The organism is Deltaproteobacteria bacterium (assembly GCA_016210005.1).
GTDB lineage: Bacteria > Desulfobacterota > Binatia > HRBIN30 > JACQVA1 > JACQVA1.
In genome coordinates, this window is record JACQVA010000262.1 from 1 (window position 1) to 57370 (window position 57370).

A 57370-nucleotide genomic window follows, 5' to 3' on the forward strand; every position below is an offset into this window, starting at 1 on the left:
CCCCAAGGTACAGCGTGCCGTTCCGTTTGCTGGCTAGGATGTAAACGCAGAACTGCTTGTCCACAGCGCCAAACGCCAAACTGGATTCCCGCTTTCGCGGGAATGACGGCCATAACACCGAACCACGTTACCCACAAATTTGTCGCGCACCCGTGTCTTCCCTTTCTGCCGGAGCGACTCAAAGTGCGGACAGCGCCGGCGCCGGCAATAGCTCTGGCGCACTTGCCGGCAGAGGTTATCGTTTCTGACTCAGGTGGCCGGCCGCCAGCGCCGCAGCAGCCACAGACTCCCGGCCACCCCGCCGAGCGTAAGCGCGGCGATGGCGAAGGTGAGCGCGTAGCTCAGCAGGGCGAGGACTGTCAGCACCACCGCGACCAAGGTAAAGGGCTCGCGCCCGCACACCAGCGCCAAGGTGATCACCGGCAGCAGGTGCCAAGGCCACAGTTGCGTCACCATCAGTGAGCAGAAGACCAAGCCGATCAGACAGCAGCTTTCCGCCAGCGCCGCCAGCGACGGCGCGGCCCGCCACTGGCGGGCGCCGATGGCTAGCAGTAGCGCCGCGCTGAGCCCGAAGCGGCCGACATCGAACAGGCGAAACCCCCAATCGCTGTCGAAGCCGCCGGCCGCACGCATCGCCCAGAACAGCAACGCTAGCGGTGGTGACAGCTCGGCCGGGAAGATGCCGCTGAGCTTTTCCGGATGGAGTAGTTGGCGGGCGATCATTGGCAACGCGCCCGCCAGCGGCTTGAGCAGTAGCCATCCGAGGGCGGCCGTCACCAGCGCGCCAAACGCCGCCTGGCGCGCCGCCGCGCGCACCCCCGCTGCCCTAGTAGTTGCGAGCAAGAACGCCGGAACGAAGAGCACGCTGTACCACTTGTACCAGAACGACAGCGCCAAACAGGCCAGCGCCGCAGAGCCACGCTCGCGCTGCCAACACCACAGGGCGGCAAGCAACAGCAACACCATGCCGATGTCGTTGTGCGCCGCGCCGGCCGCCTCGAACAGCAGCGCGGGGTTCCAGGCCAGCAACAGCCACGCGCCGCCGGCAGGCGCGGCGGGCTGACTCCGCCGCAGCAACGCCGCGGCAATGCCGAGGCTGCCAAGCAGCGCTAGGCCGGCCCAGGCCTTATGTAGCCACACTGCAACCCACAGCCGCTCGCCGGCGATGATCCCCACCGGCCAGCTCTGCCACATGAACAACGGCCCGTAAGCCGCCACCGGCCGCGCTAGGGCTCGCCCCAGGTAGGGCTGCCACGAGTCGGCCGGGAACTGCGTGCCCGCCACAATGAACGGGTTGGCGTGATAGTAGGCCCAGATTTTCGAGAAGAACGCGTACGCGAAGACGTCGCGCGAACCGACCGGAAAGCTGGCGAACAGCATGCCCGCGCCCAGCAGCACGACCGTGAAGGCGCAGCCGCGCGACAGCGCCACCGGGCCGATGTAGAGCGCCAAGTGCGCGGCACTCAATCCCAGGAACAGAACCAGGAACAGAACCGTTAGCCTGAGATCATCGAAGCGCTCGAAATCGTTGCTCGTCCAATCGGCGTGCAGATATGAGGCGATCAGCACGGCACCGAACAGGGCCACATGAAGAACGGGCAACACTCGCTGCCGCTGCCACCATGTGCCCGCTTGACCCGCACCGCCGCTCATAGTGGCAGCGAAGTGTAGCCGATCTATAACCGGTCTGGAACCGTTACCCGCCGGCAACGGGATGATGGTCGGGATCCGGGCATGAAACCGCGGCCCCCGAACCGTCGCGAATATACTCGTACGGCTTCCCGGATAGCGGATCTACCGGCGGTACTGCCAGATAGCCTGGGCGCATCTGCCACAGCGATAGCGGTGCCTCGCCGGTCTTCTCAATGTACGCAGCCAGCGCCGCCGTGACCAGCGCCATCCGCTGCGCACACGGGTCGGCATCGTAAACCGCCTTCACCGCGGCGCTGGGTTCCGCCGCAACTGTATCCTCACCTAGGTAATAGATGATGCCGACCTCCAGACCCGCGACGACCAGCGCCACCAGGCCGGCCAGCGCCCAATGCAAGCCGCGGTGACTGCCCGTAGCCGCAACGACATCGACGGGAACGCCCGGATCTTCCTTAATCGCCCCGGCGAACTCGAGGGCCATGCGCTGCAACTCTTGGCGTGAAGGAGTGGAGGCCACGAGTACATCCTTCGATTTCAGAGTTTGCCCTTGCTCGCGGTCAGTGCGCCATTCTGGAAGTAGTACGTGATGGTGCCTTTGCCGTGCTTACCGCGCACGTACCAATTGTACTTAGCCCCAACCTTGGTGCGCTGGACCAGCAGCGTGGCGCCTTTGGACACTCGTGGCCCCGGCAGGTTTGGAATTGCCGCCGGGCCGACCACGGTGCGGGAAAACGTCAACGTGCCGTCCACCGCTTCGAGAGCTTTGCCGGCATTGACCACGTCACTGAGGGCCGCGCGGTCAAACCCGCGTTGGCGAATCAACGTCCAGACTGGTACCGCCAAGCGCGCCAAGATCATCACGATGGCGGTGGCAACCAATAACTCGATCAGCGAGTAGCCGCGCGCGGACCCACGAAGCTGCGCCCGCAGCCGGATCGGGAAGACAGAGGCAATTCGCCGCATATAGTTGCTCATGCGACCTCCCAGCCGGAGCACGCGCAATGCCACGATCGGCGCGGGCCGGCGGCTGCAACCACCGCTAAGCGCATTATCACCGGTAGGATTCGTCGCCGGCTAGCCAGTGACGCTCTCTGCGAAAACGCCAACGCGGTGACGCCGGTGAGCTGGCCGAACGGCTTCGGGCTGCACTCTCTTGGTGCTGGCTCGGCAGCCGGGTGTACGGGATCGGGCTTGGGAACGCGGCTGGACCAAGTCGCAGGCGATCCGGGCGGCGATCCGCGCCCTAACGCGTGCACCGAAGGAAGCCGACCCGGTGCTTGAGTTGAGCGGCATAGTGCACGACGACCTACCGCCGGATTGAAGCGAACAATTCGACCGCTATCTGCAGGAGACGTTCGTTGCCGAGCCGATTGCTCACTACGGACGGCGGGGACGCCCCCGTTCGGGCGCTCGTCGATAGCGGGGCCTGGATTGCCCTGGTGCGAGCCAAGGACCAGCACCACGAGGCAGCCGATCGGCTGTTTCGGCTGGCGATCCGGCAGCACACGCGCCTATTCACCACCAACCTGATAGTGGCCGAGGTGCACCGCTTCATCCTTTTTCACATGGGCAGCCAGCCCGCGTCCCTGGTACTCGATCGCATCAACGCCAGCCCCCTGCTGTCGGTCGAATTCACCACGGCTGCTCACCATCGTAAGGCGCGGCAGTGGCTGGCCAGGTTTCCGGACCAACGCCTGACCTACACCGATGCAATGAGCTTCGCCGTGATGGAGGCCAACCGCTGCACCACCGCCATGGGGTTTGATCACGACTTCGAGGCGGCCGGGTTCTCGCTCTGGCGCCCGTAGGGTCGAGCAGCCGGTTCTTGACTAACGGGCGTTGGTTTCCTAGCTAACACGGCTGTGGCCGCCCACACCGCCAAGGTCCGTCCGAAACGTGCGCGGGCACGTGAGCCGATCTCGCCGACCCGTGAGGTGATCCTAGACACCGCCGAACGGTTGTTTGCCCAGCGTGGCGTCGACGGCGTGGCGTTGCGTGATCTGGCCCGTGAGATGAACCTGACGGCGCCCAGCCTATACAATCATTTCGCCAGCAAGCAGGCGCTCTACGAGGCGGTGATCGAACGCGGCCTGCGGCCGGTCATGGAGGGGGTGGTCGAGGCCTGGCACCCGGGCACGCTGCGAATCGAGCAGATGCGCAGCAACGTCGACCGGCTGGTAACCCATCTGGCCGCGCACCCGCACCTCGCCCGCCTGCTCCAGCGCGCCTTGCTCGAGGAAGCTGGCACCGTCAAGAAGCTCATCCTGCGCTGGATGACGCCGATCTACCGCGAGGGCATGGCGGTGATGCGCGAGACTGCCGGTGCCGCCGGCTGGGAGCCCGAGGAGGTGCCCTATCTCGGCGTCGGCCTATTCGGCATGATCTTCGGGTATTTTACCAACGCCGCCCTGTGGCAGACCGTGGCCGGGCGCTCAGGTGATGTGACCGCACCTCGTGTGATTGCGACGCAGCGCCGCTTTCTCGAAAAAGCCCTCTATCGGCTGATGGGGCCGCAGACCAAGAACGGCAACGACGCGCGTAATCGGCGCGCCGTTAGATCTACCGGCGCGCCGCTCTGAGTCGCAACCGCCCTCAGCAGGGCGCCAGCCCGGGACGCATGAAACCCGGCGGGCAGCAGCGACACGGTGTTTGCTCTGGAATGCAGAACACCATGTTGGTCGACGCCCCCGTAACCTCCGGATTCGCGCAGCCGCGCGACGGTCGCCAGCTCCTGCCCGGCTGTATAGTAGGCGCGCCACGAATACTGCAGTTGCTCGCGAACCGCCGCGGCAACGCTGGCGGCTATTTCAGCAACCCTCTCGGGCTGAGTGCCGTCTTGCACCGACACGATCACTTCGCCGGCGAGGAAACCCTCGGCGCAACACTTGAACTCGACATACGGCCCCGGTCCTTGCAGCACCGCCCCTGCCCGCTCTGGCGGGAATAGTGGACGAGCGCTACAACAGCCCGGTGATCTTGGTAACTGGAGCTACGGGGTTTCTTGGCAGTCACGTAGCGGAGGCTTTGCTCGCCCGTGGCGAGGCGGTGCGCCTGCTGGCGCGACGTCCCGAAGCGGCAGCCTGGCTGGTGGGGCGCGGTGCCCAATGCGTCGCCGGCGATCTCAGCTCGGCAGCGGCGCTGGCGGCGGCGGTGCGCGGCTGCCGCGCCGTGGTCCATTGTGCCGCCTTGGCTGCCGACTGGGGACCCTGGCAGGCCTTTCGTGAGGCCAACGACCACGGCGTGGCGCGACTGCTCGAAGCGTGCCGGGACCAAGCGCTCGCTCGCTTCGTCCACATCAGCACCGCCGACGTCTACGGTTATCCCGATTGCGACGGCCTCGATGAAGCAACGCCGTGGCGCGACCGCGGTTTTCCCTACAACTCGACCAAGATCGCCGGCGAACGGCACGCACAAGCGGCGCAGCGCGCCGGGCTGCCGGTCACCGTCATTCGTCCGGGAAACATTTACGGCCCGCGCTCGATCAGCTTCGGCAGCGAGCTGGTGGCGGCGATCAAGAGTGGCGCGCCGCTGATCCGCGGCGGCCGCGTCAATGCCGGTTTGGTGTACGTCGACAACGTCGTCGCCCTCATTCTGATGGCGCTGGATCAGCCGGCGGCTGTGGGCGCAACGTTTCATAGCGTCGACGATGACGGGCACACTTGGCGTGAGTACTTCACGGCGCTGTGCCGCGGCCTCGACCTGCCGCTTCCGCAGCGCTCGTTGCCGCGCTCGCTGGCGTACGCGCTGGCAACGCTGATGGAATGGGGCGCGCGCGCCCGGCGCCAGCAACGGCGCCCGCTGCTCACGCGCACCGCCGTCGAGTTGCTCGGCACCCGCCAGGGCTTCTCGATGGCGCGTGCCCGCCGGCAGCTCGGTTTTGTTCCCGCCGTCGGCTTCGAGGAGGGTTTGGCCCGCACCGTCGCCTGGCTACGAACACAATCCGCGCCCGGCAGCTCCACCGTAACCCCAGTGCCGCCGACCGCATGAACCCAGCGCTTCCGCTTGCCTGCTCGGCCAGCTGGTATTTGCCGCCGCGGGCCACGTCCGGCTTCGGCACCCATCTGGGGCAGGGATGAACGCCGCGGCCGGCGAGCATTGGCAGGCCGTGCTCAAGCACGCGCTGGCCGGGCATGACGCCCGCATACTCGCCCGGGTGCCGAAAACCGACCTGCACTGTCACGGCCTGCTGTCGGCGCCGCTGTCGGTTTACGAGCGCCTGTTGGGGCATCCGCTACCACCGCCACCGGCTGCGTTCGCTGATTTCAGCGCCTTCATCAGCTACATCACCGCCAATCTCCTACCGGCGCTCACCGGCCGTGGTGCGGTGCAAGCGGTGATGCGTGCCGCCTTCGATCGGCTGGCGGACGAGGGCGTGGTGTACGCCGAGATGAGCTTCGATCTGCTGGTGCCCGACTTGATCGGCGTCGAAGTCGAGGAGTTCGCGGCCGTGCTGGCGGCCGAGATCGAACGCGTAGCCGGCCGCATCACGATTGCCCCGGAAGTGGGGATAAACCGCAAGCTGCCGGCGGACGCCGCCGAGCCGCGCCTGCGGGCGTGGATCGCGACGGGCGTCTGCCGCGGCATCGATCTCTACGACGACGAGTCCTACGGTGAGGTCGAGGACTTCGTTCCGCTCTACCGCCTCGCCGAAGCCCGCGGCCTCAAGCTGAAGGCGCACGCGGGCGAGCTGTGCGGGCCGAAGCGGGTGCGCGAGAGCGTCGAGAAGCTCAATCTGCACGCCGTGCAGCACGGTGTGCGCGCGGCCGAGAGCCCGGAGGTGACGCAGCTGCTCGCCGAGCGCGGCACGCTGCTGCACTTGTGCCCCACCAGCAACGTCGCCCTCGGTGTCTGCGATACGCTGGAGAATCACCCCGCGCGCCAGCTGTTTGCGCAGGGTGTCAAGATCACCGTGAACTCGGACGACTTCACCCTCTTCGGCGTCGGCGTCTGTGACGAGCTGCTCAACCTCAGCCGCATGGGCTTCTCGCCCGACGAGATCGTGCAGATCGTCGAGAACGGCCTGGGCGAGCAGCCGCCCAAAGCGTAATCAGGGACAACCGGACGCCGGCCGCGCCAGCGTTGCGGCTGCTGATCAACCACAACCGTTGAGGGCGTTGTTCACTGCCATCACCAGCTCGTCAACGGTCACCTCGCCGTCCAGGTTGGCGTCGAACACCGGACAAGGCTCATCGCTGAACGTGCCGAGCGCGATGTTGACGCCGGTGACGAGTTCATCGACGGTGACGTTGCCGTCGCCGTCGCAATCGCCGGTGCAACCGGGTCCGATGCTGGCCGCGAGCGGAATCACGACCATGTTCCCGGATACGTCATCGGTGACGGTGATACTGGCGGCGTGGTCGCCGCCAGCGAGGCCGGCGTCGTCGACGATGCCGACGGTAATCTCATTCGGTGTCAGTCCCTCGGCATGGCTCAGTTGCACCCACCGCTCGCTGGCTGAGGCGCGCCAGCGCAGTGGATTGCCGGCGGGGTTATCGACAAACAGCCGCGCGTTGCTGCGGCCCGCGCTGGGTTCAAGGCTGAGCAGCAGGGGCTCGACCTTCAACTCATCGGGCGGCGGCGGCACCTCGGCCGGGTCGGCCACGATCTCAATCTCGATCGCGGCGCTGGCCACGCCGCCTTCGCCGTCGTTGGCTTCTGCTGTGACCGTGTGCACGCCGACGCTGAGCTCGGCCGCACTCAGCGTGCGCCCGTTGCCGAGCACGCCATCGCGATCCGAGCGCCACAACATCCGCGCGCCGCTCAGCGCTCCGACCTCGACGTCGTAACCGTCGGCCTCGAACGCCACGGTCTGCTCTGCACCGAAGACGGCCCCGTTGGCGGGCGCGACGATGGCCACTTGCGGCAGGTGGTTGGGGACGGTGAAAGGCGCATCGGAGACGTCGCTTGCCGTATGAATGCCGTCGCTCGCCCATACTCGGATCAGCGCCTGCGCCCCGCCGGGGATCGTGCTCGCGTCCAGCTCGATGCTGGTTTCAGTCAGGCCGCGAGCGACCGACTGCCAGCTGGTGCCGTTGTCGCGGCTGTACTCGACGTGGAAGACCAGCGGGTCACCGTCTTCATCGCTGGCCGACCAGCTGACCGGAACCGTCGCGCCGGTGAAGACCTCGCCGCCGTTGGGCGATTGCACCGTCACCTGCGGCGCGGCCGCTCCCGCCTGGACAGTGGTCAGCAATGCCCCGCCGGGACCCTCGATATCGACCCGAACCGTGCCCTCGACAAAGGGCACCATTTCGTCGATGAACAGAACCTCAACGTCACGCTCAGTTTCATCCGGTGCCGCACTACCGCGGCCGGCAGCGCCGGTGGACGGCGTGAACGGATACCGCGCCAGGACCGCTCCGTCGGCGTCGCGCAACACGATGGCGTAGTCGCCCGCAATCGGGCCCGGGACCTCGCCGTCGACCGGAATCACAAACAGTGGCTCCAACTCGACCTCGTTCGTGGCCGGATCGATGCTCCCCACCACCAGCAGACGGTCACCGGCGCTGGCTGCCGCCCCGGCTTGCAGCCCGGCCGAGCATGCGGCCTCCCTCATCCAGTCGGGGAACTTGTAGTCGACGAGCATGCACTTCTGCAGGTAGTTCATCAGGCCGTGGTGGGTGAAGTCGCTGATCCACTGGTACGGGCAGTAGGTCATCACGTCGCGCCAGTCGGGCCCATAGACCTGCAGCCGCGCGGCGTTGAAGCCATAGAGCGCGGTCGGGCCCGACAACGTCTTGCTGATGCGGCCTTGCGAATAGGGGTACGACTTGCCGTCCTTGGCGCCGCAGTACTGAGCGTGATAGCGCCCAAAGGCGTGAGCCAGTTCGTGGCCGCCGTACCAGTCCCCGTAGCTGCCATCGAAGTCCCAGCCCCTGCTGTCCGAGCCCGTGGGCCCCGATGCGACGGAGGAAGGCATGGTTCCTGAACAGCCACGCATGAACCCGCCGCCGTCGGGCACCATGCCGTAGTAACGCGCCCAGCCGGGGACGTTATCCTTGCCGTGCGCCAGGTCCCAATTCCTCTCGGCCTTCAGGAAGGCGTTGACCTTCTTGCACGAGGATGGATGCTTGCTGAAACCGTGCTGCCGGATCCAGAACTCGATGTCGTTGACCGGGAACGCCGAGGCGATCCACTTCAGCATCAGCTTCACGTCATTGCCGGGAACCGGATAGATGTAGTCCCCGGATTTGTAGGTGAGGGCGTACATCACCAGGCTGGGCCCCGGCACCGACTCAAACTTCACGGTGGTCGTGATGTCGTTGTTGGCGTAGTTGGTCTCGGGCACCACGAACCCCGGATTCACCCGGGCCGTGATCTTGACGGTCCCCGAGGTGAAGAAGCTCGGCAATTCGAACAGAAAAGCATGATCAAGCACGCTGCGATCGGGGTAGGGCCGAACCTTGATATGGGCCGCCGGAGCGGTCTTGTTGATCGGCAGCACGCCCTTCGAGATGACCCCGTACTCGACCACGATGCGGGCGGCGGCTGTAACCACGTTCTTGGTCGAGCGCACATGCAAGCGTACGAAGGTGCGCTTACCCGCCACCAAGCGCACGGTGTTGTTGAGGTTTTGTACACTCTGAGTGACTTCGAGAGCGCTGGCGACCAGGTCGTCGACCGGCGTGGCGGTGCCGGCGGGCGTGGCGGTGCGCGTGCGCGTGCGGGTGCGCGTTGCCGTCCTGGTCGCGGTCTTGGTGGAAGACGGCGTCGATGTCCGGGTTACCGTGACCGTCAGCGAGGCGGTGGGCGTGGCGGTTGGCTCGTTCGGGCGGGTGACGCTCGGGGTAAAGGTGCGGGTCGAAGTTGGCGGCCGGGTGGGCGCAGGGGTCGTGGGCGTCGAGGTCGGCGTGCTGGTGAGCCGCGGCGGCAGAGTGCTCGTCGGCGTCCATGTCGGCGTGCTAGTGAGCCGCGGGGGCAGAGTGTTCGTCGGCGTCAACGTTGGCGTGCTGGTGAACCGCGGGGGCAGAGTGTTCGTCGGCGTCAACGTTGGCGTGCTGGTGTTTAACCGAGACGACAGAGTGTTCGTGGGGGTGACCAGTGGGGACTCGGAGCCACGAGCCACAGGCTGGAGGCCTGTGGCCGCCTGACTCGCGGTCGCCGCGGTCATAACCGCCAGAACGACCAGAATCGACCGTCGGGGGTTGGTCACGGGTACGCAGGTTAGCACGCTGCGCTCGCACCTGTCGAACCGCGGTGAGTGTCGTGCGAGTTTCTGCTAGGTTGTGCGACGATGGCACGAGTGCAGCAGAGCGAGGGCGAGAAGATCATCGCCGTCAACCGCAAGGCCCGGCACGATTACTTCATCGAGGAGAGCTGCGAAGCCGGCCTCGTACTCACCGGGAGCGAAGTGAAGTCACTGCGAGCTGGCAAAGCCAATTTGAAAGACAGCTACGCCCGCATCGAGCGCGGCGAAGCCTGGCTGGTGAATGCGCACATCAGCGAATACAATCCCTCGGCCCAATTCGGGCATGAGCCGACCCGGCGGCGCAAGCTGCTGTTGCACGCGCGTGAGATCGACCGGCTCACGGGCAAAACCAAGGAGCGGGGGCTGACCTTGGTGCCGTTGCGGCTGTACTTCAAGAACGGCCGCGCCAAAGTGGAGCTGGGGCTCGGCCGCGGCAAGAAGCAGTACGACAAGCGCGAGTCGATCAAAGAACGCGAGACCCGCCGTGAGGTCGACCGGGCGATGAAGCAATGAGGGCTGGCCTCACCAGCCTTCGTCGGGGTCGGGGCCAATAACTCGCACCAGCTCGACGCCGTTCCGCGCCTGAATGACCAACCAACAGCCACGACCACAGCCACCGAGGAAGACGCGGCGCGGGCCGTCGTCAACTGCGATGCGGAAGCGCCCGACCTTGAACCGGAAGAAAGTGGCGGCGCGCAGAATCGAACTGCGGACCTAGGGATTATGAGACCCTCGCTCTAGCCAACTGAGCTACGCCGCCAAACTTGAGATCCTGGCGCTTGCGGCCGTCGCCACCGGCGGGCGCCGAGAACCGCCACCAACTTACCGGGCAAGCCCGCCTCTTGGCAAGCCCGGGCGCGACATTCGGCCGCGGATTGCGTCCCAGTTGAACGTCCCCTCCCCATGATTGTGCCCGTTGCGTGTGGCTCCGCGAACACAGCGCGAGACAGTACTGGTGCAACGCAAATGCTACTCTTGCGTCTCCGCGTGCTGCTGAAAACCCTCCGGACCTGCGCCGAAGCCGCGCCCCGAAATGGCGCTGAGCGCGCCGCGACCTATAGCAAGCTCGCCACCAACGTCGCGCCCTGAGCTCAATCCGTCGAATCCCTTGTGGCGCATCATTCCCGTTCGATTGCGCCGGCTTCGACGTAGGCTTGTATCTCGTCCGGCGTCAGGCCGAGCAACTCGCCGAAGACATAGTCGTTGTCCTGCCCTAGCGCCGCGCCGGTTTGGCCGCTGCGGCCGGGAGTGCCGGTGAGACCGAGCGGAATGCCGTTGGCCACAACCGTCCCCTTCTTCGCGTGGGCGATTTCCTCGAAAAAACCCCGGGCGGCCAGCTGGCGGTCGCGGCGGAACTGATCCTCGATGTTCTGCACCACACCGGCGGCGACGCCGGCAGCCTGCAACCTGCTCATGACATCGTAGGCATCGCGGCCGGCGGTCCACTCCTCGATCAGCCGATCCAGCTCGGCGGCATGTTCGAGTCGAGCGGCGAAGGTGGCGAAGCGCGCGTCCGCCGCCCACGCCGGGTCACCCATAGCGCGAGCGAAGCGCTGCCACTGCGCCTGGCTGGACACGGCGATGGCACACCAGCGGTCATCGCCCCGGCAGCGGTAGCAACCGTGCGGTGCGGCGTGGCGAGAGCGATTGCCCAGCCGCTCCGGCTCGCGGCCATTGGCGAGATACTCCATGAGCACGTGGCCGGCAACGCTTACCGTGGCCTCGAACTGCGAGAGGTTGATGTTCTGGCCTCGAGCGCTACGGCGCCGATACTCAAGTGCACATAGCACCGCAAACAACCCGTGCAGCGCGCTCACCGTATCGGGATAGGCGTACTGCGTGATGGTGCACGGACGCTCGGGCAAGCCCGAGACCAGGCCGAGGCCGGAGACGGCTTCGATGTTCGGCCCCCAGGTGATGTACGAGCGGCAGGGTCCGCTGTCGCCAAAGCCGGACGAGCTGAGCATGATGAGGTCGGGCTTCACTCGTCTGAGTTCTTGGTATCCCAGCCCCAGCTTGTCCATCACGCCGGTGCTGTAGTTCTCCACCACGACGTCGCAGCTTGCCACCAGACGTTTGGCCAGATCGACCGCCTGCGGTTGCGTGAGATCGAGTGTCACAAAGCGCTTGCCGGCGTTCCAGTCGGTGAACCACGGCGAGAGCTGCGTCTGAATACCCATCTCCGGCGCCCACGGCGGTATGTAGGCGCGGGTGACATCCGGCCGCTTCTGCGATTCCACCTTGATGACCTCGGCGCCGCAGTAGGCCAAGTGCCGCCCGATCCACGGGCCGGCCATGCCGGCGGTGAACTCGACGACGCGCAGGCCAGCGAGGGCCGCTACTGCAGAGGCAACAGCTTCCCCCTCCCGAAAAGGGGGATCGCCGGAGATTTCTTCCACCAGCGCAAATCCCCCCTGGCCCCCTTCTTTCGAAGGAAGCGACCTCCGTTGGGTGACAGGGGCGACGCCTTTCGGGACGACGCCGGCGTTCACGAGGGTACGCAGCGTTTCCTCAGACAGCCCCAGCTCGCCGCAGTAGATCTCCTCGTTGTGCTCGCCGAGCCGCGGGGCCGGGCGCGTAATGCGCCATGGCGTTTCGGCGTGGCGATACGGTGCCCCCGGATAGCGCAGCATGCGGCCGCCGCCATGATCGACGCTGACGAAGTACTCGCGGGCGGCGAGCTGAGCATCATGCACCACCGCCGCGGCGCGGTTGACCGGCGTGACCGCGAGGTGCCGGCGCTGCCCCTGGTGGTAGAACTCGGCGACCGTGAAATGAGCGGTCAACTCGGCGATGTAGTGATCCAACAGGTCGCGCGAGTCGTAGCGGTGGAACGCCTGGCCGTCGAAGATCGGGTCGAGCACGGCCCGGTTGCCGGTCACTTCAAAAATCCACTGCGCCAACGCGCGCCAGTGCGCCGGGCGGTTGACGATGAGGTAAACCGCACCGTCGCGGCAGGAATAGGCACCCGACGGCACCGCCGCGAACAACCCCGGCCCCCGACGCCGAGCAATTATCTGGTCGTCAAGCCACTTGCCGGCGCCGCAGACGTGGGTGACCGAGGCGGTGACCTCTTCCGCTGAAATGTCGACGTGCTGCCCGATCCCCGTCCGCGTGCTGTGGTGGAGCGCGATCAGACTGCTCACCGCCGCATAGGTCGAGGCCATCATGTCCGCCTGCGATCCGGCAAGTGTCACCGGTGGGTCGTCAGCTTCGCCGGTGACGTGCAAGGCGCCGCCCAAGGCAGCGGCGACCAGATCGGCGGAGTGAAAGTCCTTGTACGGCCCGGTCTGTCCGAAACCCGTGATCGAGGTGAGCACCAAGCGCGGGTTGAGTACCTTTAACTTCCCGTAGCCCAGGCCCAAGCCGTCCAGATAACCGGGCGGGAACGTTTCAATGACGATATCGCCTGTGCGAGCGAGCTGTTTGAACAGTGCCTGGCCTTCGGGATGATCGAGGTCAAGAGTGATGCTCCGCTTGCTGCTGTTGAGGTACAAGAACGACAGGCCGCGGTTCGGATCGGGCTGGTCGTGCCAGAAGGGCGGGAGGTTGCGGGCAGCATCACCGCCGGGCGGCTCGATCTTGATGACATCCGCGCCCATCTCAGCCAGCAGCTTGCCGCAGTAAGCGCCGGATTCACCGGCGAGCTCCAGGACCCGGCGGCCGCTGAGGGCGGATGGAGTTGTAACGCGCATGCCGGTAACAGCACTCACACGGTTTCGGGCTGACTCCGCGCAGCCTTGCTTGCGAGGCCGGCCCATTCACGTGTTGTGAGGTGAGCAGCGCAGCGGCGACCTCAGGCGGCGCCGACCGCATCGCGCGCGGCGATGTAGCCGAAGGTCATCGCCGGGCCGATGGTGGCACCGGCGCCGGGGTAGCTGTGGCCCATGGTCGCGGCCGAGCAGTTGCCAACGGCATAGAGGCCGGGAATCGGTTGTCCGGCTTCCGTCAGCACGCGCGCGCGGGCGTCGGCCTTCAAGCCGCCCTTGGTGCCGAGCTCGCCCGGATAGGCGGCGATGCCGTAGAAAGGCGGCGTCGCGATGGCAGCCAGGCAAGCATTCGGCTTCACCTTCTCGTCGCCGTAGTAGCGATCGAAAACCGTTTCGCCGCGGTGGAAGTCGAGATCCGTTCCGCTGCGCGCGTACTGGTTGAACTTGGTGATGGTAGCGCGCAGGCCGGCGGGGTCGAGGTCGAGTTGCGCCGCCAGGCCCTCCAGGGTGTCGGCTTTCTTCAGATAGCCTTTCAGCGGCTTCGGCAGCGCCCAGTCGGGTTGCTGCGAGGCCTGCAGGATCGGGCCGTAGGGGTACTTCTTGCGGAAGGTGGCATCGAAGACGACGTAGGCGGGCACACAGGGAGTGTCGGGGGTGTTGCTCTTGTACATCGCGTTGACGACGTCGATATACGGTGCGGCTTCGTTGACGAAGCGCTCGCCGCGCTTATTGACCATGATGCTACCAGGCAGTGACTTCTCGATTACCAAGATGCGAGCGTGCGACTCGCCCGGCACGAGCGTGACCGGTCCCCACCAGGCATCGTCCATGAGATCGAGGGCCGCACCCACCGCCAGGCCGAGGTTGATGGCGTCACCGGTGTTGGCGTGGTTGCCGCAGGACCACTCGGTGCGCGTCGGGTTGGGCAGGTATTTTTCGCGCATCGCCTGGTGGTGCTCGAAGCCGCCGGCGGCCAGCACCACGCCCTTGTCGGCACGAATACGGATGCGCCGGCCGTTCTTATCGGCAACCACGCCGACCACGCGGCCGTTTTCGACCACCAGTTCACGCGCCGCCGTCTGCAGCCAGAGCGGGATGCCGCGATCCATGAGCGAGCGGCGCAGCATGCCGACAAGTGCATTACCCATCGCTAGGTTACGGTCGCGTTTCGACTTGAAGCGCCACGGCAGATCGAGCCAGTAGCCGCCCATCAACTTCATCGTCAGCGCGATCCAGCCCGCCGCTCGCGTCAGCAAGGTGCGCGCTTCGAGCACGGTCATGAAGATGCGGTTCATGATCAGCATTTGCGGGTTCTGCTCGCGCAGGTTGAGAAACTCATCGCCGAGCAGTCGGGCGTCGAAATTGGTCGGCTCGATGCAGCGGCCGCCGGGGCGCCAGCCCGGGGCGTGGGGATAGTAATCGGCGTACTCGGGCAACGCCACGAACTTAACCCGCGAGTGCTCGGTGAGGTACTTGACCAACTGCGGCGCCTGTTCCAGGTAGGCCCGCAGGCGGTCTTCCGCCACCGCCTCGCCGACCGTGGCCTTGAGATACGCCCAGGCGTCTGCGGACGAGTCCTTGATGCCGACGCTGTCCATCAGGGGATTGCACGGCACCCACAAGCCGCCGCCCGACATCGCCGAGTTGCCGCCGTAGCGGTCGCTCTTCTCGATCAGCAGCGGCGCCGCGCCGCGATCGTAGGCCGTCAGCGCCGCCGTCATGGCGCCGGCGCCCGAACCGACGATCAAGAGGTCAACGGTCTGGTCCCAGTTTGTCGTGGCGGTGTCGGCGCTCATGTGACGACCTCCCTCAGTTGTTCGGTGCCCGGCTCGGCAACGCCAGCGTGGCGGTGCACGGCGTTACCGGGCCATCTTGGGTGGCGATGACGATTTCCAGATCGACTCGGTGCTCACCGTCGGTGATGTACTTCTTGGTCACCTTGCCGGTGATGATCATGCCGTCGCCGGCGCAGACGTTGCCGCGCATGGCGATGTTCATCCGCCGCACGGTGCTCCGCGGGCCGCCCCAATCGGTCATGAAGCGGCTGATCATGCCCATGTTGAACGGGGTATTGACGAAGATGTCCTTGGTCTTCGAGCGTTGCTGGGCGTACTCGCGGTTGGAGTGTTGCGGCGAGAAGTCGCGAGTGGCCGAGGCCAGGTAGATGCAGCGCGTGAAAGTGATCGGCATGTCCAGCTTCGGCAGCTCCTCGCCCGCCTCCACCTCTTCCCAGAAGCGGTCGCGAAAGACGCGGGCCTTGTACCCGGTCTTGTCGCCTTGGATGACTTCTTCGACCGCCGGGCTCCAGCCGCCCTGCGAGCTGCCGGCGACCGGCGGCGCGCCTTCTTGGCGGCCGTATCCGAAAGCGGTCATGCGCTCGCGCACGATCAGCTCGCCTTTCTGGTTGCGGTAGAGCCGGTCCATGACCCAGAAGTGCCCTTCGCCGACGCGCGCCTTCTTCCACGGCGAAATCGACACCAGCCGCTGGCTGACCGAGACGCGATCGCCGACCTGTAACGGGACATGATTCTCCATCTCAATCTGCGTGATGATGCCAACGGGAAGATTCAACGCTTCCTTGATGTCGTAGTGAATGTGCCGCACCGGCTCGCGCTCGCCCGGCGGCCACGGCCAGCGGAAGTGCATGGCGAAGGTGGTCATCACTGAGCCCGGCGGTGCCACCACGTTGCGAAATCCTTGGGCCCGGGCGTAGTCGGCGTCGAGGTAGAGCGGGTTGCCGTCCTCCAGCGTCTCGCACCAGTGACGGATGAGGTACTCGTTGACAGCGAGCGGCGCCGGCTCGGGCGCTGACTCCTGCGCCAGCTCGCACAGCTTGCGCTTGGCGTCCTCGGAGAGGTACTCGGGGATGTAGTCCAGTACGGTGTCGCCGGTCATGGCCGCCCTCAATGCATCTCAGCGTAAGTCTTACACCGGCCGCGCTGATTGGCGTGCTCGGCGAGGTCCTTCGCCAATTCGGTGCGCGAGCGAACGGCGCGAACCGGTTGTGGTGGGGTCTTGAAGGTCTTGCGGCCGTCTTCGGTCAGGCGTGGCGGCTGGCCGGCGTCGAGCACAGCGCTGGCGACCAGCTCTTCCAAGTAGCGCGTGTCCCACCACGACAGTTGCAGCTGCTTAGCGCGGCGGAAGTACAACTGGATATCGCACTCGATGGTGAAGCCCATACCGCCGTAAACCTGCTGAGCCATCGCGGTGACGTCGCGAAACGTCTGGCAGGCGAACAGTTTCGCCATCGGGGCCAGCCGGTCGACCGGCCGTCCGAGCGCGCGGGTCCAAGCGGCTTCGTAAACCAGAGTGGTGCCGCCGTCGACCGCGGCCGAGGCGTCAGCCAAGTAATGGGCAATGGCCTGGAAGGCGCCGAGCGGCTTGTCGAACTGCTCGCGCTCTTTGGCGTACTGGACGGTCATCTCCAACGCTCGCTGCGCCCCGCCGATGGCCTGTGCCGCCAGCAGGATGATGCCGTCGTGCATCAGCGTGTTCCATGTCGACCATCCCGACTGCGCCGCGCCGATGCGATCGGCCAACGGCACGCGCACGTCCTTGAAGGCTACTTTGTACTGCGTGTCCGCGGCCAAGGCGTACTGCTGCGTGATTTCGACCCCGGGCGATTTGGGATCAACCAGCAGCAGGTCGACGTCGTGCTCGCCGTTGCCGGTGCGGGCCAAGACCAGCAGGCGGGTCGCGGCCGCGGCGCAGGCCACATGCCGCTTGCTGCCGTTCAAGCGCAAGTGCTCGCCGTCACGAACGGCGGAGAGCTGGACACCTTGCGGACCGAACCCGCGCTGTGGCTCCAACCACGCCGGAGTGAAGACAGCCGCGCCCGAGGCGATTTGCGGCAGCCACATCTGCTTCTGAGCGTCGCTGCCGGCCAGCGCCAGTGCGCCGCCGCTCATCACCGCGCTGGCGAAGTGCGGGCAGGGGGCCAACGAGCGGCCGAGTTCTTCGTACAGGATGGCACCTTCGACGCTCGACTGCCCGGCGCCGCCGTATTCTTCCGGCAGCGTCAGGCCGATCAGGCCCAGCTCACCCATCTGCCGCCAGAGCTGCTCGGAAAATCCGCTCGGGTCATCTTCCATTTTGCGCACCACGGCCAGCGGGGCCGACTCGCTGCACAACCGCTGCACCGTCTCCCGCAGCATGTCTTGTTCTTGGCTGAAATCGAGGTCCATCTGTTGTTACTCCTTGGTACGAGGAGGAAGAGGGGGGTTAACCGGACTTAACCGATCGAACGGATTAAAGCAGGAGGCCGGGTTCTGAGTAACCATATTCCGAATCCGTTGTCGGCCTATTCCGTGTTCAGAAATTCGGCGGCAGGCCGAGTTTGCGCCGGGCGATGATGTTCTTTTGCACCTCCGAGGTGCCGCCGCCGATGGTGTCGATGACGGTGTAGCGGTAGGTGAGCTCGGGGCGCCCGCGCATGGGGGCGTCGGCGGTCTGCACGCGCAACTGCGTGCCGGGAGCGCCGATATCCAAGGCGGCGTTGGCAATACGTTTGGACAGCTCGGTGGCGTAGAGCTTGTACTGTGACGAATCGGTGGTCGGCGCCGCGCCGCCTTTCGAGGCCTTGGCCACGAAGCGTAGTCCGAGGCAGCGGGCCACCTCCGTTTGCGTCACCAGCTGCGCGATCCGTTGGCGGATCACCAGGTCTTCGCGCAGCGGCCTGCCGTCGCACTGCTCGGTAACGACGTAGGCGCACAGCTCTTCCATGCGCTGCTCGATGGGCGAGAAGGTGAACATGGTGAAGCGTTCGAGGTCGAGGGCCTCGGAGATGTACTGGAAGCCTTTATTGAGCTCGCCGACGCGGTACTCGTCGCCGACGTAGACATTGTCGAAGTAGACCGAGTTGGTGATCTCGTCGCCGATGGTCGGCATCGGCTGGACGGTCAGACCGGGCGTGTCCATGTGCAACAGGAACAGCGTGATGCCGCGGTGTTTGTTGCTGGGGTCGGTACGGGCACCGAGCCAGTACCAATCGGCGAAGTGGGCCGAGGTGGAGAAGATCTTCTGGCCGTTGAGGCGCCAGCCGTCGCCGTCGCGCGTGGCCTTCAGCGCCATCGCCGCGGCGTCCGAGCCGGCTTCCGGTTCGGTGTAGCCGACCGCGAACTGGACTTCGTTGCGCAGGATCTTCGGCAGGAACTCGCGCTTGAGCTTGTCGCTGCCGTGGCGGATGAGGGTCTTGCCGACGATGCCCACGCCCTTGCCGATCTGCGGTGCGCCGCGGCGCGCCAAGGACTCGTTGAGCAAGTACTCGTACACGCCTTCGGTCTCGTTGCCGCCGTATTCCTTGGGCCAGCCCATACCGAGCCAGCCACGCTCGCCGCACTTGCTCATGAACGCCCGGCGCTCCGGGGTATCGACGAGCTGTGCCATGTTCTCGCGCGTCACGTCCATCACCTCGGGGGTGTCGCATTGGTCGAGGAACTGCTCGACCGCTTGCACGAAAGCCTTTTCCGCCTCTGAAAAATCGAAGTTCACGGTTGGTCTCCTATTGCCGAGCCTAGCCAGCCACGCTCCGCTCAATGGCCTTTGAACACCGGCTTGCGTTTTTCCACGAAGGCGCGCGTGCCCTCGCGGGCGTCTTGGGTATTGGATGACAGTGTCGCCGCGATCGCTTCGTAGTCGAGCATCTCGTCGAGCGTCGAGTTGAGCGAGCGATAGATGAAGCGGCGCGCGAGATCGACGGCCACGCTCGGGCCCTTGGCCAGCTCCTTGGCGTAGCGCAGCGCGGCGTTCAACGCTTCGCCCTCGGGCACCAGTTCGTCGAGCAAGCCTTCCTTGAAAGCCTCTTCGGCTTCGAGGATGCGCCCGGTCTCTACCATCATCAGCGCGGTCGAGAGCCGGGTGATGCGCGGCAAGAAGTACGTGATGCCGCAGTCGGGCGCGAAGCCGAGGCGCACCATGGCCGCGCACAGACGGGCTTTGGTGTCGCCGAAGCGCCGATCGCACGCCAAGGCGAAGGCGAGCCCGGCGCCCATGCACGGGCCGTGAATCGCCGCGATCACCGGCTTGTCGACTTCGATGAGCCAGTGAGTGACCTCGGCTATCGGCCCAGCGGGCATCTTGCGCTGATAGCGCTCCATGACGAGGTTCGGGTCCGACAAGCCGGGCAGCGGCCGATCGCCGCCGCCGCTGAGCCAGTCGGCGTCGCCGCCGGCGCTGAAGGCGCGCCCGGCGCCGGTGAGGACGAGGGTGCGCACCTCATCGTTCTCGCGTAGCTCGCGCAACAACTGCACCAGGCGCCGGCCAACCTCCCAGTTGATCGGATTGAGGCGCTCGGGCCGGTTGAGGGTGATGATGCCGACGCCGTCTTCGATGCGGAACAAGACAGGTTCTTCTGCTGCCATGGTTGTTACCTCCGTACTCTCAAGAGCCCCTCACCAGCCCTCTCCCAGGGGGAGAGGGAGCAGGATTAAAGCAGGTTCACTGTTCCATTGGGAGAGCGTCAGATGTTCGCGCGCCCTAACGCTTAAGCACCACTGCGGTGGCGTTGCCGCCGAGACCAAGTGTCTGCGCTAGGCCCACTCTCGCATTGGGTACTTGGCGGGCGCCGGCCTCGCCGCGTAGTTGCCAGCCCATCTCGCAGACCTGGAACAGCCCCTGTGCGGTGGTGGCTTCACCGAAACAGAGGAACCCGCCGCTGGGGTTAATCGGTAGCTTGCCGGTCGGCATGGTCTCGCCCGTCTCCATGAGGTGCTCCGCTTCGCCCGGCTTGCAGAAGCCCCACTCCTCGGGAAACGCGAGCTCGTAGTACACCGTGTTGTCCTGCAACTCGACGAGGTCGACGTCCTTCTGGCCGACCCCGGCACCCTTGAGCGCTTTTTCGACCGCGAGTTTCGCCTCGCTGTGCAGCGTCGGCCCTGACGGCCCCAGCCCGCCGAGGCCGCGCGTGATGCCGTCGTCGAAGCTGGCGGTCGCCACCGCGCTTGCCGCCACCCACACCGGCTTCGAGGTGCGCTTCTTCGCCTGCTCCGCTGAGCACAGGATCACCGCGGCCGCGCCGTCGCTCACCGGGCAGATCTCGTACAAACGGAGCGGATAGCTGACGACGTTCGACTTGAGCACCTGCTCGAGCGTGAACTCCTGTCGAAAGCGCGCGTTCTCGTTGTGCTTGCCGACCTGATGCGCCTTGACGGCTACCTTCGCCAGCTGCTCCTCGGTGGTGCCGTAGTCTTTCATGCGCCGCCAGCAGAGCGACGCCCAAAACGCCGGGCCGGGCATGCCGACGCAGCGCTGGCGCAGGAACTCGGGATCGGTGGTCTCCTCCAAGCCGGAGGTCTGGATGAATCCCTTGGGCATCTTCTCGCCGCCCACGACGAGCACCAGATCGTAGAGCCCGCTGGCAACGAGGGTGTAGCCGATGTTGAAGGCGTTGCCCCCGGCGGCGCATCCCGCCGACAGGTTGTAGACGGGGATTCCCGTCGAGCCCATCTCTTCGACCACGTCGTTGCCGTTCAAGCCCCAGCCCTTGCCGCCGGAGAAGCGCGAGCTAGCGGCCGAGACCGCCTCGATCTCGCGCCACGACACGCCCGCGTCCTTGAGCGCCGCTTCTACCGCAACCCGGCACAGGTCGTTGACCGACTTGTCCGCAAACTTCCCCCACGGGTGCATTCCCAGCCCGATGACTGCCACGTCTCTCATGTGCGTCTCCGTCTCTGCCGCGTGCGCCGACTCACACCGGCCTGAATTTCCAGGTGATGACCTCGGTACCGTCGGCTTCGTGGTACAGGGGCTCCAACACCAGCTCCACCGGCATGTCCGGCCGCAGGCTCCTCAGATCGTCCGTGCTGATCCGGCCCAGCACCCGCAGGCCATCGTCGAGATCCACCACCCCCATCGCGTAGGGCTTGAACGGCTCATCGAATTTCACCGGCGGTGGCGGCGCATAACTCTGGATGGCCAGGCTCCACAACCTGCCGCGCGGTCCGAACGCGGCATCCTGGATCTTGCTCTCGCCACACTTCGGATTGTGACAGACAGCGGACTTCGGAAAGTACGGCGCGGCGCACGACGCGCAACGCGATCCCAACAGCCGCGGCCCCTGCGGGGTATCGGCAAAGAGGCCCGCGATTACCGGTTTCGTTTCCATCACCTCATCCTTTCAGCGCCCGAGTGATCGCAGGCAAAATCTCGAGGCAGTCGCCGACGATGCCGTAGCGCGCGTAACGGAACACCGCCGCGTCCGGGTCGCGGTTGATCGCCACGATCGTCTTCGCTGCGGCGCAGCCGACCATGTGCTGGCTGGCGCCCGAGATGCCGGCGGCAATGTACAACGCCGGCCGCGTGATCTTGCCGGTTAGCCCGACCTGGCGCGAGGAGTCGACCCAGCCGTTTTCCACCACCGGACGCGAGGCCGCAGCCATACCGCCGAGGGTCTCGGCCAGCTCTTCGATCAGCCGGTAGTTCTCCTTCTTGCCGAGTCCCATACCACCGGCCACGATGATCTGCGCCTCCTCGAGACGCGGGCCTTCAAGGTGCGCTTTCTGGATGACCCGCACTCGTTCAGTTGCCGCGCCCAGGTCGACCGCCACCTGCCGCACGGCCGGCGCCGGCGAGTCCGCTGCCGGCGGCTCCACGAGCAGCATGTCAGCCAGGACTCCGACCACGCAGGACTCCGCGCCGGTCAGCTCGTAGACCACACGCGTATCCCCGCCGTAGGCCGAGGCGGTAACCTTGACCGCTCTACCTTCCACCTCCAGCTTCAGCGCATTCATCACCACGCCGGCACCGGTGCGCGCCGACAGGCGCGGCGCCACCAGACGCGCGTTGAACGTCTGCGGGATGAGTATCAGCTTCGGCGCGTGCTGCTTGCTGTACTGCGCCAGGGCTTCGACCCAGACGTCGGCCTGGAAGTCAGCGAGTTTAGCGTCCTCGATCCGATCGAGGTGAGCGACGCCGTACTTGCCCGCGATTTCGAGCGCCCGCTCCGGTGCCGGACCAGCGATCAGCCAATTCAATTCGAGACCCGCAGCAGCGGCAAGCTTGCAGGCCAAGCTGAGCGTTTCTTCCGCGCCCACGGGTACACCCGCACGGCCTCGTTCCCAGGTGCAGACAACGACCGAATTTGACACGTTTGCCTCCGAATGCTCCGTCACCGGAACCTACTCGATGGTCCGCTCCGCGCGCAGGCGCGTGACCAGCTCCAGTGCCGCCGCGGCCGAGTCGCCCGGAATGACCTCGCAGCGGCCGATGATCGGTTCGACGAACTGGCGGGTCATCGTCACTCTTGGTCGAGCACTCTCACCGAGAGCGAGGCCGGCCGGCGTGATTTGCTGCGGCTTGATCTTGCGGGCCTTCATCGTGCGGATACCAGTCGGATAGCGCGGCTCGCCGAACTCGTTGCTGATCGTGATCACCGCGGGGCACGCGACCTCGACGATCTCGTCGCCGTCAGGCGTCACCCGCGTGACCCGCAGCTTCCCATCAACCAGCTCCACCGCGCGCGCGATGGTGACGATCGGCAGGCCCAACATCTCGCCCAGCAACGCCGGCACCACCCCCTGGTCTCCATCCGACGCCTGACGCCCGCACAGCACCAAGTCCGCCCCGCCGAGCGACTTCACGAACCCGGCGAGCAGCGCGGCGGTCGCGTAGCCGTCCACGGTCCCGGAGTCGACGGGGATGGTTGCGACCTCATCGGCGCCCATCGCGACCGCGTGTTGGAGAATCTTGGTCGGGTCGCTGCCGAGCGAGACCACGTGGATCTTACAGTCGACGCCGGCATCGCGCAGCCGCAGCGCGCACTCGATCGCCTGTTCGTCGTAGCGGTTCATCAGCCGCGGGATCGACGTCTGCGTCAGTGTCTTGCCGTCCGATCCGATCTCCAGCTTCCCCACCAGGACGTAGTTGTCGACCGCGTCCGGATCGAGGACTTCCTTGGCGCAGATGACGATTCTCATTTGCTGCACTCCTTGTTCCAGGCGCCTTCGATGGCCTAGCGCTCTTGGAGGGCGGGAGCTTGCTCCGGCTCTTGGGTGGTGCCGGGCGCCGCTGCGAGGCCCGAAAGCGGCGGCAAGCCGCCGCACTCCACATCGACGACCAGCGCTTCCGCAACCAGCTCGGCGATGTCCGCCGCCCGCACCGTCCGTTCCGGATCTTTCGTGCGGATAGCGTCCTCGAACATCTGCATGCAGAACGGGCACGAGACGGCCGCCGTCTTGGCGCCACAGCCCTTTGCTTCTTCGAAGCGCAGGTGGTTGATTTTCGACTCGAGCTTGTCGTCCATCCAGGCGTACCCACCGCCCGCGCCGCAGCAGAGCGCCGTGGAACGATTCCGAGGCATCTCCGAGATGCCGCTTCTCGAAACCGACGCCAGCACCTGGCGCGGCGCGTCGTAGATTCCATTGTGGCGCCCGAGGTAACACGGATCGTGATACGTCACCGAATCCACCTCCTGCTTCAGCTTCAGTCTGCCGCTCCGGAGCAGTTGCTGGATGAACTCGGCGTGGTGAACGACTGCGTACTTCCCGCCAAAGTCGGGATACTCGTTGGCCAAGGTATTGAAGCAGTGTGGGCACGTCGTGATGATCTTCCGGATCTCGTACTGCTGGAAGAGTTCGACGTTGGTCTTGGCGCACATCTGAAAGGTCAGCTCGCCGCCCGCGCGCCGGGCGGGATCACCGGTGCAGGACTCCTCCGCGCCGAGCACGGCGAAATCGACCCCGGCGGCCTGCAAGACTTTGACGAAAGCGCGCGTCACTTGGATGTTGCGATCGACCAGCGCGCCGGCGCAGCCGACCCAGAAGAGATACTCCGCCGTATCGCCGCGGCCGTAGACCTTGAGGTCGAGGTCCTGAAACCACTCTTCCCGCTCGTGCGCGGCGCCGGCGAACGGATGCCCGCGTTCATCGATGTTCTTCAGAAACGTCTGCGTCTCGTCGCTCATCTTGGATTCGGTCATCACCAGGTAGCGGCGCATGTCGATCATCTTGGGGATGTGTTCGATATACATCGGGCACTCTTGCTGACAGGCTCCGCACGTGCGGCAGCCCCACAGTTCATCTTCCAGCACCGCCGGCCGCAACGGGCCCTCGGCGGCGTCACCGAACAGGGGCGCCTGTTCGGTGTCCGGTGCCGCGCCGCTCCCCGCTTGTGCCGCCAACAGCGACGGCCCGACTGCGCTCAGGTGATCGCGCAGGTTGCGAATGAGCAGCCGCGGATTCAGCTGGGAGCCCCCTAGCGTGGCCGGGCAGACCGACTCGCACCGGCCGCAATTCACGCAAGCATCGAGATCGAGCAGGCTCTTCCAGGAATACTGCTGGATCGCCTTAGCGCCGAGAACGGGCTCGCTCTTCCCGTCCTCGGCTTCCAGCATCGCTTCGATATCCGGATACGGCAGCGCGAGGCCGCGATTGAGATTGCGGAAAAAGATGTTCAAGGCGCCGTAGACGATGTGGTTGAGCTTTCCGGCGGAGAGGTAGCCGATGAAGGCGAATGCTGTGACGGCGTGAAACCACCAGCTACCGCGGTGCATGAACCGCAACGTCGGCTCGCTCAGTCCTTGCAGGGAAAGCGCGACCAGGTAACCGCCGGGAGACCAGCGGGCTAGAGCGGGATTGCCGTGCAACTCCGTCGCGGCCATTCGGAAACCTTCGGTCGCGAAGCCTTGCAGGAAAAGCAGCAGCAAGAGCCCCAGCGCAACGCTGTCCTCCGTCAGAGAGACGACATGTCTTGGGCGCATGACCGTGCGCCGGACAAGGGCCATCGCCAGCCCGACGATCGCCAGCAGGCCGAAGCTGTCGCTCAGCAACGAGTACCAGCGATACGTCGCCCCTTGCAGGAAGTGGATTCCGCTCCATTCCTGCAAGCTGATCAGCGAGGTGGCGACCACCTGCGCCAGAAAGCCGTAGAAGATGAAGGCGTGCATCAAGCCGGGATACGGCTGGCGCCACTGGCGATGCTGCCCGAAAATCTCGAGCAGCAAGCCCGTCAGCCGCTCGGGAATGCGATCCCAGCGTGTTTCACTACCGCCCAGGCGCCAGAGGCGGTAACGGCGATACACGCCACCGGCGAACACTGCTGCGGCGACGGCGAGAAAGAGATAGAGCAGCGCGCCGCCGGCGATGTTCCAATAGATCTCGCGCGTTTCAGCCACGGCTACGCTTCACAATGATTCCGGGTCTTGGCAGCTCACTCGGCCGCGACGCCGGTCAGCTCCTCGAACGCCGCGAGGGCCTCGCCGGCCATGTCGAACACGATCTGGCGTGCCGGCTTCATCGCCTTGACGAAGCTGACACCTTGGCCCGCGGCTTCGGTCATCAGATCGCCGCGGCGATGGTCGTTGGCCCCTTGGATGTAATCGGAGCTGAGCAGCATCTGGTACGGCGCCGGCAAGATCGGGGGCGCCTCGGGCTTCGCCCACGCTTCCGTCCACGGGCACTTGAGGATACGCATCGGCATTCCGGAAATGCTCTTGGAGTACACGGTGTCGTCGGACGTCGCGGCGAGGAGCTTCTCCTTGACGATCATATCCGAGTCCGATTCGCGCGAAGCCAGCCAGAGCGTCCCCGTCCACACACCGGCAGCGCCGAGGCAGAGCGCCGCGGCGAGGTGCCGGCCAGTGGTGATGCCGCCGGCCGCGATCACCGGGACATCGCCCGCGATCGCCGCCACCTCGGGCACAATCGAGAAGGTGCCGATCGGCCCGGTGTGCCCCGCCGCGTCGTAGCCCTGCGCAATGATGGCATCGACGCCGGCCTCGATCTCGCGCTTGGCCTGACGGGTCTTGCCGATCAGACCGAAGACTTTGATCCCGCGCTCGTGCATGGCCTTCAGAATGAACTCGGGGCTGCCGAGCCCGGAGGTGAAGACCGGGACGCGCTCGTCCAGGATCACCTCCAGTTGCTTGCGGGCAATCTCCTGGTTGAGACCGCCCCACTGGTGCAACGCTACCTGTCCTTTCGGATCGGGTACGTTGTACTTCTCCTTGATGGCCCGAGCGAACTTGCGCTGGGGCTCGGGAATCTTGGCCAGCAACTCGTCCAGCGTGTCCTTGGGCGGCACCGAGGCCGGGAGGACCAAGTCGATGCCGAAGGGCTTGCTGCCGACCCGCTCGCGAATCCACTTGATATCGGCGGCGATCTCGTCGGGGGTGTGCATCGCTTCGCCGAGGACGGCGAACCCGCCGCTGTTGACGACCGCGTTCACGACATCCTTGCAGTGCGTGAAGGCGATGATCGGGAACTCGATCCCCAGCATATCGCAGAGCTTGGTGTGCAACGGGTTCTTGGCCATGTTTCATTCCTGCCGCGCCGCGCGAAAGACGCTGGGGCGTACCGTGCCAGTTCGCCGGGGGCCGCGGACTTGGGCGAGAGACTAACAAACGTTAGTTTCACAGGTCAAGGGCATCGTTCGGGTAGAAATCCCGAACCGTGCGGTACGGGCCGAGAGGTGCGCCCTGCCCGGAGGCCAAAACACAACAGCCGGGGCTGCTGGCCCCGGCTGTTGTGGGTGAAGCGCTGCGAGCGGCAGAGCCGCGGCGCGCGATCAGGAGGCGGTGAAGTTGTAGGCGAGCTGGAGACCGAAGGTGCGCGGGTCGCCGTACTGGTTGACGGCCCAACCAAGCTGCGGGCCGAAATCAACGCCGAAGGTGCGGTACTTGCGGTCGAGCAGATTGTGGGCAAACACCGCCACGTCTAGGCTTCCGTGCTGCAGCGGAATGCCGGCCAGTTGCACGCGGCCGTTGAGTAGCCCGTAGTCGCCCTGGTTGTTGACGTAGTGCTCATCAACCAGGAACACGACGTCGTCCTGCCAGTAGGTGTCCATGTGCGCCGAGAACGTTCCCCTGTCCGTTGGTGGTGCGGTGTATGAGAGCCCGACCGTAACGGCGTGCTTGGGTGTGAGCACGAACTGGCGCTGGTCCGAGACGTCTATCCGCTCGGGGTTGCCCTGGGAATCGAGCACGGGATTGCCCATGGCGTCGAGGGCTTGTTCCATGAACTCCTTGTAGGTTGGATCGATGTAGCCGTAAGTCACGGAAGCCTCGATGCCGCGCAGGGGCACGGCGACCACTTCAAGCTCGCTACCCCAGATGTTAGCGGACGCGGCATTTTGCAGCGTTGACACCGCACCGCCGTACTGGCTGGCGCGGAATACCGCCACCTGTAGGTCATGGTAGTCGCTGAAGAACATCGAGGCATTCACCTGTAGGCGGTTGTCGAGCCACTGCGACTTGATGCCGCCCTCGTAAGCCTCCAGGGTTTCCGGGTCGTAGTTCTGGGCAAAAGCCTCTTCGGTCGTCGCGCGACCGTTGAAGCCGCCGCTCTGGAATCCGCGGCTGGCCCGGACATAGAACATGAAGTCGTCGGTCGCCTGGAACGCGATGCTCCCCATCGGGGAGACGGCATCCCAACCGCCGAAGGCTCTACCGTGGGCCACCGAGAAGTTCTTGAACGACGGGATTCCGACGTTGCAGATGTTGGTGAATTGCCCCGGGTTGTTTCGATCGGGGACCATGATGGCGTAGCAGGAGTACTGCTTGCCGTGATGGACTTGCTCTTGCGTGTAACGAACACCAAGAGTGAGGCTGAGCCTGTCGTCCAAGAACGGAAACGTGTAGGTCCCCTGCGCATAAGGGGCATACGAGCGAACGTTGAAAACGTCGTTGTAGGCAAGATTGGTTGCGCCGCCGTAAAGGACTTGCCCGCTCTGCTCGTCGCCGTGCTCGCCATAGTAGTAACCGCCCAGCACCCACTTGAGGCGCGGGAAGGTGCCGAGGAGCTGGAGTTCCTGGCTCCAATAGGCGACGTCGTGGTGCAGCTCGAAGTCCCCGTAATGCAGCGGGCTACCGTCGACGTCCTGATCCTCTTGTTGGGTGAAAGTTCGATAGGAGGAAATCGACTTGAGCGTTACGTTTGACGACTCATCCGGTTTCGCCAGGTCAAACGCCGCCGTCACGGTATGCGCGCGCGCATTGCCATGGTTCACCTGCTGCCGGTAGGGACCCCTGGTTACGTCGTTTTCCAAGAGCGAGTTGTTGGCGATTGCATCGGCCCGATCTGCCTCTATATACGGGACAAGGGGCTGGGCGCCCGGAGCGTTAGGGTAGACGTAGGTCAGCTGCGAGGCCGACGGGTTCTCCACGTGACGGCGGTACTCGAAGTTGTAGTCTATCGTGGCGCTCTTGGCCGGTTCCCAGCGCAGCGAGGTGCTGGTAGCGACACGGTCCAGGTTGGCAAAGTCGCCCGAGCCGCCCCGCTGTTTCCTGCCGGTCGTCGGATCCGTGTAGTAATCGCCGGTATTGTCATAGAAGCCGTCGCGTGAGCGGTAATCCGCCACCTGTCTCAGGTTGAGGGTGCCGAAGCCCTCTGACTCGGCCAACCCGCCTTTGCCAATTACGGGGGTATTGAGGATCACGCTGCCCTTGAATTGCTCGTAATTGCCGACCTCGGTCTTGGCGCTGATCGACTTCTCGGACGTAGGTTTCTTGGTGATGAAATTGACCGCGCCGCCGTTGGCGTTTCGGCCCCACAGGGTTCCTTGCGGCCCGCGCAGCACTTCGATGCGCTCGATGTCCGACAGCTCGGCATTCGCCGCCGACGACTTGGCGATGTAGACGCCATCGGTATAGAGGCCCACCTTCGGCTGATTGGTGATGATCGGATCGGTTCTGATCACACCTCGCATGTTGACGGTTACTCCGGTGCTGCCGCCGACGTTTGGGTGCATGTGGAGATTGGGCGCCACTTGTCCGAGGTCGATCACATCCCTAATGCCCTTCTCCTCGATGGCCTCGCTGGTAATCGCGGTAACCGAGACCGGTGTTTCCTGTAGGCTCTCTTCGCGTTTTTCCGCGGTCACGGTGATCTCTTCGACCCCGACCTCCATCCCGGCTTCCGGCTTGTCCCCGGCCTTCTTCTTGGCCTGCGCCCAGGTTTGCCCTGGCAGCCCAAATGCCACCGCCGCCGCTACCGTGAGGATGACAGCCCGCCTCGATGTGAACATCATTCTTCCTCCTCCTTCCTTACACGCCAAACACGCCAAACGCGCGTACCTGCACGCCGCACCAAATGCCCGAATCGACTGGAATGTGCAAGGGAATCGCGCCACCCCAAACCACAAAACCACCCCCCAGCGCGGCGCGCGGGCGGCGGTTTTGGCGACAGGCACCCCCGCGGAGATCAGCCCGTAGCCGCGTGAGCACCAGCTGCACGCGCTCGCCAGCGAGCCTCAAGATCGGCATGCGTAAAGACCGCGGCTAGCGGAACATCCGGCCCGGCTTCGAGCCGGATGTTTTCCATCCCGTTCTCTTCCTGACGGTCGATCAGGGCCACAACCCCGACCACACGCAGCCCCTCTTCGCGGCAGCGTCTGATGGCGTCGATGGTCGAGCCGCCGGTGGTCACGACATCGTCGAGCACCACCACCTTCGAGCCGCGCTCCGCGCACCCCTCGATCCACTTCTTCAGACCGTGCGCCTTAGGCTCTTTGCGCACCGAGAAGACATCGACGCGGCGGCCTTGCAGTTGGCAATGGAACGCGGTCGGTGCCGCTATCCAATCCGCACCCATCGTCAGTCCGCCGACCGCGTCGGCCTCCGGCGGTAGCAGGCTCGCAACCACCTGACCCACCAGCGGCATGGCCTCGCCGCACATGGTGGTCGCCTTGCAATCGACGTAGAAGTTGCTGAGCTTGCCCGAAGCCAGCCGAAACGACGGCGAATCGGCGTGGCGATACGAGCGGGCAATCAGCAGATCCAGCAGCTTCGTCTTCACCATACGGCTCTCCGCGCTCGGCGTCCTTTAGCCCAAGCAACCAGAGCGCGCCAGCTTGCGCCGGGCCCGGCCCCTTGCAAGTGCGCAGGGGAATGCTTAAGTCAGGCGCCGCACAACTTCGGGTATTTCCAGGAAAGGAGTCTCGCTATGCCCGCCAAAACCATTCATCTCCACGAAAAAGCGCGTGAAGGCTTGCTCACGGGCGCCAACCTACTCGCCGATGCCGCCCGGGTCACCTTGGGGCCGCGCGGGCGCAATGTGCTGATCGAGAAAGCGTTCGGTGCTCCGTTGATCACCAAGGACGGGGTGACGGTGGTCAAGGAAATCGAGCTCGAAGGCAGGTTCGAGAACATGGGCGCCAAGATGGTACGCGAGGTGGCCCAAAAGACCGCCGACGCCGCCGGTGACGGCACCACCACCGCTACCGTCTTGGCTCGAGGAATTTTGCGCGAAGGCCTGCGCTTGGTGGCCGCCGGCGTTGATCCGATGGAGCTCAAGCGCGGCATCGACCTCGGAGTCGAGGCCGCCGTGGGCTCGATCAAAGACCAGAGCCGGCCTGTCAAAGGCCGAGCCAACATCGCCCAAGTGGGCACCATCGCTGCCAACGGCGACCGCGCCATCGGCGATATGTTGGCTGAGGCCATGGACAAAGTCGGCAAGGATGGCGTCATCACCGTCGAAGAAGCCAAGAGCTTGGATTCCACGCTCGATCTGGTCGAGGGCATGCAGTTCGACCGCGGCTACCAGTCACCGTACTTTGTCACCAATCCCGAAAAAATGATCGCGGAGCTCGATGACCCGTACATCCTTCTGCACGAGAAGAAGATCTCGAATATGCGCGACCTGCTGCCGCTGCTCGAGAAAATCGCGCAATCCGGCCGCCCGCTGCTGATCATCTCGGAGGAGGTTGACGGCGAAGCGCTGGCGGCACTGGTAGTCAACAGGCTGCGCGGTACGCTCAAATGCGCGGCGGCCAAGGCGCCGGGCTTCGGCGACCGGCGCAAAGCGATGCTGGAGGACTTGGCGATTCTCACCGGCGGACAGGTGGTGGCCGAGGAGTTGGGCATCAAGCTCGAAAACGTCACGCTCAAGGACCTGGGCCGCGCCAAGCGCGTCGAGCTCGATAAGGACAACACCACTGTGGTCGGTGGCGCCGGCAAGAAAGACACGATCGAGGGCCGCATTAGTCAGATTCGTGCCCAGATTGAAGAGACGACCTCGGACTACGACCGCGAGAAGCTGCAAGAGCGGTTGGCCAAGCTCGCCGGCGGCGTCGCGGTGGTGCGCGTCGGCGCTGCGACCGAGGTGGAAATGAAGGAAAAGAAATCCCGCGCTGACGACGCCATGCATGCCATCAAGGCGGCGGCCGAAGAAGGCATCGTACCCGGCGGCGGGGTGGCGCTGGTGCGCGCCCAAGCGGCGCTCGACAAGGTGAAGGCGGAGGGAGAACGGGGGCACGGTCTGGCCATCGTCCGCCGGGCGATGGAGGAGCCCCTGCGCCAACTGGCCACCAACGCCGGCCACGAAGCGTCGGTGGTGGTTGCCAAGGTGCGCGATGGCGCCGACGACTTCGGCTTCAACGCCATGAGCGGCGAGTTCGAGGCGCTGTTCAAGGCCGGGGTCATCGATCCTGCCAAAGTGGTGCGCACGGCGCTGCAGAACGCCGCCAGCGTGGCCAGCCTGATGATCACTACCGAAGCCGCGGTGGCTGAAAAACCCAAGAAGAAGAAAGCGGCGGGCGCGCCGGCACCGGCTGAGGACTACGATGAGGAATACTAGACCCGCGGGCGAGAAAGGGCTTTTTGCCCTTTCCGCGGCGGTTGCCCCTTGCGGCATAAGGGGTTTTGTGCAAGAAGCGAGGACGAAACAGGAAACCCACGCCACAATGGCGGGAAGGAGGTCAAGTATGCGGGTAAGAAAAGGGTCACGCGTAGCGGTCGCGGTGGTCGGGTCGGTGCTCCTCGCCGGAGTGACGGCGGGATGCACGGCGCAAAAGGCGGAAATCGATCCGGCTCAAATGACGCGGATCGAGAACGCGGCCAGCAAGGCCGAGTCGGCTGCGCTCAAAGCCGAAGCGGCTGCCAAGAGTGCAGCCGATGCGGCGGCACGTGCCGAGGCTGCAGCCCAGCGGGCGCAGGCCATGTTCGACAAGGGCATCAGGAAGTAGAAGCATCTGTCTGTATTGGCAAGGAAGGCGGTCCGTCTCGGATCGCCTTTTTTGCTTTTGGCGGCCTTGGGTATCGCTGCGACGCCGCCAGGCTCATTTCTGTACCAAGTTCGCGGCTGCGCTTGGCCGCCCTACATGCTTGCGATGCGCCGGGTGGCTGAGTAGAAGCCGCTGGGATGACCAAGGAGAGCAGCAGCCCGCTACCGGCGCAGTTGCCGGCCGCATCGGTGCCGCGGCCGGGCTGGCAGGATTGGCTGCGCTACTGGGGCACAGTGGCAGCCTGGATGACAGTCATCGCCATGCTGTCATCCGACGCGTTTTCAGCAACGAACACCAACCGCTACCTCGATCCGCTGCTGCGCTTCTTGTTCCCAGGCATCTCGACGAGCCAGATCCTGCTCGCCCACACCCTCGTGCGCAAGAGTGCGCACTTTGCCGAATTCCTTGTCCTCGGCCTACTGGTCTTCTGGGCCTCTCGCCGGGGCCGTCCGCCGCGCTGGCGCTGGCGTTGGATGGTGCAGGCGCTGGTGATAGCGGGTGGCTACGCCTTGCTCGACGAGTTGCGTCAGGCCTTCGTCCCCAGCCGAACCGCCTCGTTCGCCGATAGTGGCGTCGATTCCCTCGGTGCATTGGTCAGCCAGTCCCTGGTTTATCTGCGCTATCGCTGGCTGATGCGGTGGAGCTAAACCGTGAGCGAGCGGGGCAAGCGCCAGCGCCGGAAGGCGGCACGCCTCGGCGTGCTGCTGCGTCCGGAGCGGGAACTGTGGCGCCTGGGCTATCGGCTGGTGGCGGGTGTTGATGAGGTCGGCGTCGGACCACTGGCGGGTCCAGTGGTGGCGGCGGCGGTGGTATTTCCGCCCGAGGTGAGCATCCCCGGTGTTGACGACTCGAAGAAACTCACGCCGGCGGCGCGCGAGCGCCTTGCCGAGGCGATTCGGGCGCAGGCGCTGAGTATCGGAGTCGGGGTGGTCGGTGTCGCCGACATCGATCGGCTCAACATCTACCACGCCGCCCTTGAAGCGATGCGCCGGGCGGTGCTGGAACTCACGCTGGTGCCGGCGCACCTGCTGGTGGATGCCCGCCACGTGCCCGGCCTCGACATCCCGCAGCTGGCGCTGGTCAAAGGCGACGCTCGCAGTTTTTCCATCGCCGCCGCCTCAATTGTGGCCAAGGTGGCGCGTGACCGCATGATGGTGGCACTCGATGAACAGTACCCCGTATATGGCTTCGCCTCTCATATGGGCTACGGCACTCGCACCCATCGCGAGGCCATCGTTCGCTACGGGCCGTGCCCCGCTCATCGCCGCTCGTTTGCGCCGGTAAGCCAACTACCGCTTCCCGGCCTGTGACGCATGGCCGAAGGCGGCGAGTTTGCCTATAATCCCGCGCGAGACTCCACCATGGCGATCGAGATCACCTTGCCGAAGCTGACCGACACGATGGAGGAGGCCACCGTCGTGCAGTGGCTGAAACAGGTCGGCGAAGCGGTGCAGGCCGGTGAAATCATCGCCGAGGTTGAGACCGACAAAGCCAACATGGAGCTGGAGTCCGCCGCCTCGGGAATATTGGCGGAAATCAGGGTCGCCGAGGGCGAGACGGCCCGGGTGGGTGCGGTGCTGGCTTTGGTTGATGCGACGGCAAGATCTGCGACCGCCGCGCCGCCGACACCGCCACGCCCGGCCGTGGAATCAGCCCGCCCGGCGCCGGCCAAGGCGCCGCGGCCGGCGAAGCCCACACCGCCGCCCCCGCCGCAGCCCGTAGCTGCAAGCGCTCCTGCGGCCGGTCGGGTCGAGTTGTCGAAGATGCGACTCACCATCGCCCGCCGCATGGCCGAGGCCAAACGCGACGTGCCGCACTTTTACGTTACCCGCGAAATCGAAATGGACGAGGCTATGCGCCTGCGCGCCGCGCTCGAAGCCACAGGGCGGATCGAAGGCCCGCTCACCGTGACGCACGTGCTCATCAAAGCGGTAGCGGTGGCGCTGCAACGTTGCCCGCGCCTCAATGCTTCGTGGGACGACGGTGCACTGAGGTTTTCCGAGCACGTCAACGTCGGCATCGCCACGGCCGTCGAGGACGGCCTGCTTGTCCCGGTCATTATCGGCTGCGAGCATCTGGGGCTGCCAGCGATTGCCGCCGCGGCACGCCAGCTGGGCGAGAAAGCCCGCGGCGGCCGCTTCAGTGCAGACGAGATGCTGGGCGGCACCTTTACCATCTCCAATCTCGGCATGCTCGAAGTCGATGAGTTCGCGGCCGTGATCAATCCACCCCAGGTGGCGATTCTGGCGGTCGGGACGGTTAGAGCCCGGGCCGTGGTGCGGGCCGGCCAACTGGCGGCGGCGCAGACGATGCGGGTCACCCTTTCGTGCGATCACCGCGCGCTCAACGGCGTCGAGGCTGCGCAGTTTCTTGCAGAACTCAAGCAGTTGCTGGAAAACCCACTGGTGCTGGCGATCGGTTGATGGCAATGACCTTGGTGGTGCAAGAACTCGGACGGATCGAGTACGGACGCGCGCTGGCGCTACAGCAAGAGCTGCTCGCCGCGCGCCTGGCGGAGCACGTGCCAGATCAGCTGCTGCTGCTGGAGCACGACCCCGTCTACACCCTCGGCCGTGGCGCTGACGCGGCGGATCTGTGCGGTGCCGACGAGCGGCTCGGGGTACCGGTATTTCGCGTAGGCCGCGGTGGTGGCGTGACGTTTCACGGCCCGGGGCAGCTGGTGGCCTATCCCATCATCAAGCTCGGCAGTGGCCGCCGCGACGTGCACCGCTACATGCGCTGCCTCGAGGACGTCGTCATCGCTACATGTTCCGAATTCGGCGTTGTGGCCGAGCGCTGTCCCGATACCACCGGCGTATGGGTGGGGGAAGCGAAAATCGCCTCACTAGGTGTCGGCCTGCGGCGCTGGGTGACCTATCACGGCCTGGCGTTGAATGTGGCGACGGACTTGCGCTTCTTTCGCGCGATCGTGCCGTGCCGGATGCCCGCGCTGCGGGTGACCTCGTTGGCTGAATTGCTTGCGGTTGTGCCATCGCTGCCTGAGGTTGGCGCGGTGCTGGCGCGACGCTTCCGCGAGACGTTCGAAACCAGCCAGCCCGGGGAGGCCGCTGCATGAGTGACCCCACGATCGAGGCCGCGCCGGGGGGCCGGCGCCACCCGGAGTGGCTCAAGGTGCGGGCACCGAGCGGGGAAGCGGTCCATGACACCAAGCGCGTCATACGCGGGCTCCAGCTGCACACGGTATGTGAAGAAGCGCGCTGCCCGAACGTCGGCGAGTGCTGGGGTCATCGCACCGCGACCTTCATGCTCATGGGCGAGGTTTGCACCCGCAACTGCGGTTTTTGCGCAGTGACCCATGGCCGCCCGGCGACCCTGGATCCGGATGAGCCACGCCGGGTGGCCCAGGCCGTGGCCCAGCTCAACCTGCGCCACGTGGTGGTGACCTCAGTCGATCGCGACGACTTGCAGGATGGCGGGGCTCAGCACTTCGCCGACACCGCCTGTGCCATCAAGGCGCAGCGCCCCGATTGCCGGGTGGAACTGCTCATACCCGATTTCCAAGGCGACCAGCGTGCGATCGACACGGCGACCGACGCGCCCATCGATGTCCTCAATCACAACCTCGAAACCGTGCCGCGGCTCTATAGGCGCGTACGCCCAGGATCCCACTACCAGCGCTCGCTGGCCCTGCTGCAGCGAGCCCACGAACGCAGGCCGGGGCTGCTGACCAAGACCGGCTTAATGCTGGGCTTGGGCGAGCAGCGGGCGGAAATGCTGGCCGTTTTTGCCGATCTTCAGGCCGCGGGCTGTGCGATTTTGACCCTCGGGCAGTACTTGCGGCCGAGCGCCGAGCACCTGCCGGTAGAGCGGTACGTGCCGCCGCCGGAGTTTGCCGAATTGGGGCGCGCAGCCGCTGAATTCGGCTTCCGCCACGTCGAATCCGGACCCTTAGTGCGCAGCTCCTATCACGCCTGGAAACACGTCGGATGACGCTCCTTGGGTAGACACCGGCGCAGTTTTCTGCAATTGTCCGCCGGGTTTAGAGAGCTGACCAGCTGAGGGTATAGATGATGAAACTGTACGACCATCCGGACTGCCCGTTCTGCCACAAGGTCCGCGTGGTTCTGGCAGAAAAGGAACTCGAGCACGAGAAGTTGTTCGTCGACCTGCGCGCGGGCGAGCAGCGCAACCCGGAGTTCCTCAAGCTCAATCCCTACGGTAAGGTGCCGGTGCTGGTCGACGAAGACCTGGTGGTTTACGACTCCACCATCATCAATGAGTACCTCGAGGACGAGTACCCGTTGCCCCACCTGCTGCCGGAAGACTCGGCGGGGCGGGCGCGCGTGCGGATGCTCGAGGATTACTGCGATAATTCGTTCTTGCCGGTGGCCGGGCTAGTCCTGGCCGAGATGGCCAAGCCTGAGGCTGAGCGCGACGCCGAGAAGCTCAAGCGCTATCAGGGAGAAGTCAGCCGCGCCTTGGTACGCGTCGAAGGCCTGCTCGACGGCAAGGAATACCTGGTCGGCGAGTTTTCGCTGGCGGATATTGCCTTTGTGCCGCGGGTCCTGGTCCTGCCGCAGCTGGGGGTCGAGTTGGACGCACGGCTGCGCCAGGTAGCCGCTTGGATCCAGCGCCTGCGCCAGCGGCCCAGCATTCAGGCCCTCGGCCTGTAATCGCGACTCCGCAACTTCTTCATCTCAAGTAGCGCTGACGCGCCGCCCCAGCGATGGCGCTGGTAGTGGCGTTGGCGGCCTGCTGCGCACGCCCCGATATTGACGTAGCTCTGGAAAGCTGATTGATCGCTACCATCGACACAGTGAGTTGGTGTGTGGCCGGAGCGGGTGACCGCGCCGGCGGCACCCATCGGGAGGATGGCTACGATGCAAGTGCTTGACGGGCTATTCCGCTGGCTGCATGTGCTGGCGGGAATCGTATGGATTGGGCATCTCTACTTCTTCAACTTCGTGAACGCGGGATTCGTGGCGACGCTGGACGCGGAGACCAAGAAGAAAGTGGTGCCGGAGCTGATGCCGCGGGCGCTCTATTGGTTCCGCTGGGGGGCGGCCTGGACTTGGAGCACCGGGGTGCTGCTGCTCTTGGTGGTCTATTACCCGTACTCGTCGTTGATGTTCGAGGGCGATGCCGGCTGGGGTGTGCCGGCCTTCGCCATGATTGCGGTGGTCTTTCTCGGGGTGTTCGCCTACGACGTGCTGTACCGGGGGCCGCTCAAGGATCTGCGCAACGGCTTCATCGGGGGCGTGGTGCTGGCGACGGCGATGATCTTGGCGATGAAATACGTCGCCGGCTTCAGCTACCGCGCCTACGCCATCCATCTCGGGACGTTGTTCGGGACCGCGATGGCGTTTAACGTCTGGTTTCGTATCTGGCCGGCGCAGCAGAAGATCATCGCCGCCACCAAGAACGGCGAGGCCCCTGATGCAGCGCTGGTGGCGTTGGCCGGCTTACGCTCGCGCCACAATACCTACATGTCGGCAGCGCTGGTGTTCATGATGGTGAGTCAGCACGCCACCTGGGCGGCGAACCCGTTTATTCTCGCCGCCGTGGTTCCGGTCGCCTGGGCCCTGGTCTACCACCTCTATGATCGCGCCCCGAAGGTCAAAGGCTTCTAGCGGCCACCGGCCATTGCGCCGGGGTTAAGCGTGGCGCCCCTCGCCCCGGCTCCCGGCTGCTCTCACTTCGCCTTCTCGGCGGTGAAAGTGAACGCGACCTCTCGGGTTTCTTTCTGACCGAGAGCGAGGGTGGCGCTGCGCACGCCGAAACGCTCGTGCCACGCCTCGATGACGTACTCCCCCGGCGGCACCTGCTTGAACTCGAAGCGTCCGTCCGCACCGCTCACCGCCGCGTACGGGTGATCGAAGACGCCGAGGTAGGCCGCCATCCACGGGTGAACGTCACACTTGAGTTCAATGACGTTCTCGGGCTTGGCCACGGTGATGGTGCGGTTGGTCCCCTTGGCGGCAAGCATGAAGTTCCAACCCCGCTGCGCCTTCGGCGAGCTGCGGACGTTGTGCGCGAGCGGGTCGCTGTTGAGAAAACGCACCGGCTGTCCGGCCTGCGCCACCGCCACGCGCGGCACGAATAGGCAACCGACTTGGTCGATGACGACGGGGGTGTCGGGGACCGCAAAGCCGCGCTCTCCAAGCCCTTGCTTGACGTAGACGACTACATTCTGGAGCTTGCCGTTGTTGACCAGCACGTCGCCGGCGGACACCGGCCCCGTATGCTGCTTGGCACAGTCGGCCCACGCGCCCAGCTGCAGCTGCTTTGACGGCGGCACCGGCCCGGCAAACTGAACCTCACCCACGATCGCGCCCACCGCGTCCAAATCCAAGGGCGTCACCGGCCGCCGCGCCACCGCTTGCTCGCTGTCTTGGCAGGCGGCTGCGAGGACGGCGAGCAGAGCAGCGACCAACGGCAACGCTCTCAGCATGTCGGGCTGCCTCATGACCGTTGTCTACGGGGTCGCACCAGCCCGCGCAAGGTGGCCGCAACGCCCGAATACCGGGCTTGACATGGCGCCTGACTTCGGGGATAAGAGTAGCCAAGTAGGAATAATTCCTGATAAGGAGGAGAAACCAACATGGCGAAGAGTCTCAAGGGCACCAAAACGCACGAAAACCTCAAAGCCGCCTTCGCGGGCGAGTCGCAGGCCAACCGGCGCTACCTGTATTTCGCGCGCCGCGCCGACATCGAGGGTTACCCCGATATCGGCGGCCTGTTTCGCGATACCTCGGAGGCCGAGACCGGGCACGCATTCGGGCACTTGGACTTCTTGCGCGAAGTCGGTGACCCGTGCACCGGCGCCCCGATCGGCGACACGGAGCAAAACCTGAAGTCCGCGGTCGAGGGCGAGACCTACGAGTACAGCGAGATGTACCCCGGTTTCGCCAAGAGCGCCCGCGGCGAAGGCTTCGAAGAGATCGCCGAGTGGTTCGAGACCCTGGCGCGGGCGGAAAAATCCCACGCCGGGCGCTTCCAGAAGGGCCTCGACACCTTGTCACTGTAAGCGGCGCCTCGCCCGTGGAGATATGCAAGAGTCGCCGCCCCGGCGGCGGCTCTTGCTTGCTCCGGGTCTCGCTGCCGCTCACTGCAAGGATGGCTTGATTATGCAACCCGTTACCCTCGACGAGATTGTCGGCCTCGACCGCTATGAAGCCATGCGCGAAGAGTTTCGCCGGCACATCATCGACCTGAAGAAGCAGCGGCGCGTCAGCGTCGGCGACTACATCACTTTCATCTTCGAGAACCGCGACACGGTCCGTTTCCAGATTCAGGAGATGCTGCGCGCCGAGCACATCGCCGACCTCGACAAGATCCGCGCCGAGGTCGACTGCTACAACGAGTTGCTGCCGCGCCCCGGTGAACTGAGCAGCACGATGCTCATCGAAATCACCGAGCAAGAGCAGATCCGCCAGCGCCTGCTCTCCCTCCAGGGCATCGAGCAGGCGGTTTACTTCGAGGTGAACGGCCAAGTGGTGCGCGGGCAATTCGAGGCCGGCCGCAGCCAAGAAGACAAGCTTAGCGCGGTGCAGTACGTGCGCTTCGACCTCGACGCCCGTGCCCGCGCCGCCTTCATTGACGGGCACGGGCCGGTGCGGCTGGTGGTTGATCACCCGAACTACCGGGCGGCGACGCTGCTGGGCGAAGCCGTACGTCGCTCGCTGGCGGACGACCTCGCTTGTGAGTGAGCCGACATGTCCCGGACTGCCGCCCCCGCTCCGGTGAAGAGCCGGCGCACGCGCCAATTGGATGCGACCTACGAGGTCGTGCGGGAAGCTCACGATCATCCAACGGCAGAGGAGGTCCACCACCGCGTTCAGCGGCAAGTACCGCGCGTGAGTCTGGGCACGGTTTACCGCAACCTGCAGAAGCTGGCAGCTGAAGGCCGAGTTCAGACGGTGCAGCTGGCGCGGCGCAGCACGCGCTTCGACGGCATGGTGGCGGCGCACGAGCACTTCGTCTGCGAACACTGCGGCGACATCACCGACTTGCCGGTGACCACCCGCAGCGTGGCGCAGCCGCCACCGCTGAGCCGAGCGGGCTATGCGGTGAACCGCTCGGCGCTGACCTACTACGGCACCTGCCCCTCATGCCGCCACACGCAGCGCCACGCGACTCGGTAGACCGATGCGCTGGCCGCGGGTCATTCCGATCTTTCCCCTGCCCGACGTGGTATTGTTCCCCGGGGTGCCGCTGCCGCTCCACATCTTCGAGCCCCGCTACTGCGAGATGGTGCGCGATGCCAGCAACGGCGCCGCCATCATCGGTATGACCTTGCTGCGCGGCGATTGGCAGCAGGACTATTACGGCTCCCCGCCGATCTTCGCGGTCGGTTGCGCCGGCCGCATGGTCAGTGTCGAGAACCTCGCCGACGGGCGATTTAATATCATGCTGCGCGGCGCCCGCGAGTTCACCATTGTGCGCAAAGTCAGCGGCAAGTCGTACCGCCAAGCGCAAGTCACTTGGCGCCCAGCAGCCGCCAACGTCCGCCTCGATACCGAGCGACGTAACCGGATCAACGATCTCTTGGAACGTTTTCTGGCTGGCGAACCCGAAACCCCCGCGCGCCGGCTGCTCGACGACGAATCGCTGTCCGACGAGTTACTGGTGAACTTCTTCTCCTACGCCGTGGAAGTACCCGGCCTGGAGAAACAGGCGCTCCTGGAGGCTACCTCGCTCGCGCAGCGTGCCCGAAGCTTGTGCACGGTGCTCGAATTCCATCTCGAAGCACGCCGCCTGGGGGCCCAGGGTGCCGGCGCCAGCGAGCGATATCATTAGCGCGCCAGCCACCTTGACAGCACGGCGGCCGCCCCATAGGTGACTGGCGGAGTCCGGTGTATGGCAGTAACCCGACGCGATGAGCTGACGTTCGTGGAGCGCTGGTACCTGCGCGAGATAGCCCGCGGGTTGGCGGTGACCACCTACCGGTTCTGGCGCAATCTAACGCTGCATGTCTTACACGCGGCCGGTATCGCCAAAGAGACCAAAGCCGCGATCACGGTGCAGTACCCCGAAGAGCATAAACGCTACGAGGATAACTTCCGCGGCAGCCATCGTCTGACGCTCAAGGCCGACGCCTCGGTGCGCTGCACCGCCTGTTTCCTGTGCGCCACCGCCTGCCCGGCGCAGTGCATCTACATCGAAGCGGGAGCCCACCCGGACCCGACGGTGGAGAAGTTCCCGCTGCGCTACGAAATCGACACGCTGCGCTGCATTTACTGCGGCCTGTGCGTCGAAGCCTGCCCGTGCGACGCCATCCGCATGGATAGCTACGTCCACCCCCGAATCTGGGGCTACCGGCGCGCCGACTTCATCGAAACCAAGGAAGTCTTGATGGCGCGCTCGCAGGTGCTCGCCGAGCGTGGCCGCGACGCCTTGCTCGAAGACCTCCTGGCGACCTATCGCGAGGCCGACAAAGCCGCGTAGTCCATCATTGCCCCCCGGGAGGCGCCGGGCGCGGCGATGGACGTACCGCCGGCACGGGGCTATATTCCGCAGCGTACCGGAAATGCAGACGCGGGGGGACGATATATGGGGAAGAGTTTCAAAGAATTGATGCAAGAAGCCCGGCAAGAGGTGCCGGAGTGGAGTATCGACGAGGTCCGCGCCGGCTTGACCAACGGCGGCGGCTACACCCTGGTCGATGTCCGCGAACGCGAGGAGTACCGCGAAGGCCACTTGCAGGGTGCGCTCTCGCTGCCGCGCGGCTTCCTAGAACTGCGCGCCGAGGAGTTGCTGCCCGACAAACACGCCGCGATCATCGCCTACTGCGCCGGCGGCACCCGCTCGCTGCTGGCCGGCAAGCAGTTGCGCGACATGGGCTATCACAAAGTGATATCGATGGCCGGCGGCTACAGCGCCTGGAAGGGCGCGGGCTATTCCTGGGAGCAGGACTTTCAGTTCACCAAGGATCAGCTCAGCCGGTACAGCCGCCACTTCATCCTGCCCGAAGTCGGCGAAAAGGGTCAGGCCAAGCTGCTGCAAGCCAAGGTGCTGCTCATTGGTGCCGGCGGCTTGGGTTCGCCGGCGGCCTTCTACCTGGCCGCAGCCGGCGTCGGCACCCTCGGCATCGTCGACAACGACGTCGTCGACATGAGCAACCTGCAGCGCCAGATCCTCCACACCAACGATCGCGTCGGCACCCCCAAGGTGGACTCGGCCCGTGCGGCCCTGACCGCGCTCAATCCCGACGTCAAAGTGGTCGGTTTCCAGGAACGACTGACTTCGAGCAACATCCTCGACATCATCAAGGACTTCGACATCGTCGTCGACGGCTGCGACAATTTCCCGACTCGCTATCTGGTCAACGATGCCTGCGTCATGACCGGTAAACCCAACGTGCACGGCAGCATCTTTCAGTTCGAGGGGCAGGCCTCGGTCTTCTATCCCCACAAGGGCCCCTGCTACCGCTGCCTGTTTCCCGAACCGCCGCCGCCGGGGGCGGCTCCGAGTTGCCAGGAGGCGGGCGTGCTCGGCGTGTTGCCGGGGCTGGTGGGCTGCGTCCAGGCGCTCGAAACCATCAAGCTGGTGCTCGGGGTGGGCAAGCCGCTGATCGGCCGCATGGTCTACTTCGATACGCTCAGCATGGAGCTGCGCATCCACAAGCTGCGCAAAGACAAGAATTGCCCGGTCTGCGGTCCGCACCCGACCGTAACCAAACTGATCGACTACGAGGAGTTCTGTGGCCTGCGCGGTGGCGGCCACACGGCCGCGCCGCCGGCAGACACGGCGCATTCAGCGGCGTAAGGTTCGTCCGGATCACGGGCTGTGTTATAACCCGTGTTCAGGTCAGCCGCGGTGAATGGGCTGGGGAGACACCCGGCGAGAGCTGCCACGAGCGCGCCCATGTCGTCTGACAGCAAGGTACGCGAGGAGTGCGGAGTCTTCGGCGTTTTCGGCGTTGCCGCCGCCGCCCGCACAACTTATCTCGGGCTCCACGCGTTGCAGCATCGTGGCCAGGAATCCTCCGGCATGGTCGCCGGTGACGGAGCCCAGTGGCGCCGGCGCGTTGGCATGGGGCTGGTCGATCAAGTGTACGACGAGGACATCGTCAATGACCTCGCCGGCGATGTCGCCATCGGCCACAACCGTTACTCCACCAGCGGCACCTCGACGCTCGATAACGCCCAGCCGGTGGTAATTGGCGACGGCGCCGAGACCGTCGCGCTCTGCCACAATGGCAACTTGCTGCGCCGCGCCTGGCTGGCGCCCGCTCTGCCCGCCGCAACCTCGGATACGCGGTTGCTGGCCGAGGCGGTGCGTACCCTGCCGCGCGACGGCAACTGGCCCGAGCACGCCGCCAACTTGCTCGGGCGCGTCGAAGGAGCGTTCTCGCTGCTGCTGCTGCATCGGCGGGCGCTCTACGCCGTGCGCGATCCTCACGGCTTTCGACCGCTGGTGCTGGGGCGGCTGGACTCCGGCTGGGTGGTGGCGTCGGAATCGTGCGCCTTCGATCTCGTCGGTGCGCGCGTGGAGCGAGAAGTCGAGCCGGGCGAGCTGGTTTGTATCACCGACACCGGAGTCGAGAGCCGCAGCATTGGGATGGCCGCGCCCAGCCCATGCGTCTTCGAGTGGATCTACTTCAGCCGCCCCGACAGCGTCGTCTTCGGGCGCAGCGTCGGGGAGGTGCGCGTGGCGTTGGGGCGCGAGCTGGCGCGCGAAGCTCCGGTCGATGCCGACTGCGTGGTGCCGGTGCCGGACTCGGGCAACTTCGCCGCGCTCGGTTTCGCCCAGGAATCGGCGCTACCGCTGGTGCACGGCTTGATTCGCAACCACTACGTCGGGCGCACGTTCATCGAGCCGGAGCAAGGCGCGCGCGATTTCAAGGCCCGCATCAAGTACAACGTCTACGCCCCGCAGATCAGCGGCCGCCGCGTGGTACTGGTGGACGACTCGCTGGTACGCGGCACCACCATGCGCACGCTCGCGCTCATGCTGCGTGACGCCGGCGCCCGCGCGGTGCATCTACGCGTGAGCGCCCCGCCGCTGCGCCACGAGTGCTTCTTCGGGGTCGACATCCCCGACGAGCGCCTGCTGATCGCGGTCGGGCGTGAAGCGCCGCAGATCGCTCACCTGCTCGGCGTTGATTCCGTCGGTTACCTCTCGCTGGCGGCGACGATGCGCGCGGCACAACCCGAGGGCGCGCTGTGCCACGGCTGTTTTTCCGGCACCTACCCGGTCGCGGTGCGCGCGTCAGAGTAGCTTGGACGGACTAGGTGATTCTGGTAAGGGGTGGCGCGTGCCGCAGACCGCGAGCGCAGTGGGGGCGCGGGGAAGGGAGAGGGCATGAAGCAAATCATCGTACACCAAGAGAAGTGCACCGCCTGCCGCGACTGCGAGGTGGCGTGTTCATTTGTCCACGAAGGCGCCTTCGTGCCGGCGCTCTCGCGCATCCGCGTCAACGATTTCTACGAGCAGCAGTTCTACCTGCCGATGACCTGCGTGCACTGCGCCGACGCACCCTGCGCCCAAGTCTGTCCGACCGTGGCGATTCAAAGGGAGCCGGACGGCCAGGTGCTGGTCCACGATGACCGCTGCATCGGCTGCAAGATGTGCCTGCTGGCGTGCCCGTTCGGGGTCATGGGGTTCCAACCCGCGCGCGGCGTGGCGCAGAATTGTGATCTTTGCCGCACCGTGCCCGAGGGACCGCAGTGCGTGGCGTTCTGCGCCCCGCACGCCCTCGAATACGCCGAGGTGGAGAGCGCCGCCACCGCCAAGCAGAAGATCTACGCCGCCACCATTCAGCAATCCCTGATTGCCCAGTCGCACTAGAGCGGTCGCCGGTGATGGAAGGGCAGTACGTCCTGATCGGCAACAGCGCCGCGGCGCTGGCGGCAATCGACGCCATTCGCAAGTTCGACGGCGGCGGTTCGATCGTGCTGCTTAACCGCGAGCACGGCCCGGCTTACTCGCGCGTGGCGCTGCCCTATTACGTGGCCGGCGAAATGACGCTCGAAGACCTGCTCATCCGCCAGCGCGCGGATTACCAGCGCCTGGGGGTCGAGCTGGTCGAGGACGCCAGCGTTGTCGCCGTCGACGCCGGGGCTAAGCAGGTCGTGCTCGCGGACGGCCGCAAGCTGCGATTCGGCAAGCTGCTGCTCGGCACCGGCTCGGGGTGCAGTATGCCGCCGATCAGCGGGCTCGAGGCCGTGCCGCATCACTACTTGTGGACTCTCGATGACGCCAAGGGCTTGCGGGCCGCGGCCCAGAAGGCGCGCCGTGCCGTGCTCATCGGCGGCGGCTTCATCGGCATGCTGGCGGCCGAGGCCTTGCGCAAGTTGAACCTGCGCCTGACCATCGTCGAGATGGCTTCCCAGTTGCTGCCCCAGCTGCTGGATGCTGAAGGCGGCCGGCGCTTCTCGCAGGCGGTGGCCGAGGCCGGCGTGACCCTGCGCCTCGGCGCCACCGTGGCGGCGGTGGCGGCGAACAACGGCGAAATTACGGTTACGCTCGAAGGCGGCGAAGCACTGCTGGCGGACTTGCTGGTGGTGGCCGCCGGCGTCGAGCCCAACGTCGGCTTTCTGCGCAACGGCCCGTGCGTGGTCAACCGCGGCGTGGTGGTGGACGAGTGGTTGGAGACCGACTGCGCCGACATCTTTGCTGCCGGCGACGTGGCCGAGGTCAAGGACTTCCTCGGCGGCGATCGCACCATTCACGCCATCTGGCCGGCGGCAGTGGAGCAGGGCCGCATCGCCGGCGCCAACATGGCCGGCCAGCGCCTGACTTACGCCGGCAGTCTGGGCATGAACGTGGTCACGCTGTTCAACCTGACGCTGGCGCAACTGGGGCGGTTCCGCGAGGCACCAGGAGACGAAGTGCAGCTGCTCAGCAACACCGCCGCCGCCTACCGCAAAGTGGTTGTGAGTGCCGACGGCGGCATCGCCGGCGCCATGTATTTGGGAGACGAAAACGGCGTGGCGGAAATGGGCGTGATCAATGGGTTGATCAAGCGCCGCGCCAGCTGGCGCGAGTTCGCCGACTACAAGCTGCCGCGCTTCACTTACGCCACCACCATCTACGGCCGCGGCCAGCACGGGCCACGCCCACGTCCGGTGCGCTGATGTGCATCACGGTCAAGTTGCACGCCACGCTGAAGAAGCACTTGCCGGCGCAAGCTACCGGCGATGCCGTCGTCATCGAGGTCGCCGAAGGGGCGACCGTGGCCGATGTCATCCGGCAACTGGGCATTCCGCCCCGGCACGCCGGCATGACGGTGTCGGGCGATGAGTTGCTCGATCCGGCAGCCGTGCTGAAAGACGGGCAGGAGATCAACCTCTTCCCGCCGCTGGCAGGTGGTAGCCGATGACTAGTGCCCGTCATCCGACCCCGCAATCCGGAATCGAGAATGCGCAAGCGTCCGTGCTCCCTGACCTGAAACTCGCCCGCTGTCTCCGCGCCAGCGCTCTCTACCGGCATCCCTTCGCGTGTTGCTCCCTCTCCCCGCATGGTTTTGCGCGGAGGGGGCTACGGTACCGGATCGTGGGGCACTCCGGCGAGCACAAGCGGCGAGTTTCAGCTCAGGGCTGGGGTGAGCTTGTGAGGGGTTCATCTTTCGACCTCACGCGACCCCACGGGGCTGGCTCCTGAAATCGTACGGCCGCCGCGACGCACACCATCTTCGCTCGGAATTTGAGTTGCCAATGAACCCTACAATTTCGACTCTCGACACACTCCGTGCTCGCGCGGCGCGCTTGCGCGCGCACTCGTTGCGCTCGACCGCGGAGGCCGGTTCGGGTCATCCAACCTCGTGCCTCTCGGCCGCCGACATCGTCGCGGCGCTGTTCTTCGATGTCATGCGCTACGATCCGGCCAACCCGCAGCATCCGGCCGCCGACCGCTTTGTGCTCTCCAAGGGGCACGCGGCGCCGCTGCTTTATGCCGCGTGGGCGGAGGCTGGCGCCTTCCCGCCGGAGCGGTTGCTCACCCTGCGGCGCTACGACAGCGAACTGGAAGGACACCCGACGCCGCGTTTCTCCGGAACGGTTGGTGCCACGGGATCACTCGGACAGGGCCTTTCGATCGGAGCCGGCCTCGCCCTGAACGCAAAGCACCTCGAGCGGCTGCCGTACCGCGTCTACGTGCTGCTCGGTGACGGCGAGACGGCGGAAGGCGCGGTGTGGGAAGCCGCGGCCTTCGCCGCTTATTACCGGCTCGACAACCTGGTGGCCATCGTCGATGTCAACGCCCTGGGCCAGAGCCAGCGCACGATGTACCAGTGGGATCTCGAATCCTATCGCGCCCGTTTCGCCGCCTTCGGTTGGCACGCGGTCACCATCGATGGCCACGACCTGGCCGCGATTGTCGAGGCGCTGCGCGCCGCCGCCACCGTGACCGACAAGCCGGTGGCGATCATCGCCCGCACCGTGAAGGGTAAAGGGGTTTCGTTCCTCGAAGACAAAGACGGCTGGCACGGCAAGCCGCTCAAGAAGGGCGACGAGCTGGAGCGCGCGGTCGCAGAAGTGATGCAAAACGGCGGCGCGCAACCGCCGGCGCCACGCATCGCATCGCCGCCGGCAGCGCCGGCCCCGGCAGCCGCCAGCAAGCCGGTGGCGCTGCCGAGCTACAAGCTCGGGCAGGAGGTGGCGACACGCGAGGCCTACGGCAGCGCTCTGGTGAAGCTGGGGGACGTCGATCCGCGTATCGTCGTGCTCGATGGCGACACCAAGAACTCGACTTTCGCCGAGCGCTTCTTGCAATCCCATCCCGACCGCTATTTCGAGGCCTTCATCGCCGAGCAGAACCTCATCGGGGTCGGTGTGGGCTTGGCGATTGCGGGCAAGATTCCGTTCCTCTCGAGCTTCGCCTGTTTTCTCACCCGCGGGTTTGACCACATCCGGATGGCGGCGATCTCGCAAGCCAACCTCAAACTCGCGGGCTCGCACGCCGGGGTCTCGATCGGTGAAGACGGCCCATCGCAAATGGGCTTGGAAGACATTGCCATGATGCGCGCGGTCCCGGGCTCGGTGGTGTTGTATCCAGCCGATGCCGTCAGCGCCGAGCGCCTGGCCGGCATTGCCGCGGCGGTTACGGGCATTGTCTACTTGCGCCTGAGCCGGCCCAAGACTCCGGTCTTGTACGCCAACGACGAGCAATTCCCGATCGGCGGCTCGAAGGTGCTGCGCGCAAGCGCACACGATCAGCTCAGCGTGGTGGCGGCGGGGGTGACGTTGTACGAGGCCCTCAAGGCGCATCAGCAACTGGCCGCCGCGGGCATTCACATCCGCGTGATCGATGCCTACTCGGTGAAACCGATCGATCGCCAGGGCCTGCTGCACGCGGCGCGGGCGACCAACAACACCATCATCACCATCGAAGACCATTTCTACGACGCCGGCCTCGGCGACGCAGTCCTCAGCGCGCTGGCGACCGCTGGCGTGCGCGTGCACAAGCTTGCCGTCGCCACCGTCTCGCGTTCGGGTAAGCCCGCCGAGCTGCTCGCCGCCCACGGCATCGACGCCGGCGCGATCGTCGCCCTGGCGCGCGAACTGGCCGCCAGCAAATAGACGGGCAGCACACCCTCGGCCCAGCTAATCGCGGGTGCGGGTTTGTGCCCGGCACCGCTCAGGAGTACCCTCGACTCCGCTCTCTAGGGTGGCGCTCATGCCGGCGACCTCGCTCAGCCAGGTCATTCCCGTCCTCCAGTTGGCCATCGGGCCGGTGATTTTGATTTCCGGCATGGGGTTGTTGCTGCTGACGATGACCAATCGGCTCGGGCGTGCCATCGATCGCTCGCGTATTCTCTTCAAAGAACTGCGGTTGCTCTCGGGCTCGGAGCGCGAGCGTGTGCTGGCGCAGGTGCAGATCCTGTTCCGGCGCGCGCGCCTCATCCGCTTGGCCATCACACTGGCGGCAGCCAGCGCGATCCTCGCCGGCCTGCTCGTCATCAGCTTGTTCGTAGTCGCACTGCTGCAGCTCGAGCTGGGGCTGCTGATCAGCCTGCTCTTCATCGGATGCATGGCGGCGCTGGTGGCGTTCATGCAGGACATCCACTTGTCGCTGGTGGCCTTGCGCCTCGAGCTCGGGCACGCGGCCAGCGCCGAGTAACGCCCGCGCCTGGCGATATACGCTCACTACAAGAGTGGCCTTCGAAAACTCGCGCTGTGGATGCCGCTGCCGTGGCTCAGGGCCTTGTGCTCGAAGCGGGTGACCACGGCCAGCGGGCGGGGCGCGTCATCCGGCTCCAGCTGCGCCGCCAGCAGTGCGGTGACCGCGCCGAAATACGGCGCCACGTCGGTGGCGAAGTAGAGGCGGCCGCCGCGTATCAGCGTGCGCGCCAGCGCGGCGGCGAAGGCAGCGGTGAACAGCCGGCGCCGATGATGCCGGCGTTTCCACCACGGGTCGGGAAAGTAGACGTGGTAGGCCGCCACCGACTCGGCCGGGATCAGCGATGCCACCACGCAGGTGGCGTCGGCGCGCAGGACGCGCACGTTGGCGAGGCCGCGGGCCTCGGCCTCGTGCCTGAGCCGCACGGCGTGCGAGCTGGAGTTCTCGATGGCGAAGAAGTTGCGATCGGGTGCAGCAACCGCAGCGGCAAACAGAAAGGCGCCGCGGCCGGCACCGATCTCCACCTCCACCGGCGCAACACGGCCGAAGACGCCGCCCCAGAACTCGTGCGCGCTGATGCCGGACACCGGCAAAGTCGCCGGCTCGGGTGCGGCCGCGACCGCCGGGTGCCAAGGGCGTTGCGCCACCGGTGATTACCTGGAGCCTTCGAACAGCAGCCGGCCGCCGTCGACCGGCAGCACGACCCCGGTGATGTAGTCGGCGCGCGCCAGGAATAGCACCGCCTCGGCGATATCACCCGCGCCTCCTGCGCGCCCGAGCAGGGTGCGCGCGATCTCGCGCTGGCGCTGGGCGGCGTCGAAATCGTCCGGAAACAGCACCGGGCCGGGAGCGATGCCGTTGACGCGCACAAGCGGTGCCAACTCGATCGCCAGCGCTTGCACCAAGCCGGCGACCGCGGCTTTGGCGGCGCAGTACGGCCCGTACTCGGCCCACGGGCGTAAGCCGGCGACGTCGGCCAGCGCGACGATGGCACCGCCGCCGCGCGCCACCATCGCCGCACCGGCGCTCTGGGCCGGAAAGAAGAAGGCATCGAGGTTGCCGCGCATCATGTCGTCCCAGTCGCCGTCGCCCGCCTGCGCGATCGGCGTGCGCCGGAAGACACCGGCATTGGCGACCAGGAGATCGAGGCGGCCGAAGCGGGAGAGGGTGAAGTCGATCAGCGCTTGTGCCTGCGCCGGCCGGCTGACGTCGGCTTGAAAGCTCTCCGCCTGCACGCTGAACGCGCGCGCGTCTGCCGCGGTGTCCGCCGCCGCCTGCTCTGAGTGATGATAGTTCACAACTACGTGGCAACCGGCCTGAGCCAGGCGCAGCACCGTGGCCTGTCCCAGCCGGCGTGCGCCACCGGTCACCACCGCAACCGCCTCGCGTACGACCATGGCAAAACGCCTCAGTCGCCACCGTCGTCGGCGGCGGGCTCGCCGGCTACGGCTTCAGCGCTCTCGGCGGTGATGTCCGAGCCGGCCTCTTCGTTCTGCCGCGCCGGCTCCACAATTTCGTCGGGCAGTAATGCCGCCCCCGGCCCTTGTGGCTGTTCGTCGAACTCGTCGAGCGCAGTTTCGGACAACTCCTCCGCTACTGGCGGCTCACTGCTAACGGCGTCGAGCGGCACCGGCTCGATCGCGCGCAGTTGCTCCTGCAACGCGCCGAGCTCTCGCAGCGGCTGCGAGATCGGTGCACCGAGTGGGGCCGCGCGATCCTTCTTGACGGCGCCCACTGACAATTCGCCGGCAGCGCCGCCGGCGCCGACGCTGTCGTACACCGAGCCGGCTCCCAGCTCCGAAACCGGACCGCTATGCATGCTGCGCCCCCTGCCGTCGCGCACCGGCCGCGAATGCATCGAGCCGACGCTGCCTTCATGCACGCTCAGGCTGCCGCGGCGAACGCTGCCGGCGGCCTCGGACACCGGCGCCGCCGCCTGCGCCAACGCCCGCGCCTGCCCCTCTGTCACTTCGGCAGCCGCCGGTTGTAGCAGGAGACCGGCAAACGAGACGACAACCACGAACCCGTAGCGCACGCCCCGAGCGTAGCCAGCGCGGCACAGGGGTGCAAGCCTGCGGCGTGCGTGCTATGAAGCCCGCACTAGCCGGCCAGCGAATGCCCTTCGTCAACGACAAGCGCCTGTATCTGCGGCTCGGCGATCGGGTGAATCATCTCAACTACAGCCAGTGGGGTCAGGGCGTGGTGGTGGAGGAGATGACCTCGACGGTCCCTGGCGGCACCTGCCTGGTGCGCATCGACTTCCAGGACGGGCGGCAGCGCACTTTCAACAACGACATGGACAACGAGATGTGCGGTTACTACTTCGGCCTGCGCAAATTCTGGGAGTTCGACCCGCAAACCTTCGAGCCCACGGTGCGCCAGCGCCGCCGCCAGCCGCGCCGGCTCACTTCGCGCTGAACGACTGCGATTGAGGCCCCGCGCTGTGCACGCCTCGCGCCTTCCTGCCTCCACGCGGCGGTGTACGCCGGTGCCGGCCGGAATCAAGGTTGTACACGGCGGCTGATCGATGTCGCCCCGGTGATCAGCATGACCATGCGGTCGATGCCGATGCCGAGCTCGCCGCGGGGCGGCATGCCGTACTCGTCTTGCCATCAATTCAACCCCAGCGCCTTCATCGCCGCCATGAGCGGATCTCCGTAGAAGATCGGGTCTACTCGCTCCATGATGTCGGCCGACACTTCGAGAAAATGGCGCTTGTTCTCAATCGGGATCAGGGCACGTCGAGCCCCGTTCTCCATGCCGATTTGAAGCGCCTCGGACAACGAACGCACGGGCTTCAAGTTGCCTTGAATGCTGAGGTCGCCCAGTACGACCAGGGCGGGCAAGCCTGAATGCTTCTTGAGCGCCGAATGGATGGCGACCACCAGCGCGATCCCCGCATCGCACGAGACGCGGTTCGTGAGCAGGTCGATCGCCTCGACGTGGAAGTCCGTGACATCGAAGGCTTGCGCAATGCCCATGTTCACTTTGTGCCCTTGAATGTATGCGAACGCCCGCTGGATGGCCTCCTTCATCGTGCTGTCCAAGCCACCGGCCACCTTGAGCTTGCCGGTGCCCGGTGAGCAGCCCACCTCGATGCGATACAAGCCCACCTTGCCTTGGTCATCCACCGAGGCCGCGTACACCGACCCCGGCGCCAGCGGATCACTGGAAATCAGCCCCCGGCCACCCTCTTCCGGCACACCGACGTAACGCTCCTCCCGGGTCTCGTTGTCGATGTACGAGAATGAGGTCTGGTGGTACTCGAAGGAGCCCATCTTCTTGAGCTGTTCTTTCACGCGGCGCCGGCCTTCGAGCGCGATCTCCAGCAGCTCCGCCAGCTCCTCCTTCTGCACCTCGCCATCCGGGTGAAGCAGCTTGGCCAAACCCGCGACCGTCTTTCGCACGGCCTTCACGTCGCGGGCGTTCAGATGAGCGCCGAGCGAGAAGTGATGGTCCGTAATCTCGGCGAAGTTGTGCCGTCGCAGCTCGCGCAACGCCTCGGCCAGGTAGTCGACGATGAACCCGTAGTGGTCAGTGAAGAACTCGATCCGCATCTTCGGCACCTCCCAACCCGGGAGGTAGAAGTGAATGCGGTCGAGGAAGGCCATGTCTTCCCGAATCACATCGGGCATCGGCAGGAAGAGGTGCGACGATCGCACCATCACCTCGACCGGCTGATTCGTGTTGCCGAACATGGCGACTGACGCGATGCCCGAGAGCGCCTCCTTGCCCCGGGCGAAGGTGCCGGACTCGCAGTACGTCTTCAGCGTTGTCACCACCTCCTTGGGCATTTTCTGAAGGTCGGCCACTTCGTCGAAGGCCACCGCATCCCACAAACCGACCAGCCCCATCTTCCCGCTCGCCATGTTGTAGAAGAGGTTGGCGACGGTCGTTGGCCCCGTGAGCAGGATCACGTACGGACTCAGCTCCTGGTACGCATACGATTTGCCGGTTCCTCGCGGACCAAGCTCCACCAAGTTGAAGTTCGCCTCGCACAACGGAATCAGCCGAGTCAGGAAGAGTAGCTTGAGCCGCCGGCTGAAGTGCGACGGCTCCAGCCCGATGCTGCGGATCAGGAGATCGATCCATTCGTCGGCGCGGAACTCCCGGCGCCGCTGCCGGTAATCGTCGAGATCAAACGTTCCGAGCTGGATCGGCTTCAGGTCATCGATCCAGAACGGGCTCCGCTTCCCCTTCGCCTCTTCGTCGTACTCGTGGCGCAGGTTCACCTGCGCCCAGATGCCACCCATGAGCAGCCGGTCGTACTCGCGGACATACCGCTCGGGAATGTGCACGTGCTTGTGCCCGAAGTTGACGAACTCGGCCCAGTATTTGTCGTCGTCGGAGAGATACCGGACCTTCACCTTGTCGATCAGCGTGTGCCGGCCCTTCTCCCGCACGAACGATTGCGCTTTGTTCGCCTCGTCCGGCCGCACGAAGTTTTCGGCGATCGTGCTGTTGACGAGCCGGAGCCCCGCCTCGATGGCCTGCTGATCGTCAGTGGCGCAGTACTTCCCGAGGAGATACTCCAGCACGAACACCGGCACATTGGCGCCGACCTTGACCTTGCGGACGAGATCCTTCCGCACGACACGGCCGCCGAAGACGTCGTTGGCCTTCCGATCCAGGTCTGCGCGTTCAGTCATGCCCTCGTCTCCTAGATCCCGATCGCCACTTCTACATCGTCCAGCCGCTTCAGTTCCACCTGTGAGGCGGCATCCAGGATGTGGACGGAGACGATCTTCATGTCGGCGTCGGCGGGCAACATGAGCGTGATGGCATTCGGCTTGTCCTTTCGGAGGACGATTTCCTGCGTGCCGTCCTCGAACCCATATCCTGCCATCACCGCCGACCCGATGTCCTTCTTGTTGGCGCGTACCACGGCTTTCACCCGTTTTTCCTCAGCCCCGAAGAACTCGGTCAGCGAGTAGGTCGCCGTCACCGAGAAGAACCGAGTTGCGATCCGGGGACGTTCCATCGTCAAGGCGATCACGGCCTGGCCCGCCGGAACGGCATCGCGCTTCGCCTTCACCACGGCAACCGGAATGATCAACTCCTGCAGGGAGGCAGCACCGTGGAAGAACGATTCCGAGCCGCCCGCCTTGAAGCACGCCAGGCTGCGGGGCAAGGCCAACTCAAGGTCGCCGCCCAGCCCCACCCGGCTCGCTGGCACGCGCACAAATCCGTCAGCACTGCTTCCGCCCTTCCCAATCCAGACGCGTCGATGCAGATCGGCGGTATCGCCACCGGGTGGATCGATCTTCATTCCACTTTCGATCGCCTCGCCAAACAGATGGCCATGGTCCGCGGTGATCACCACGTCGGTCACGTCAAGAGACGCCAGTCTGCGCACGCCTTTGCGCAGCTTGTCGAGCACTTCGTCCATGTACCGGCGCGCCTCGTCTTCGTCCTCGGCACTCTCGCCGCGGCGGTCGATTTCTTGTGAGGTCACCAACACGAAGTCAGCCGCGCTGATTTCATCGCGCAGCTTCTTCGACGGTTTGATGAGCTCGTTGAGCTTCACATCGACCACCTTGCCGCCGACGCGGTCCCGCAAATGCTTCACCCGACCGGCTCGGTCCTTGAGGATGTTCCCGCCGATCTTCAAGGCGACCTTGCCAGCACCTGCTTCGACCAACTCCGCGCCATGGTCGGCCCCGGGCAGCAGAGCCGACATCCCGACCTCCGTGATCGTCGGAAGCTGGGCGATGCCGGGGATGAGCTTGACCTCAAGCTCATCCCCAAGCCCGTCAACGAACTCGCGCCCCATTTCGAATCGCATCGCGTCGACCCAAATGTAGGCTGGTTTCCCCTTCGATTCCTTTCCCGATTTCGTGAGGGGCGCGACGAGGTTCGGAAAGATCTTCTCCTGATGCAGTACGTCCGCGACCGAGAAGTCGGCGGCGTCCAGCGCTGCAGTGAAGGCTTCGGCGCAGAGCGCGACGGCGTCCATGTATTGCTGCCGCGCGCGGTGGATGACCTGCTCGATGAGGTCGTGCTCACCACCGATCTCCAGATCGAAGATCGCGAACTGACGCTCCAAATGCCGGTGGTAGGTATCGAGCAGGCACCACGGTTCCGAGCCCGCAACGTATGCCTTCACAAACGCTGCAGGTGTCTTCGCCACGTTCTTCAGCTCCGCTTTGAGTCGGGCCGCAGTGAGAATCACGAGCGCAGCCGTCTCGATGAGCGACCAGCGCAGCTGGTTCGTTGGCTCTTCCGTGGACCAAAATGAACGCTTGCGTTGCTCGGCCAGATCGCGTGCGCGCTCCGGAGTCCCGTCAAACACGGTCTGCTCGGCGTGGCGCAGCAACTTCTCCTCGACCGACGGGAATGTTTCGATGCCGGCCAAGCATTGCGCCTCAAGGTTCAAACTGCCGATTGCGACCTCAGCATCAACCTCGCGAGCGGCAGCGACGTATGCCTCTCGGTAGTCAGAGCGGCGACGCCACGTCTGACACACCTTCGTGGCCATCGCCATGTGGTGGTCGCGCGCAGGCAACCCAGCGGATTCGAACTCCGGCACCGTTCCGCCGCGAGCACGCACTGCGGCAACGAACTCGCTCAGCAGCAAGACCCTTCGCAGGGCGTGGCGTGCGGCAGTGATGGAGCCGTTGGCATCAACCGCGACGCCGAGTTCGGATGCAAGCAGGAGTGCGATTTCCGGGAGGGCCTGCTTCGACGCAGTGGCTGCGTCGTGCTTCTCGGATGCGGCGAACATCAGCGCGACATCTTCCACCGATGCGGTGCCGAAGATCAGCTTCACAGCCCCCGATCCGACTGCCGCCGATTGTTCGGCAAGGCGGTCCAGATCTTCGAGCGTGAGGATGCCCTGCTCGACTTGTCGAGCGACGTCGCCGGCGCGGTCTGGCGCGAGGTCCTTGAACACCCGCTCTGCGATGACTTTCAGGCGTGTGTTGCGCTGCCACGGGTTGGCGCCGGGCTCGATCACGTGGCCCGCGCTCTCCGCTTCGATCAGGGCGTAGTGCGTCTCGCGGCGATCCATCGGCATGTAGACGAGCACATGCGGCGGCACGGTGCGTTCCGGTCGCGGATGGCCATCGGTATCGACAAATTCGAGTAGCGGCTCGAGCTGGGCGCGCAGCTCGAAAAAGCTGCCACAAAATCGGATGACAGTCGCGTCCGGCACGGTGATCTGCTCAGCGACGTGCACGTAGGAGCGTTCCGGGTCGTACCAGACTACGATGCCGGCGTCGTGCACCTGTTTGGTGACCAAGGAAACGACCGCGTCAGCGACTCTGCCCATGGGAGGAACGAGATCTCTGAAGAGTGTTTGTCTCAGGGTACGACTATTTCCACCTTCGCCTCGGCGCACCGCTGTAGCGTGGTGTCTCCTGTCAGGAAGACATCGGTCCCGTCATCGATGGCGGTCGCGAGGTGAATAGCATCGGGAGTCTTGAACCCGTATTTGGCCCGCAGTTCGGTGGCCTGGTCGATCACGGCCGGCGTCAACTCGGCGAGCACGAGACGGCGCGCGGAGAAGAACTTATCGTATCTTGCGAGCAGCCCCGTGTCCTTGTCTCGCAGCGGCCGCACGCGGCATTCCAGGCGCGATAGTTGGGACGTTACAATGCGAGCGCTCCGGTCCTTGCCGTGCTGCTTGAGCCGCGCCAGCACGGCTGCATGAAACGGGTTCGCCGCTTCAATGAGGTAGATGATGCAACACGCGTCGAGGTACAGGCGGCTCATCGATCCCCCCAGGACTCCCGCTCCTCCTGGATCTGGCGATCGATCTCCTGCTTTGTTCGCGTGCCCGGCGGTAGGGTCGCAATGTACTCGAAGACGTCGGGTTGCGTCTTTCGCCGAGATTTCCCAACGGCCCGGATTGCAACCTCGACAGGGC

At 65.4% G+C, this 57370-nt stretch carries 53 protein-coding genes, 1 tRNA gene and 1 pseudogene; 28 read left to right on the forward strand and 27 right to left on the reverse strand.

The window, feature by feature from the left end; genetic code table 11:
• Window positions 1–249: 249 nt before the first annotated feature.
• Genes HY699_24625 through HY699_24635 form a run of 3 tightly spaced genes read right to left on the reverse strand, consistent with a single transcriptional unit; the run spans window position 250 to window position 2625 of the window.
• Entirely contained in the window at window positions 250–1653 is a 1404-nt protein-coding gene (locus HY699_24625) for a hypothetical protein (GenBank protein MBI4518989.1), read from the reverse strand.
• A 43-nt stretch (window positions 1654–1696) separates the two neighbouring features.
• On the reverse strand, window positions 1697–2167 hold the full coding sequence (locus tag HY699_24630; GenBank protein MBI4518990.1) for a hypothetical protein: 471 nt from the start codon (window positions 2165–2167) through the stop codon (window positions 1697–1699).
• Between the two features lie 17 nt (window positions 2168–2184).
• Window positions 2185–2625, reverse strand: a complete 441-nt coding sequence (locus HY699_24635) for a type II secretion system protein (protein ID MBI4518991.1) — start codon at window positions 2623–2625, stop codon at window positions 2185–2187.
• Between the two features lie 383 nt (window positions 2626–3008).
• Between HY699_24635 and HY699_24640 the strand changes: the two genes are divergently transcribed.
• The 4 genes from HY699_24640 (at window position 3009) to HY699_24655 (ending at window position 6697) form a co-directional block, all read left to right on the forward strand.
• A complete protein-coding gene (locus HY699_24640; GenBank protein MBI4518992.1) occupies window positions 3009–3458 on the forward strand; it encodes a PIN domain-containing protein in 450 nt (149 codons plus the stop codon).
• 126 nt (window positions 3459–3584) lie between these two features.
• Window positions 3585–4229, forward strand: coding sequence for a TetR/AcrR family transcriptional regulator (locus HY699_24645; protein MBI4518993.1), 645 nt, complete (start codon window positions 3585–3587; stop codon window positions 4227–4229).
• A 367-nt stretch (window positions 4230–4596) separates the two neighbouring features.
• The gene (locus tag HY699_24650; protein MBI4518994.1) at window positions 4597–5637 is read left to right on the forward strand and encodes an NAD-dependent epimerase/dehydratase family protein; all 1041 of its coding nucleotides are present in this window, start codon (window positions 4597–4599) and stop codon (window positions 5635–5637) included.
• A gap of 85 nt (window positions 5638–5722) precedes the next feature.
• A complete protein-coding gene (locus HY699_24655) occupies window positions 5723–6697 on the forward strand; it encodes a hypothetical protein (GenBank protein MBI4518995.1) in 975 nt (324 codons plus the stop codon).
• 45 nt (window positions 6698–6742) lie between these two features.
• On the opposite strand, the gene HY699_24660 is transcribed toward HY699_24655, so the two are convergent.
• Window positions 6743–9199 carry a hypothetical protein gene (locus HY699_24660; protein ID MBI4518996.1) on the reverse strand — a complete coding sequence of 819 codons (2457 nt, stop codon included), beginning with the start codon at window positions 9197–9199 and terminating at the stop codon, window positions 6743–6745.
• Between the two features lie 94 nt (window positions 9200–9293).
• Between HY699_24660 and HY699_24665 the strand changes: the two genes are divergently transcribed.
• Window positions 9294–9740 carry a hypothetical protein gene (locus HY699_24665; GenBank protein MBI4518997.1) on the forward strand — a complete coding sequence of 149 codons (447 nt, stop codon included), beginning with the start codon at window positions 9294–9296 and terminating at the stop codon, window positions 9738–9740.
• Window positions 9741–9892: 152 nt separating this feature from the next.
• Window positions 9893–10351 (forward strand): SsrA-binding protein SmpB, encoded by a 459-nt coding sequence (gene smpB, locus HY699_24670; GenBank protein MBI4518998.1) that lies wholly within the window; start codon window positions 9893–9895, stop codon window positions 10349–10351.
• Window positions 10352–10524: 173 nt separating this feature from the next.
• Here the strand turns inward: smpB and HY699_24675 are convergent.
• The 15 genes from HY699_24675 to pyrE all read right to left on the reverse strand — a co-directional run bounded on the left by HY699_24675 (window position 10525) and on the right by pyrE (window position 30275).
• Window positions 10525–10598, reverse strand: a tRNA-Met gene (locus HY699_24675).
• Window positions 10599–10956: 358 nt separating this feature from the next.
• Entirely contained in the window at window positions 10957–13533 is a 2577-nt protein-coding gene (locus HY699_24680; protein ID MBI4518999.1) for a CoA transferase, read from the reverse strand.
• A gap of 101 nt (window positions 13534–13634) precedes the next feature.
• Window positions 13635–15344, reverse strand: a complete 1710-nt coding sequence (locus tag HY699_24685) for an FAD-binding protein (GenBank protein MBI4519000.1) — start codon at window positions 15342–15344, stop codon at window positions 13635–13637.
• Window positions 15345–15357: 13 nt separating this feature from the next.
• Complete coding sequence (locus tag HY699_24690) at window positions 15358–16443, reverse strand: MaoC family dehydratase N-terminal domain-containing protein (GenBank protein MBI4519001.1); 1086 nt, start codon at window positions 16441–16443, stop codon at window positions 15358–15360.
• A gap of 8 nt (window positions 16444–16451) precedes the next feature.
• The gene (locus tag HY699_24695; protein ID MBI4519002.1) at window positions 16452–17732 is read right to left on the reverse strand and encodes an acyl-CoA/acyl-ACP dehydrogenase; all 1281 of its coding nucleotides are present in this window, start codon (window positions 17730–17732) and stop codon (window positions 16452–16454) included.
• Between the two features lie 127 nt (window positions 17733–17859).
• Window positions 17860–19038: an acyl-CoA dehydrogenase family protein gene (locus HY699_24700; GenBank protein MBI4519003.1), complete on the reverse strand. Its 1179-nt coding sequence runs from the start codon at window positions 19036–19038 to the stop codon at window positions 17860–17862.
• A 41-nt stretch (window positions 19039–19079) separates the two neighbouring features.
• Entirely contained in the window at window positions 19080–19907 is an 828-nt protein-coding gene (locus HY699_24705; GenBank protein MBI4519004.1) for an enoyl-CoA hydratase/isomerase family protein, read from the reverse strand.
• 115 nt (window positions 19908–20022) lie between these two features.
• Window positions 20023–21201, reverse strand: a complete 1179-nt coding sequence (locus tag HY699_24710) for a transporter (protein MBI4519005.1) — start codon at window positions 21199–21201, stop codon at window positions 20023–20025.
• Window positions 21202–21232: 31 nt separating this feature from the next.
• The gene (locus HY699_24715; GenBank protein MBI4519006.1) at window positions 21233–21649 is read right to left on the reverse strand and encodes an OB-fold domain-containing protein; all 417 of its coding nucleotides are present in this window, start codon (window positions 21647–21649) and stop codon (window positions 21233–21235) included.
• Window positions 21650–21653: 4 nt separating this feature from the next.
• A complete protein-coding gene (locus HY699_24720) occupies window positions 21654–22631 on the reverse strand; it encodes an electron transfer flavoprotein subunit alpha/FixB family protein (GenBank protein ID MBI4519007.1) in 978 nt (325 codons plus the stop codon).
• Between the two features lie 30 nt (window positions 22632–22661).
• Entirely contained in the window at window positions 22662–23459 is a 798-nt protein-coding gene (locus HY699_24725) for an electron transfer flavoprotein subunit beta/FixA family protein (protein MBI4519008.1), read from the reverse strand.
• A gap of 35 nt (window positions 23460–23494) precedes the next feature.
• On the reverse strand, window positions 23495–25654 hold the full coding sequence (locus HY699_24730) for a (Fe-S)-binding protein (GenBank protein MBI4519009.1): 2160 nt from the start codon (window positions 25652–25654) through the stop codon (window positions 23495–23497).
• 35 nt (window positions 25655–25689) lie between these two features.
• Window positions 25690–26793, reverse strand: a complete 1104-nt coding sequence (locus HY699_24735) for a nitronate monooxygenase (protein ID MBI4519010.1) — start codon at window positions 26791–26793, stop codon at window positions 25690–25692.
• Between the two features lie 252 nt (window positions 26794–27045).
• Entirely contained in the window at window positions 27046–29505 is a 2460-nt protein-coding gene (locus tag HY699_24740; GenBank protein ID MBI4519011.1) for a TonB-dependent receptor, read from the reverse strand.
• Between the two features lie 173 nt (window positions 29506–29678).
• Window positions 29679–30275 carry an orotate phosphoribosyltransferase gene (pyrE, locus tag HY699_24745; GenBank protein ID MBI4519012.1) on the reverse strand — a complete coding sequence of 199 codons (597 nt, stop codon included), beginning with the start codon at window positions 30273–30275 and terminating at the stop codon, window positions 29679–29681.
• A 144-nt stretch (window positions 30276–30419) separates the two neighbouring features.
• On the opposite strand from pyrE, the gene groL reads away from it, so the two are divergent.
• The 9 genes from groL (at window position 30420) to HY699_24790 (ending at window position 38069) form a co-directional block, all read left to right on the forward strand.
• A complete protein-coding gene (groL, locus tag HY699_24750; protein ID MBI4519013.1) occupies window positions 30420–32051 on the forward strand; it encodes a chaperonin GroEL in 1632 nt (543 codons plus the stop codon).
• A gap of 127 nt (window positions 32052–32178) precedes the next feature.
• On the forward strand, window positions 32179–32439 hold the full coding sequence (locus tag HY699_24755) for a hypothetical protein (protein MBI4519014.1): 261 nt from the start codon (window positions 32179–32181) through the stop codon (window positions 32437–32439).
• Window positions 32440–32615: 176 nt separating this feature from the next.
• Entirely contained in the window at window positions 32616–33125 is a 510-nt protein-coding gene (gene vanZ / locus HY699_24760) for a VanZ family protein (protein ID MBI4519015.1), read from the forward strand.
• Window positions 33126–33128: 3 nt separating this feature from the next.
• Window positions 33129–33788, forward strand: coding sequence for a ribonuclease HII (locus HY699_24765; GenBank protein ID MBI4519016.1), 660 nt, complete (start codon window positions 33129–33131; stop codon window positions 33786–33788).
• 51 nt (window positions 33789–33839) lie between these two features.
• Window positions 33840–34901: a 2-oxo acid dehydrogenase subunit E2 gene (locus HY699_24770; GenBank protein MBI4519017.1), complete on the forward strand. Its 1062-nt coding sequence runs from the start codon at window positions 33840–33842 to the stop codon at window positions 34899–34901.
• Entirely contained in the window at window positions 34901–35554 is a 654-nt protein-coding gene (lipB, locus tag HY699_24775; protein ID MBI4519018.1) for a lipoyl(octanoyl) transferase LipB, read from the forward strand. The genes HY699_24770 and lipB overlap by 1 nt, the downstream gene beginning before the upstream one ends.
• Window positions 35551–36429 (forward strand): lipoyl synthase, encoded by an 879-nt coding sequence (lipA, locus tag HY699_24780; protein MBI4519019.1) that lies wholly within the window; start codon window positions 35551–35553, stop codon window positions 36427–36429. The genes lipB and lipA overlap by 4 nt, the downstream gene beginning before the upstream one ends.
• 77 nt (window positions 36430–36506) lie before the next feature.
• On the forward strand, window positions 36507–37112 hold the full coding sequence (locus HY699_24785) for a glutathione S-transferase family protein (protein MBI4519020.1): 606 nt from the start codon (window positions 36507–36509) through the stop codon (window positions 37110–37112).
• A 207-nt stretch (window positions 37113–37319) separates the two neighbouring features.
• On the forward strand, window positions 37320–38069 hold the full coding sequence (locus HY699_24790; protein ID MBI4519021.1) for a urate hydroxylase PuuD: 750 nt from the start codon (window positions 37320–37322) through the stop codon (window positions 38067–38069).
• Window positions 38070–38131: 62 nt separating this feature from the next.
• Here HY699_24790 and HY699_24795 read toward each other — a convergent pair whose 3' ends face one another.
• The gene (locus HY699_24795) at window positions 38132–38890 is read right to left on the reverse strand and encodes a hypothetical protein (GenBank protein MBI4519022.1); all 759 of its coding nucleotides are present in this window, start codon (window positions 38888–38890) and stop codon (window positions 38132–38134) included.
• Between the two features lie 150 nt (window positions 38891–39040).
• Between HY699_24795 and HY699_24800 the strand changes: the two genes are divergently transcribed.
• The 12 genes from HY699_24800 (at window position 39041) to HY699_24855 (ending at window position 49503) form a co-directional block, all read left to right on the forward strand.
• Entirely contained in the window at window positions 39041–39466 is a 426-nt protein-coding gene (locus tag HY699_24800; GenBank protein ID MBI4519023.1) for a rubrerythrin, read from the forward strand.
• A gap of 100 nt (window positions 39467–39566) precedes the next feature.
• The gene (locus tag HY699_24805) at window positions 39567–40148 is read left to right on the forward strand and encodes a DUF3501 family protein (GenBank protein ID MBI4519024.1); all 582 of its coding nucleotides are present in this window, start codon (window positions 39567–39569) and stop codon (window positions 40146–40148) included.
• A gap of 6 nt (window positions 40149–40154) precedes the next feature.
• Entirely contained in the window at window positions 40155–40583 is a 429-nt protein-coding gene (locus tag HY699_24810) for a transcriptional repressor (protein MBI4519025.1), read from the forward strand.
• A 4-nt stretch (window positions 40584–40587) separates the two neighbouring features.
• Window positions 40588–41238 carry an LON peptidase substrate-binding domain-containing protein gene (locus tag HY699_24815; GenBank protein MBI4519026.1) on the forward strand — a complete coding sequence of 217 codons (651 nt, stop codon included), beginning with the start codon at window positions 40588–40590 and terminating at the stop codon, window positions 41236–41238.
• A gap of 60 nt (window positions 41239–41298) precedes the next feature.
• A complete protein-coding gene (locus HY699_24820; GenBank protein ID MBI4519027.1) occupies window positions 41299–41886 on the forward strand; it encodes a 4Fe-4S binding protein in 588 nt (195 codons plus the stop codon).
• 105 nt (window positions 41887–41991) lie between these two features.
• On the forward strand, window positions 41992–43206 hold the full coding sequence (gene moeB, locus HY699_24825) for a molybdopterin-synthase adenylyltransferase MoeB (protein MBI4519028.1): 1215 nt from the start codon (window positions 41992–41994) through the stop codon (window positions 43204–43206).
• 99 nt (window positions 43207–43305) lie between these two features.
• A complete protein-coding gene (gene purF, locus HY699_24830; GenBank protein MBI4519029.1) occupies window positions 43306–44661 on the forward strand; it encodes an amidophosphoribosyltransferase in 1356 nt (451 codons plus the stop codon).
• Between the two features lie 84 nt (window positions 44662–44745).
• Complete coding sequence (locus HY699_24835) at window positions 44746–45231, forward strand: 4Fe-4S dicluster domain-containing protein (GenBank protein MBI4519030.1); 486 nt, start codon at window positions 44746–44748, stop codon at window positions 45229–45231.
• Window positions 45232–45245: 14 nt separating this feature from the next.
• Entirely contained in the window at window positions 45246–46520 is a 1275-nt protein-coding gene (locus tag HY699_24840) for an FAD-dependent oxidoreductase (GenBank protein MBI4519031.1), read from the forward strand.
• The gene (locus HY699_24845; GenBank protein ID MBI4519032.1) at window positions 46520–46765 is read left to right on the forward strand and encodes a MoaD/ThiS family protein; all 246 of its coding nucleotides are present in this window, start codon (window positions 46520–46522) and stop codon (window positions 46763–46765) included. Before HY699_24840 ends, HY699_24845 begins: the two co-directional genes overlap by 1 nt.
• Before the next feature lie 334 nt (window positions 46766–47099).
• Window positions 47100–48962 carry a transketolase gene (locus HY699_24850; GenBank protein ID MBI4519033.1) on the forward strand — a complete coding sequence of 621 codons (1863 nt, stop codon included), beginning with the start codon at window positions 47100–47102 and terminating at the stop codon, window positions 48960–48962.
• A gap of 97 nt (window positions 48963–49059) precedes the next feature.
• Window positions 49060–49503: a DUF2721 domain-containing protein gene (locus HY699_24855; protein ID MBI4519034.1), complete on the forward strand. Its 444-nt coding sequence runs from the start codon at window positions 49060–49062 to the stop codon at window positions 49501–49503.
• 26 nt (window positions 49504–49529) lie between these two features.
• On the opposite strand, the gene HY699_24860 is transcribed toward HY699_24855, so the two are convergent.
• From HY699_24860 to HY699_24870, 3 genes are read right to left on the reverse strand one after another with little or no spacing between them, the layout of a single operon-like run.
• On the reverse strand, window positions 49530–50150 hold the full coding sequence (locus HY699_24860) for a tRNA (guanosine(46)-N7)-methyltransferase TrmB (protein ID MBI4519035.1): 621 nt from the start codon (window positions 50148–50150) through the stop codon (window positions 49530–49532).
• A gap of 6 nt (window positions 50151–50156) precedes the next feature.
• Complete coding sequence (locus tag HY699_24865) at window positions 50157–50900, reverse strand: SDR family oxidoreductase (GenBank protein ID MBI4519036.1); 744 nt, start codon at window positions 50898–50900, stop codon at window positions 50157–50159.
• Between the two features lie 11 nt (window positions 50901–50911).
• Entirely contained in the window at window positions 50912–51538 is a 627-nt protein-coding gene (locus HY699_24870; protein ID MBI4519037.1) for a hypothetical protein, read from the reverse strand.
• Window positions 51539–51591: 53 nt separating this feature from the next.
• On the opposite strand from HY699_24870, the gene HY699_24875 reads away from it, so the two are divergent.
• Window positions 51592–51921 carry a hypothetical protein gene (locus tag HY699_24875; protein ID MBI4519038.1) on the forward strand — a complete coding sequence of 110 codons (330 nt, stop codon included), beginning with the start codon at window positions 51592–51594 and terminating at the stop codon, window positions 51919–51921.
• An 83-nt stretch (window positions 51922–52004) separates the two neighbouring features.
• Here the strand turns inward: HY699_24875 and HY699_24880 are convergent.
• The 4 genes and pseudogenes from HY699_24880 to HY699_24895 all read right to left on the reverse strand — a co-directional run bounded on the left by HY699_24880 (window position 52005) and on the right by HY699_24895 (window position 57216).
• Window positions 52005–52106: pseudogene (locus HY699_24880) on the reverse strand (hypothetical protein).
• Window positions 52107–52115: 9 nt separating this feature from the next.
• Window positions 52116–54152 carry a protease Lon-related BREX system protein BrxL gene (gene brxL, locus HY699_24885; GenBank protein MBI4519039.1) on the reverse strand — a complete coding sequence of 679 codons (2037 nt, stop codon included), beginning with the start codon at window positions 54150–54152 and terminating at the stop codon, window positions 52116–52118.
• A gap of 11 nt (window positions 54153–54163) precedes the next feature.
• Window positions 54164–56743, reverse strand: a complete 2580-nt coding sequence (locus HY699_24890; GenBank protein MBI4519040.1) for a PglZ domain-containing protein — start codon at window positions 56741–56743, stop codon at window positions 54164–54166.
• Between the two features lie 62 nt (window positions 56744–56805).
• Window positions 56806–57216 (reverse strand): type II toxin-antitoxin system VapC family toxin, encoded by a 411-nt coding sequence (locus HY699_24895; protein MBI4519041.1) that lies wholly within the window; start codon window positions 57214–57216, stop codon window positions 56806–56808.
• Between the last annotated feature and the right edge of the window lie 154 nt (window positions 57217–57370).

What these genes read in the sequence shown, in the direction of transcription:
- HY699_24740 (MBI4519011.1), bottom strand. Translation starts at nt 29,505, where the DNA reads ATGATGTTCACATCGAGGCGGGCTGTCATCCTCACGGTAGCGGCGGCG.
- HY699_24685 (MBI4519000.1), bottom strand. Translation starts at nt 15,344, where the DNA reads ATGAGCGCCGACACCGCCACGACAAACTGGGACCAGACCGTTGACCTC.
- vanZ (MBI4519015.1), top strand. Translation starts at nt 32,616, where the DNA reads ATGACCAAGGAGAGCAGCAGCCCGCTACCGGCGCAGTTGCCGGCCGCA.
- HY699_24695 (MBI4519002.1), bottom strand. Translation starts at nt 17,732, where the DNA reads ATGGACCTCGATTTCAGCCAAGAACAAGACATGCTGCGGGAGACGGTG.
- brxL (MBI4519039.1), bottom strand. Translation starts at nt 54,152, where the DNA reads ATGACTGAACGCGCAGACCTGGATCGGAAGGCCAACGACGTCTTCGGC.
- HY699_24815 (MBI4519026.1), top strand. Translation starts at nt 40,588, where the DNA reads ATGCGCTGGCCGCGGGTCATTCCGATCTTTCCCCTGCCCGACGTGGTA.
- HY699_24625 (MBI4518989.1), bottom strand. Translation starts at nt 1,653, where the DNA reads ATGAGCGGCGGTGCGGGTCAAGCGGGCACATGGTGGCAGCGGCAGCGA.
- purF (MBI4519029.1), top strand. Translation starts at nt 43,306, where the DNA reads ATGTCGTCTGACAGCAAGGTACGCGAGGAGTGCGGAGTCTTCGGCGTT.
- HY699_24835 (MBI4519030.1), top strand. Translation starts at nt 44,746, where the DNA reads ATGAAGCAAATCATCGTACACCAAGAGAAGTGCACCGCCTGCCGCGAC.
- groL (MBI4519013.1), top strand. Translation starts at nt 30,420, where the DNA reads ATGCCCGCCAAAACCATTCATCTCCACGAAAAAGCGCGTGAAGGCTTG.
- HY699_24875 (MBI4519038.1), top strand. Translation starts at nt 51,592, where the DNA reads ATGAAGCCCGCACTAGCCGGCCAGCGAATGCCCTTCGTCAACGACAAG.
- HY699_24855 (MBI4519034.1), top strand. Translation starts at nt 49,060, where the DNA reads ATGCCGGCGACCTCGCTCAGCCAGGTCATTCCCGTCCTCCAGTTGGCC.
- HY699_24705 (MBI4519004.1), bottom strand. Translation starts at nt 19,907, where the DNA reads ATGGCAGCAGAAGAACCTGTCTTGTTCCGCATCGAAGACGGCGTCGGC.
- moeB (MBI4519028.1), top strand. Translation starts at nt 41,992, where the DNA reads ATGGGGAAGAGTTTCAAAGAATTGATGCAAGAAGCCCGGCAAGAGGTG.
- HY699_24820 (MBI4519027.1), top strand. Translation starts at nt 41,299, where the DNA reads ATGGCAGTAACCCGACGCGATGAGCTGACGTTCGTGGAGCGCTGGTAC.
- HY699_24895 (MBI4519041.1), bottom strand. Translation starts at nt 57,216, where the DNA reads ATGAGCCGCCTGTACCTCGACGCGTGTTGCATCATCTACCTCATTGAA.
- lipA (MBI4519019.1), top strand. Translation starts at nt 35,551, where the DNA reads ATGAGTGACCCCACGATCGAGGCCGCGCCGGGGGGCCGGCGCCACCCG.
- HY699_24710 (MBI4519005.1), bottom strand. Translation starts at nt 21,201, where the DNA reads ATGAGAGACGTGGCAGTCATCGGGCTGGGAATGCACCCGTGGGGGAAG.
- HY699_24800 (MBI4519023.1), top strand. Translation starts at nt 39,041, where the DNA reads ATGGCGAAGAGTCTCAAGGGCACCAAAACGCACGAAAACCTCAAAGCC.
- HY699_24845 (MBI4519032.1), top strand. Translation starts at nt 46,520, where the DNA reads ATGTGCATCACGGTCAAGTTGCACGCCACGCTGAAGAAGCACTTGCCG.
- HY699_24690 (MBI4519001.1), bottom strand. Translation starts at nt 16,443, where the DNA reads ATGACCGGCGACACCGTACTGGACTACATCCCCGAGTACCTCTCCGAG.
- HY699_24795 (MBI4519022.1), bottom strand. Translation starts at nt 38,890, where the DNA reads ATGCTGAGAGCGTTGCCGTTGGTCGCTGCTCTGCTCGCCGTCCTCGCA.
- HY699_24810 (MBI4519025.1), top strand. Translation starts at nt 40,155, where the DNA reads ATGTCCCGGACTGCCGCCCCCGCTCCGGTGAAGAGCCGGCGCACGCGC.
- HY699_24770 (MBI4519017.1), top strand. Translation starts at nt 33,840, where the DNA reads ATGGCGATCGAGATCACCTTGCCGAAGCTGACCGACACGATGGAGGAG.
- HY699_24715 (MBI4519006.1), bottom strand. Translation starts at nt 21,649, where the DNA reads ATGGAAACGAAACCGGTAATCGCGGGCCTCTTTGCCGATACCCCGCAG.
- HY699_24680 (MBI4518999.1), bottom strand. Translation starts at nt 13,533, where the DNA reads ATGCGCGTTACAACTCCATCCGCCCTCAGCGGCCGCCGGGTCCTGGAG.
- HY699_24805 (MBI4519024.1), top strand. Translation starts at nt 39,567, where the DNA reads ATGCAACCCGTTACCCTCGACGAGATTGTCGGCCTCGACCGCTATGAA.
- HY699_24840 (MBI4519031.1), top strand. Translation starts at nt 45,246, where the DNA reads ATGGAAGGGCAGTACGTCCTGATCGGCAACAGCGCCGCGGCGCTGGCG.
- HY699_24755 (MBI4519014.1), top strand. Translation starts at nt 32,179, where the DNA reads ATGCGGGTAAGAAAAGGGTCACGCGTAGCGGTCGCGGTGGTCGGGTCG.
- pyrE (MBI4519012.1), bottom strand. Translation starts at nt 30,275, where the DNA reads ATGGTGAAGACGAAGCTGCTGGATCTGCTGATTGCCCGCTCGTATCGC.
- lipB (MBI4519018.1), top strand. Translation starts at nt 34,901, where the DNA reads ATGGCAATGACCTTGGTGGTGCAAGAACTCGGACGGATCGAGTACGGA.
- HY699_24850 (MBI4519033.1), top strand. Translation starts at nt 47,100, where the DNA reads ATGAACCCTACAATTTCGACTCTCGACACACTCCGTGCTCGCGCGGCG.
- HY699_24655 (MBI4518995.1), top strand. Translation starts at nt 5,723, where the DNA reads ATGAACGCCGCGGCCGGCGAGCATTGGCAGGCCGTGCTCAAGCACGCG.
- HY699_24725 (MBI4519008.1), bottom strand. Translation starts at nt 23,459, where the DNA reads ATGAGAATCGTCATCTGCGCCAAGGAAGTCCTCGATCCGGACGCGGTC.
- HY699_24785 (MBI4519020.1), top strand. Translation starts at nt 36,507, where the DNA reads ATGATGAAACTGTACGACCATCCGGACTGCCCGTTCTGCCACAAGGTC.
- HY699_24635 (MBI4518991.1), bottom strand. Translation starts at nt 2,625, where the DNA reads ATGAGCAACTATATGCGGCGAATTGCCTCTGTCTTCCCGATCCGGCTG.
- HY699_24735 (MBI4519010.1), bottom strand. Translation starts at nt 26,793, where the DNA reads ATGGCCAAGAACCCGTTGCACACCAAGCTCTGCGATATGCTGGGGATC.
- HY699_24865 (MBI4519036.1), bottom strand. Translation starts at nt 50,900, where the DNA reads ATGGTCGTACGCGAGGCGGTTGCGGTGGTGACCGGTGGCGCACGCCGG.
- HY699_24790 (MBI4519021.1), top strand. Translation starts at nt 37,320, where the DNA reads ATGCAAGTGCTTGACGGGCTATTCCGCTGGCTGCATGTGCTGGCGGGA.